Here is a 56603-nt window from a genome sequence, read left to right on the forward strand (position 1 = left end):
GCCGAGGACGGGTTCCAACTCCGTGGTGCATATTGAGCGACACTGCTAGTCGGGTCGCGACCGAGCGCCGGCACAGCGCACCGGGCCGGCACGCCCCGACGGGAGTGCACCACGGGACCGCCGCCGAGGTGCATCGTCGGCAGCCGCTCGGCGAGTACTGGGCTGCACACTCCGAGCGGTTCCGCCGCCCCACGGCGCCGGCCCTGTCCGGGCTCACTGGCCGCAACACCCGCCTGTCTCGAGCAGAGTGGCAACTACCGGCTTGATCATGCGCATGACCGTCAAAGCGTGGGAATGTGCTCGGCTCAGGTCTCGCTGTCCGGGTGGATCGGTGACGTGCGCAGCTCGCTCTCGTCGCCCTCGGAGACCTCGAACACCTGCAGGGGCGTGTTCGGGGGAGGGGTGCCCTCGTTCCGTCCGGGCGTTGCCGCCGCGGAGGGGGCCGTCGACGACTCGATCCGCCGGCGGAGCTCGGCGAGAAGCAAGTCGGTAGGCACCCGGGTGAGATCGGGCCCGGCACCGTCTTCCGGGATCTTTGTCACCGTGACCACCCCGGCACGCTCGTGGAAACGCATCGACCGATGCGATTGTCTCAGAGCGCGTGACGGCGAGTCATCGGTTTGCGGGGTCGGTGCGACGCATCGCGCGCCGGGCCTGCTCCTCGGTGAAGTTCGGTGTCAGGCGCAATTCCTCCAGGGGGACTTCACGTTCGGTGCTGCGGACCTCGACGCGCACGGGGTCGCCGGTGGCGTCGTCGGACAGGCCGAGGGGGCCGCCGCGCTCGCCCTGGAGGTACTTGTCGCCCCACTGCATCAGCGCGAGCACCGCAGGCAACAGGTCGCGGCCCTTCTCGGTGAGGATGTACTCGTACCGTGTCCGCTGCCCGGGCTTCTTGTAGGGCCGGCGCTCGAACAGGCCCTCGGCGGTCAGTTCGCGCAGGCGTGCGGCCGCGACGGCCTCGGTGATGCCGACGCGGCGCGCGAAGTCGTCGAACCGGGTGGTGCCGTAGTAGGCCTCGCGCAGGATCAGCATCGCCGAGCGGGTCCCCACCACGTCCATCGCCTTGGCGATCGAGCACTGGGAGGCCTGCCAGGCGTCGCGATCGGCGAGGAAGCCGTCCAACCGTGCCGCATGCATGCCCCCATCCTATCTGACTTGCCAAGGCCATAGTCAGCTTCTAACCTCTCTGGCTATGGAAAGACAAAGTCAGGTCTCGGTCCGGATCGGCCCGCTCCTCGCCGTCCTCTCGGGAGCGCCCTTCGTCGCGAGCCTCGATCTGTTCGTCCTCAACGTCGCACTGGGCGACATCGGGACCAGCTACCCCGGCAGCTCGCTGGGAGAGCTCAGCTGGGTGCTCAGTGGCTACGCGATCGTGTACGCGGCGCTGCTGGTCCCGCTCGGTCGCTGGGCCGACCGCATCGGCCGCCGGCGCGGCTTCCTCGCCGGCCTCGGGCTGTTCACCGTCGCGAGCGCGGCATGTGCGCTGAGTCCGTCGCTGTGGGTGCTCGTGATCTGCCGGCTGTTCCAGGCCGTCGGAGCCGCGGCGCTGACGCCGGCCAGCCTGGGGCTGCTCGTGAGCGCGGTGCCGGAGGCGCGACGTGCCGGTGCCGTGAGGATCTGGGCGGCCACGGGTGCTGCGGCGGCGGCGTTCGGCCCGGTGGTCGGCGGGCTTCTGGTCGAGGTCTCGTGGCGCTGGGCGTTCCTGATCAACGTCCCGATCGGGATCCTGCTCCTCGCCGTCGCGCGGCGCGTCGTGCCGGACATCCGCCCGGTCGATTCCGGCACCCGCCTCGACCTGGCCGGCGCCGCTCTGCTGACGCTGGGCATCGGTGCACTCGCGCTCGGACTCGTCCAGGGGCCGGAGTGGGGCTGGGACGACGTCCGCATCCTCGCCGCGTTCGTCGTCGCCGCCGGGGCCCTGCTGCTGTTCGCGCACGTCAACGCCCGGCACCCCGCGCCGCTGATCGAGCCGAGTCTGCTTGCGGTGCGCTCCTTCTCCTGGTCGAACGTGACCGCCCTGATCTTCAGCGCGACGTTCGCGGCCGGTCTCCTGGCCAATGTGCTTTGGGTGCAACAGGTCTGGGGATACTCCGCCCTGCGGACGGGTCTGGCCGTGGCTCCCGGGCCGCTGATGGTGCCGCTCTTCGCCGCCGTCGGGCAGGTGCTCGCGCGACGTTTCACCCCCGGCGCGATCGCCGCAGCGGGATGCGTGCTGTGGGGCGCAGGCGCCGGCCTGGTCCTCGCGACGGTGGGGCCGGAGCCGGAGTATGCGACCGCGCTGCTGCCCGGCTGGCTGATCGGCGGCGTCGGCATGGGGCTGGCCTTGCCGACCATCCTCTCGGCCGCCACGGCGCAACTGCCCCCGGCACGCACCGCCACCGGCAGCGCGATCGTCACCATGAGCCGGCAGCTCGGCACCGTGCTCGGGATCAGCGTGCTCGTCGCGATCCTCGGGGCCGGTGACGATGCGGTGTCCGCCTTCCGATTCTCCTGGTGGACGATCGCGGCGGTTGCCGTCGTCGCGGCCCTCGCCGCCGGAGGTATGACCCCCCGCCCGTCCACACCGGAAGTGAAGGTCCTGGCATGACCCATCTCGCCCCCGCCCCCTTCCCGATCGAATTCGATTCCAGCTGGCTGGGATTCGGTGGCGTGCACGGCGGACTCGTCGTCGCGGCCCTGATCCGCGCGGCCGCCGTGGAAACCGGCGCAACGCCGCTCGCCGTCGCGGCGCACTTCACCGGCCCTGTGCAGCCCGGCCCCGTCGACGTCGCGGTCGACGACGTCCGCGGCGGCCGGACCGTGAGCGCCCGGGCATCGATGCCGGACTCGGTCACCGCCCTCGTCCGGCTCGCCCGGACGGTGGGTGAAACGACCTGGCCGCGTACGGGAAGCGATTTCGGCGGCACGGATCCCGTGACGCTGCCGCCCCTGGAGATCCCGGTCGACTTCGTGCCGTTCTCGCAGTACCTCGACATCCGGCCGATCAATGCGGCCCGGCCCTTCGGCCGGGGCGACGACCCGGAATTCGAGGTGTGGATACGGCTGATGTCCGCGGTCGGGTTCGCTCCGGTCGAGCGCGCCGCGATCCTCCTCGATGCGCTGCCGCCGGGGTTGTTCGCGACGATGTCCGCACCCGTCCCGGTTCCCACGGTGGAGTTCGCGGCGCATTTCGCCCCGTCGCGTGCAGCTGCCGACGGTTGGTATCACCTGCGGCACCGAACGGTGTGGGCCACCGAGATGCTGTGCGTCGACGAGGCGGAGCTGACCGACGGCGACGGCCACCTCGTCGGTCAGGCCCGGCAGCTGCGCCGCATTCTCGGAGGCTGACGGAGGCGTCGGTGATGCACATCACGGAGTGGGATGTCGAACCGCGGGTAACACCTAGAACGTACCGCTCGATGATCTTGATGGCGTCCCCCGTGGTGCACCCTGCTGCTGCGGGAGCGTCGTTCGTCCCCGCTCATGCGAGGACGGAAGGATCGTCACTCGACACAACGGAGGTAAACATGGTTCTCGGTTCCCTCGCTGCAACGCTGTTCACGCTGCTCGCCGGTCTCGGCATCCTGCTCTGACCCACGCTCGACCCACGCCGCAAGCGCTCCGCCTCGAAGCGGGAGCGCTTGCGGCGCGCGGTCCCGGCTCGTGCCGGGCCTGTCTCGACGGCCGACGGTCAGCGGCCGTTGCCGCCTCCATTGTTGCCGCCCCCATTGTTGCCGCCCCCGTTGTTTCCGCTGTTGCTGTTGTTTCCGCCGCCGTTTCCGTTGTCGTTGCTGGGCTTTTCGGGCTTGGGAGGCTTCTCCTCCGCCGGCGGTTGCGCCGGTGCGGGCGCCGGGGCCGGTACGGGAAGGGTGGTGAAGACGGGCCCGGTGTCCACGGCCGAGGGGGTGGGCGAACCCACGCTGCCGACCGGTGTCGGGGCGGTGGCGGGAACGCTGCTCGTCCCCGGCGTGGCGACCGGCGGTGTGTCGCCGCCCTGACCCCAGGCCAGCAGGAGGAGGGCGACCACCGCCGCGGCGGTGAGGCCGATTGCGAGCAGGATCCGGCGGCGACCGGAGTCGGGCGCCGCGTCGAACGTCGACAGCGTCGGGACGGGTGCCGGCACGAGCGGCCCGGCAACGGTGAACCCCCGGGTCGGCGCGTGGATCACCTCGGTCACCGGATCGGCGCGGTGCGGTTCCCGCAGTGCGGCCAGGTGCGGTTCCCGCAGTGTGGCCAGGTGCGGTTCCCGCAGTGCAGCGAGCATGTCCCGGGCGCTCCCGAAGCGGTGCTCCGGTTCGCGTGCCATCGCACGCTCGATCACGGCCACGAGTGCGGGGTCGACGTCCGGTCGCGCGGTGGCCAGCGGCGGCGGCGGCCCCTGCGTGATCGCCCGCGCCAGGGCCAGCAGGTTGTCGTAGTCGTAGGGTTTTCGCCCGGTCAGCGCCTCGTACCCCACGGCCCCGGCGGCATACAGATCGTCCGTCACGCTCGCCGGTGTGCCGGAGAGCCGATCGGGGCTCAGGTAGGCGACGGTGCCGACGAGTTCACCGGTACGGGTGTAGTCCTCGCCGGCGCTCTTGGCGATACCGAAGTCGGTCACCTTCACCGTTCCGGTCTCGGTGAAGAGGATGTTGCCGGGCTTGATGTCGCGGTGGAGAATCCCGGCGTCGTGCGCCGCGGCGACCGCAGCCACCACGGCGATCAGTATCGCGCGCACCCGGTCCTCCGGCATCGGGCCGAGGGCGATCTCGTCGGCGAGGGTGCGGCCGGGCAGGCGTTCCATCACGATGTACGGAACTCCGGCGTCCTCACCGCTGTCGTGCACCGCGACGATGTGCGGATCGGTGAGGTTCGCCGCGGCTCGCGCCTCGGCTTCGAAGCGCCGGCGCACGTCGGGCTGGCGGCCGAACTCGCCGCGCAGCACCTTCACCGCGACGGGCCGCCCCAGCCGCGTGTCCCAGCCGTCGTGGATCTCGCCCATGCCGCCGCAGCCGAGCAGGCCGCGCAACTCGTAGCGGCCGGCGAGCAGTTCGGGAACGGGCATGGTTCCAACGCTAGTGCGGTGCCGGAGGTGGTACCAGGCAAGCCTCGCCGGACGGCCGTCGTCATGCGGTCCGAGTCGGGTGGCGCGGCGGGACGCCGCCGTCCCGTGACCGGTCAGGTGGGGGTGCCGGCCGCGCCGCATCCGGCTGCTGCGGCGTCCCGCAGGTCGTCGACGGATACTCCCGCGACCGCCGCTGCGGCGGCCACCCCACCGAACAGGGTGCCGACCAGCCCGTGCGACGGGCGCACCCCCGCACCGGCGTGGAACAGGCCCTCGACCGGTCCCGTCGCGCCGAGGCGGGTGAACGTCTGGCTCGGGGTGAACGCCGGGCCGTACGACACGCCGCCGGTGCAGCGCATGAAGCGTTCGTCGGTGACGGGAGTCCCCGTCTCCTCGTGGACGATGGCGTCGGCCAGGCCGGGAACCGTGCGTTCGGCCGACCTCACGAGCCGGTCGCGAAGCTCGCGTCGTCTCGCGTCGTAGCGCGCTGTCGAACCGCTTCCCGGTGTTATTCCCCACCAGGTGTGCTGTGCCGGGGCCGGGCCGATCAGCTGAACGTTGGTCTGCCCGGGCGCGCACAGCCGGGGGTTCTCCGGGTCGGCGAGGCTCGCGATCCACAGGCCGGCGGACGTGGACGAGGGAAGCTCACCCGCACGGAGCGCGGCGTACTCCGCATCGAAGTCGTCCGTGTCGGTGACGAGACGGGTCGCGTTCGGATAGCCCTCGGCGGCGAGGTCCCGGTCGAGAATCAGATAGACGACGGCGAGCGGCAGGGCCAGTTCGTAGCTGCGTACCCGCCGGAGGAGCCGGGAAGGCACACGATCCGGCGGCAGCAGCGACAGATACGTCTGCTGAATATCGACCGCCGACACGACCGCGGGGGCGAGAATATCGCGTCCGGCCCCCGGAACGGTGTCGAGCGATGCGTCCTGTGTTCGTACGCCGCGAACTCTGCCGTCGTCGACGAGAATCCGGCTCACCTCCGTGCCGAGCAGTACGTCGCCACCATGGCCGCGCACCACCTCTGCCAGGCCCTCCGAGACGACCCGCGATCCGCCTTGCGGGTACGACAGGCCCTCGAGATAGGTGTGGATCATCCGGGCCGCCACCGGCAGCGACAGCCGCGACGGCGCCACGGCCAGACTGCCGGTCGTCCAGCCGAGAAGTGCGGTGGTGAGTTGCGGGGAGGCGTGCAGATGGCGCAGGTAGCCACCGGCGGTCGCGCGTCCGTAGCGCAGCAGGCCGCGTAGCCGCCACGGCAGCTGTGGCAGCTCACGCAGGTGCGGCCGCTCCGCGATCCGTCCCAGCTCCTCGGTGAGCAGCTCGACGGTGGTGAGGAATTCGTCGATCGTGTGACGCTCTGCCGGAAATGCCTCGTACAGAGTGGCTTTGAAGGCATCCATGCCCTTCGGGACCGCCAGTTCGCGGTCGCCGTTCAGCAGCCGGAACATTCCTGCGGGATCGAACTCCCGGAACGTCACGTCCACACCCAACGGTCCGAGTGCGTGTCGCACCGGCGCCTCGGAGGTGTAATGCAGCCCGATGTCGAACTCGTATCCGTCGTGGGTGAAGGCGGACATGTGCCCACCCGGCTGGTTGCGGGCGTCGGCCACCAGTACCCGGCGCCCGGCGGCCGCCAGATATGCCGCGGCCGTGAGCCCACCGGGTCCGGCCCCGATGACGATCACGTCGTAGTCGTAACGCTCTTCCATGCTGACCTCCGGATTGCGGGGAAATCGCCGGTTCGGGGCGCCGTTCAGTGGTGCCGGATCTCGCGGGTGGACGGGTGGCCCGCCACGTTGCGGACGAAGGTGACGAAGGCGGCGACGATTCCGATGATGCTGCCCACGATTCCCAGTCCCAGCGCAATGCGCACCACGAGCGGCCAGTCGAACGAGGCGTCGCCGAAGTCGAACGGGAACACCTGCCAGATCCGCAGCAGCGCCAGCAGCGCGACCGCGGTGGTGACCACGTCTCCCAGCGCCTTGAACCAGACGGGATCCCACACGAAGTACAGGAGATTGGCGACCAGGCTCGCCAGGATCGAGGCATTGACGAAGCCGATGACCGACCGGGTGCCGTCGGTGAGGAATGGTACGGCTTCCCAGCCCGGCCACACGTTGGCGGCGTACAGCACCGCCGCATTGAGGAGCACCGCGACGAGATACCCGAATCGCCGGGCGGCGACCGGGGAGCGCGGACGGGTCGTGGTGGGTGTCATGGCGACCTCCCTCGGGCAGGACCGTCTTCCACGCTAGCCCCGGCGTCCGGATCCGCGTCAGGGAAGAAGGTCCCCGGCCGGCCGATGAGTTTGCCGTCGCTCGGCGGTCGGAACAGGTGCAGCATCGTTCGCAGCGGAGGAGTGAGCACCATGTTCGACCGTTCCCCAGCCTTTTCCGGCTTCGCCGTCGACGACGTTGCCGCGGCCGCGAAGTTCTACGGCGACGTCCTCGGCGTCTCCGTGTCCGAGGAGCACGGAATGCTCCACCTGCACCTCGACGGCGGCCGCGACACGTTGATCTATCCGAAGGAGGACCACACCCCGGCCACCTACACGATCCTCAACTTCCCGGTTCGCGACATCGAGAAGGCGGTGGACGAACTCGCCGCGCGCGGAATCCGGTTCGAGCGCTACGAGGGTGTCGACGGCAAGGGCATCTTCCGTCGGGTGGGTCCGCCGATCGCCTGGTTCCGGGACCCGGCGGGCAACATCCTCGCCCTCCTCGAGGTGGACGAGGCCCTGGCCGACGAACAGATCCGCGCGCTGATCGAGGAACACACCGCGGCCCGCAACGCCAAGGACGTCGATCGGCTCGCCGCGTGCTATATCCCCGGTGCGACGGTGTTCGATCTGGCGCCGCCGCTGCGCAAGTCCGCTCCCGACCCGCAGGCCTGGGCGTCGTGGTTCGCGGGGTTCGACGGCCCTCTCGACTGCGAAGTGCGGGATCTGCGCGTCGAGGCGGCCGGCGACGTCGCGTTCTGCCACGCGCTGTCGCGGCTGGGAGCGACACAGCTCGGTGGACCGCGATTCGACATGTGGTTCCGTGTCACGTTCGGTCTACGCCGCGTCGAGGGGTCGTGGCGGATCGCGCACGAGCACGAGTCCACCCCGTTCCATATGGACGGTTCCTTCCGGGCCGTCACGGACCTGCAGGAGTGACCGGCTCAGTCCGGTGGCTGCAGTTCGTGCCTGCCGCTGTTGCCCGTGCCGCCCGAGTTGCTGCGCAGCCACCGACCGGGCAGCTTGCCCGCGAGGTCGCCCAGTGGGCCCACCGCCCCGCGGAGCAGTTCGACGGTCTCCTGCAGCACGTCGATGCTGGTGCTCATCCGCAGGATGCTGGGGGTGAGCTGCGCCAGCGTCTCGGACAGCGACACGATCTGATCGAGCGGACCGCCCTTGGCGAGGAGGCGCTCGAGGGCGCCCTGTTCGGCGAGGAGGGTGTCCAGCACTCCACCCCGCTCGAGGGCCCGCTCGAGCAGGCCGCCGGGCTGGAGGGCGATGTCGACGATGCCGCCGGGGGCGGTGAGGCGTTCGACGGGCCCGCTCTCGGCGAGGAGGCGCTCGAGCGGGCCGCTGGGTGCGGTGAGACGGTCGAGGAGGCCGCCGTTCGACAGCAGGCGGTCCAGCGCCCCGTCCTCGGCGAGGATCTTCTCGAGCGGACCGCCGGGGGCGGTGACGCGGTCGAGGGCGCCGCCGGGCTCGAGGAGGCGGTCGAGGGGGCCGCCGGGTGCGGTGAGCCGGTCCACCGGCCCGCCGGGGGCGAGGAGGCGGTCCAGCGGTCCGTCGGGGCGCAGCGCCTGGCCGAGAGGACGGTCGTCGGCGGCGAGCACGGAGACCTGTTGCAGCAGGCCCAGCGGTCCCCGCGGATTCGCCACGCCGACCGCGCTCAACCCCGCGTACGTCCGGGGGGAAATCGCCAGGCGGACGGTGGCGATCGCGCCCTCCGCCACGCCCAGGGCCGAGTCCGCTGCGGCGAATCCGAGGCGGACGGGAAACGCGAGCGCGGACGCCAGACTCATGCCTGTCACTGTAACCGGCACAACAGTCCGGCTCGGCGGGACGAGCCGTTACCGAAGGTCGTCAGGAGACGCGGAGCGTTCCGACCCGTACGTACGTCTCGGTGCATCCGCAGCCGTGGGCGAGGTCGGAGCAGTCGACCACCAGCATGTGCCGCACGCGGGAGGTGTCGAAGCAGTCGGGTTCGGTGCATTCCACGGGCACCGTCGCGTGCACGACGAGGGTGCCGTGACAGTGGTCGAGATCGGATCGGCACGCCCGGCACGTCATGGGCGGGACCTCCTTCGCGGTGGCTGTCTTCGTCCCGTAATAGCATCACGCGCCGACAAGGTGGTGGACGTGCGGGGCGTGTTACGCCGGATCAGCGCCGCCTGCGCCGGGCGACGAGGGCGACGGCCAGCGCGCCGGCGATCACCCCGATCCCGGCTGCGACCCACCAGCCGGGTGTGCTGTCGGATCCGGGAACCGTCACGGCGACGGGTTCGGATGTCGCGCCCGCCGCGCCGGGCGCGCCCGAGTAGACCGCCGTGATCGTGTGGCTCCCGGCGCCGGAGACGCGGTGCTCGGTGGTGGCGCGGCCGTCGACGACCGCCACCGGTGGACCCAGGTCGGTGCCGCCGTCCCGGAACAGGATCGTGCCGCCGTCGACGTCCGGTGACACCGTCGCCGTGAGCGTGACGACCGTCCCGTCGTCGACCACGTCCGGGGCGTCGACGGTGACCGTGGCGGGCACCTCGGCGGTGTCGGAGATGGTGATGGTCGCCAGCGGGCCGGCGCCGGCGTTGAGCGGACCGGTCATGGTGTCCCGCGGCGAGCAGCGGGTCGGTCCCCACTGGTTGGTGCCGAGGAACGTGGCCTGGGTGAGCGAGGTGTTGTAGTTGGCGTCGTCGTCGACCAGGCCCGCGGCACCGGCCGTGCGGAGCATCGGCGTGATCACGCCCGCGTCGCCCGCGATCATGGTCACCTCCACCGCCGGCAGCCGGAACCAGCTGTCGCCGACGGGGCTGGGGGAGCCGTCGAGCTGCAGCTGCGTCTTCGGCGCCCGGATCCCGGCCTCGCTGTCGGCACCGGACGTGGGGCTGTTGCCGATGACCTCGTTGTTTCCGGACAGGCGCAGGATCGTGCCCGCCGGGTCGGGGACGCCGTCCTCGTTCACCCGCAGCACACCGGGCGGCACGTTGTCCAGGTTGAAGGCGGTGCCGGGCACGACAGCGGCGTCGACGAACGTCGCGTTGGCGGGAATGGCGAAGTCGTTCTTCAGGCGGGAGACGCTGCGGGTGGTGGCGCCGCGGCTCGAGTCGGGGTACGCGACGGGCGCCGTCTGGATGCGGTAGGTGAACCGCTCGCCGGGACGAACCCGGGCGGGCGCGTCCACCGTGGCCGACGACCCGAGCAGCTCGTCGACGTCGATCACCGACCGCACCCGGCACGCGATGCCGAACGAGACCTCGACCGCCTCCGCGGCCGCGGGCGGGCAGACCGCGATCAGGGACACGGCGACGGCTGCGGCCGACGCCGCCCCGCGGCGCACCCACTTCGGCGACACGGCGGCTCCTCCCGGTGCGGACACGTCCATGATCCCCGATCGCCGTACTCCGACGGCCCGAATTCGGCAGGGCCGGCATACAGGAAGTTCCCAGGATTCTCGCAGCGGCATGCCAGAGCCCTCCGGGAGAATCGACGCCGTGACCGACAAGACCCCCGAAGCGCGGATCCTGATCGTCGACGACGAGCCGAGCATCGTCGAACTGCTCTCGGTGAGCCTGAAGTTCCAGGGTTTCGAGGTCGAGACGGCGGGAAACGGCGCCGAGGGACTCGACCGGGCCCGGGCCTTCCGGCCGGACGCGGTGATCCTCGACGTCATGATGCCCGGGATGGACGGGTTCGGGATGCTGCGCCGGCTCCGGGCCGACGGTTCGGACGCGCCGGTGTTGTTCCTGACGGCGAAGGACGCCGTGGAGGACAAGGTGTCCGGCCTGACCCTGGGTGCGGACGACTACGTCACCAAGCCGTTCAGCCTCGAGGAGGTCATCGCCCGGCTGCGGGTGATCCTGCGGCGGGCCGGCAAGGTGTCCGAGGACGAACGCTCGTCCCGTATCACCTTCGCCGACATCGAACTCGACGACGACACCCACGAGGTGTGGAAGGCCGGCAGGCCGGTGTCGCTCTCACCCACCGAGTTCACCCTGCTGCGGTACTTCATGGTCAACGCGGGCACGGTGCTCAGCAAGCCGCGGATCCTCGACCACGTGTGGAGCTACGACTTCGGCGGGGAGGTCGGCGTCGTGGAGTCGTACGTCTCCTACCTCCGCCGCAAGGTCGACACCGGGGACAAGCCGCTGATCCACACCCTGCGCGGGGTCGGGTACGTCATGCGGGAACCCCGCGAGTGAGCCGCATGCGGGCGCTGCCGCTGCGGTTGGCGCTGGTCGCGGCGCTGGTGTCGTTGTCGGGGCTGGGGCTGCTGGCGTCCGGGGTGGCGGTGACGTCCGCTTTGCAGGGTTCGCTCCTCGCCCGCACCGATCAGGATCTGCGCACCGCGGCGCAGACGTGGGCCAAGCCGCCCGGTGCCGGCCGCGAGCTGCCGCCGCCGGACGCCCCGAGTTCGAATCGCCCGCCGAGCCCGTTCTATGTGCGGGTCGTCGGCCCCGACGGGGTGGAGCGGTTCGTCGTCAACGACGAGTCCACGTCGCCGGCGCTGCCCGGCGAGCCGGCGGGGGAGCCGGTGACCGTGGGTTCCGTCGACGGTTCCGACGTGCGCTGGCGGGTGGTGTCGACCCGCAGCACCGCGGGCATCGTGACCACCGTCGGGGTCACGCTGACCTCGATCGAGGAGACCGTGGATCGGCTCGTCGTGCTGCAGGTCGGCATCGGCGCCGCGGTGCTGCTCGTTCTCGGGGTGGCCGGCTACTTCGTGGTGCGGCGCAGCCTGCGGCCCCTGGTGGAGGTCGAGCGCACCGCCGTGGCGATCGCGGGCGGGGATCTGCACCGGCGGGTTCCCGAACGGGATCCGCGCACCGAGGTCGGCCGGCTGTCGGTGGCGCTGAACGTCATGCTCAGCCAGATCCAGTCTGCGTTCGCGGCGACGGCGTCGTCGGAGGAATCCGCGCGCAGATCCGAGGAGAGGATGCGACGGTTCGTCGCCGACGCCAGCCACGAGCTGCGCACCCCGCTCACCACGATCCGAGGATTCGCCGAGCTCTACCGCCAGGGCGCGAGCAGCGACATCGCGATGCTGATGGACCGCATCGAGAGCGAGTCCCGGCGCATGGGGCTCCTCGTCGAGGATCTGCTCATGCTGGCCCGCCTCGATGCGCAGCGGCCGCTCGAGCGGAAGCCGGTGGACCTGCTGGCCCTGGCCGCCGACGCCGTGCACGATGCGCGGGCCGTCGCGCCCGATCGCGCCGTCGGGCTCGAGGTGTTCGACGGTCCCGGTACCCCGGAGGTGCTCGGCGACGACGCGCGGCTGCGGCAGGTCCTCGGCAATCTCGTCACCAACGCCCTCGCCCATACCCCGGCCGACGCCCGCATCACCGTACGGGTGGGCACGATCGGATCCGATGCGGTGCTCGAGGTTCTCGACACCGGCCCCGGCCTGAGCGAGGCCGACCGTGCCCGGGTCTTCGAGCGGTTCTATCGCGCCGACACGTCGCGCACCCGATCGTCGGGCGGCAGCGGTCTCGGACTGTCGATCGTCGCGGCGCTGGTGGCGGCCCACGGCGGCCACGTGGAGGTGGAGTCGGCCGTGGGCGCCGGTTCCACGTTCCGGGTGCTCATCCCGCGGATGCCGGTGGAGTGACGATCCAGCCCTCGGCTACGGTGACGTAACTGACTTTCGAGTAAGGAGACGTCGTGGGACTGTCGGGGACGGCGCAGCGCGCCCTGCGCAACGCCTGGGCGCTGTTCGTCGGCGACGGAATCGAACCGCCGCACGCCACCGCGTCGGCCGTCGTCGCCGACGGACCGCACCGTACCCTGCGCCGCTACGGCGAGCCCGACGCGGGTGCCCCCGTCCTGCTCGTGCCCCCGCTCGCCGCGCCCGCACGCTGCTACGACCTGCGGCCCGGGCAGAGCCTCGTGCAGCACCTCGTCGACGCCGGCCGCAGCGTCCACGTCCTCGACTTCGGCACCATGGACCGTTCCGACCGGCATCTCGGCTTCGAGCACTGGGTCGACGACATCGTGCCCGAGGCGATCGCGCGGGTCTCCGAACTGTGCGGCGGCCGCGACGTCGACCTGGGCGCCTGGAGCCTCGGTGGGACCCTGTGCCTGCTCACCGCGGCCGCCCACCCCGGGCTGCCGATCCGCTCGATCACCGCGTTCGGCACGCCGATCGACTACGCGCGCATCCCCTTCCTGGGGCCGGCCCGCCACCTCGGACGCGCCGTGGGCGAGCCCGCCCTCACCGCCGTGACCCACCTGCTCGGCGGCGTGCCCGCCCCGCTGGTGCAGATCGGCTACCGGGCCACCGCCCTCGAACGCGAACTGACCCGGCCGTGGTTCGTCGCCTGCAACCTCGCCGACGCCGACACCCTGGCCCGGATGGAGGCGATCGACCGGTTCCAGGCCGACATGCCCGGCTACCCCGGCAGGCTGTTCCATCAGATGGCGATGCGCATCACGGTCGCGAACGATCTCGCGACGGGCCGGGTCCGCTTCGACGACCGGACGATCGACCTCGCCGACGTCTCCGTGCCCGTGCTCGCACTCGGCGGCAGCGACGACGTGCTCGCGCCCGTCCCGGCGGTCGAGGCGATCCGCCGGGTGCTGCCCGGCTCGCCCCACGTGCGGTTCGAGGTCGTGCCCGGCAGTCACCTCGGGCTGCTCGCCGGCCTCACCGCCTGCGGCACGTCGTGGGCGCACTTCACCGCGTTCCTCGACGACCCGTCGGCGCCGGTGCCGACGGGTCCCGGCGCGTCAGTCGGGGACGTTGTCCGCGTACCCGAGTTCTCGTAGCGCGGCCTTCAGCTTCGCCTGCGCCTCGTCGAGCGACTCCGGCGACGGGTCCTTCTCGGCCTTGCTGATGTCGAAGTCGCCGAGGTCGTACGCCGGAAAGACGTGCAGGTGCAGGTGCGGCACCTCGAGGCCCGCGACGAGCAGGCCCGCGCGCGGCGCGTCGAACGCCGAGCACACCGCCCGGCCCATGATGCGGGCGACGTCGCCGACCTTGCCCCACACGTCGGCGTCGACGCTCTGCCAGTGGTCCACCTCCTGACGCGGCACCACGAGCACGTGGCCCTGGTTCACGGGGTTGATGGTCAGGAAGACGACGACGTCGTCGTCCTGCCACACGAACCGGCCCGGCAGGTCGCCGGCGATGATCATGCTGAACACGGAAGCCATACCGGGGAGAATAGGCGGACCGCCGCGCGCGCCGCCTCTCGTATCCTCGTCGCATGTCGTCGCCGCAGCCGCCCCGGACGGGCCCGCTGCGCGCGCTCGTCGCCGACCTGATCGACCGGCACCTGCGCATCGTCGCGGCGGGGGAGCGGCGCGTGGTCGGGCTCTGCGGCCCACCCGGCGCCGGCAAGAGCACCGCCGCCGACCTGCTCGTCGGCCTCCTCCGCGACGCGGGCATACTCGCCGCGGCCGCGCCGATGGACGGCTTCCACCTGTCGAACCACCGGCTCGACGCCCGCGGCACCCGATCCCGTAAGGGTGCGCCGGAGACGTTCGACGTCGCCGGGTTCGCGGCGCTGCTGCGCCGTATCCGCGACGACCGCACGGAGACCGTCCACGCCCCCGAGTACTCGCGCCGCCTCCACGAACCGATCGCCGCGTTCCACGAGATCACCCCCGAGACCCGCGTCGTCGTTACCGAGGGCAACTACCTGCTCCTCGGCGACGGCGGGTGGGAGCGGATCCGCCCGCTGCTCGACCTCGTCGTCTACCTCGACGCACCGGGCGACGAGCTCGCCGCCCGGCTCATCCGGCGCCATCGGGCCACCGGATCCACCGCCGAGCAGGCCGCCGAGTGGGTCCGCACGGTGGATCTGCCCAACGCGCGCACCGTCGCGCGGACCCGCGACCGCGCCGACCTCGTGTGGTGCCCGGTGGAGGGGAACGACCGAGGCGCGGGAGCGGCCCGCTGGAGCCGCGCGGATGCGTCGGTCCGAGGCCCCGGACCGGTCCCGTAACCTGTGCTGCGTGCGCGTACTCGTTATCGGCTCCGGTGCCCGTGAACATGCCCTCGTCCTGGCCCTGACCCGCGATCCCGGCGTGACGGCCGTGCTGGCAGCCCCCGGCAACGCCGGCATCGGCCGGATCGCCGAGCAGTTCCCGGTCGACGCCGCCTCCGCCGAGGAGGTCGTCGCGCTCGCGAAGGAACAGAACGTCGACCTCGTGGTCATCGGCCCGGAGGTTCCGCTCGTCCTCGGTGTCGCCGACGCCGTCCGCGCCGCGGGCATCGCCTGCTTCGGCCCGTCCGCCGCGGCCGCCCGCATCGAGGGCTCGAAGGCCTTCGCCAAGGACGTCATGCAGACCGCCGGGGTCCGCACCGCGCACAGCGAGGTCGTCGACAATCCGGCCGAGCTCGACGAGAAGCTCGACCGCTTCGGACCCACCTGGGTGGTCAAGGACGACGGGCTCGCCGCCGGCAAGGGCGTCGTCGTCACCACCGACCGGGCCGCCGCCCGCGACCACGCGGCGGAGATCCTCGAGAACGGGCACCCGGTGCTGCTCGAATCGTTCCTCGACGGCCCCGAGGTCTCGCTGTTCTGCCTCGTCGACGGCGAGACCGTGGTGCCGCTGCTGCCCGCGCAGGACCACAAGCGTGTCGGCGACGGCGACACCGGCCCCAACACCGGCGGCATGGGCGCCTACACGCCGCTGCCGTGGCTGCCCGAAGGCATGGTCGACACGATCGTCGAGGACGTCGTCCGGCCCGTCGCCGCCGAGATGGTCCGCCGCGGATGCGGCTTCTCGGGCCTGCTCTACGCGGGCCTGGCCATCGGCAAGGACGGCCCGGCCGTCGTCGAATTCAACTGCCGCTTCGGCGATCCCGAAACCCAAGCCGTGCTCGCCCTGCTCGAGTCGCCGCTCGGGGAGGCGCTGAACGCGGTCGCGACCGGCACCCTGGCCGAGCTGCCGCCGCTGCGCTGGCGCGACGGCGCCGCCGTCACCGTGGTGCTGGCCGCCGAGTACTACCCGGCCAGCCCGCGCACGGGCGACGTCATCACCGGGGCCGACGCCGACGGGGTCCTCCACGCCGGCACCAGGCTCGCCGACGGATCGCTGGTCTCCGCCGGCGGCCGCGTGCTCAGCATCGTCGGCACCGGCGCCGACCTGACCGCCGCCCGCGACGAGGCCTACGCCACGCTCGCCGGCATCAAGCTGCCGGGCGGGCACTTCCGCAAGGACATCGGCCTCGCCGCCGTCGAGGGCCGGATCACCGTCTGACCGTCCCCGGCCGCCGGTCGCCCCCGGGCCCGCGACTACCGTCTGGTGACGTGCGGAGCGAATCGCAGCGATCCCGGATCCAGACCTTCCACGTCATGGACGTGTGGAAGGCCGCCACCGAGCGGCAGCGCACCCACGGCGACGTGCTGAGCCTGGCGGCGGGTCAGCCGTCCACGCCGGCACCCGCCCCGGTGCTGCGCGCCACCCATCGCGCGCTCGACGACGAGCTGCTCGGCTACACCGAGACGTTCGGGATCCTGCCGCTGCGCGCGGCGATCGCGGGCTACCACCGCGACCGCTACGGCATCGACGCCGACGCCGACGACGTGGTCGTCACCACCGGATCCTCCGGGGCGTTCACCCTGCTGTTCCTGGCCGCCTTCGACGTCGGCGACACGGTCGTCGTCGCCCGGCCCGGCTACCCCGCCTACCGCAACACCCTCGCCGCGCTCGGCTGCACGGTCGTCGAGCTGGACTGCGGGCCGCACACCCGCTACCAGCCGACCGTCGAGATGCTCGAGGCCCTCGACGGTCCGATCGCCGGACTCGTCGTCGCCAGCCCCGCCAACCCGACCGGCACCATGATCGAACCGGCCGAGCTGGCCGCGCTGGCCCGCTGGTGCGACGACCACGGCGCGCTGCTCATCTCCGACGAGATCTACCACGGCATCGAGTTCGGAACGCACGGTGCGCCCGCGACGAGCTGCGCGTGGGAGACCTCCCGCGAAGCCGTGGTGATCGGCTCCGTGTCCAAGTACTTCTCGATGACGGGATGGCGGCTCGGCTGGATGCTCGTGCCGGAGGGACTGCGCCCGCCGCTGCAGCGGCTGGCCTCCAACATGACGGTGTGCCCGCCGACGATCTCCCAGTACGCGGCCGTCGACGCGTTCGGCGCGGAGGCCCGGGCCGAACTCGACGGCCACGTCGCGCGGTACGCGGCCAACCGCGAGCTGCTGCTCCGGGGCCTGCCGGAGCTGGGGATCACCGAGCTTGCGCCCGCCGACGGCGCCTTCTACGTCTACGCCGACATCGGTCACCTGCTCCCGGCCGGCGAGAACTCCACCCGCTGGTGCGCCCGGCTGCTGCAGGAGACCGGAGTGGCGCTCGCGCCCGGCGTCGACTTCGACACCGTGCACGGCGACCGGACCGTCCGGCTGTCCTTCGCCGGTTCCACGGCGGACGTGCGGGCGGCGCTGGAACGGCTGCGCGCCTGGTTGCCCACACCGTGACGAAACCCGACAGATAGGTCCTACCTGCGAGTATTCGGGCCGTTTCCCTCAGGCGTGACCACCGGGACTGGCACCATGACAAGGGTGTCGATCGCAGCCACCCCGAAGGGCGAACGGCGCCGCCAGGCGCTCGTCGAGGCGGCGGCCGACCTGATCCTCGAGGGCGGGATCGATGCCGTCCGGCACCGCGCCGTCGCGCACCGCGCCGGACTTCCGCTCGCCTCGACCACCTACTACTTCCATTCCCTCGACGACCTGATCGCGAGCGCGGTGCAGCACAACGGGCGGCGCGAGCTCGACGCGATGCGCTCGCGGGTGCAGTGCGTCCCGCCGAGCGACCGCAGCCCCGAGTCCACCGCGGACCTGATCGTCGACCTGCTCGTCGGCCCCGGCGGGGTCGGCGAGATCGAACGCGAGCGCCTCATCGCCCGCTACGAACGGTGCGTCGCCACCGCCCGGCACCCCGAACTGCGCGACGTCCAGCATGAGTTGCGCGTGCAGATCGATCAGCTGCTCACGGACCTGCTGCAGCGGTGCGGGCGGTCGGTGCACGAGCCGCAGTTGCGGCGGCTCGTCGCGGTTGTCGACGGGGCCGTGCTCGGCGCGCTCGGCGATCTCGAGCCCGATCCGCGGGCCCTCGCGCGGGGCATCCTGCCCGACGTCGTGGAGCGGGTGGCACCGCCTGCCGAACAGGAGGCGTGACGGGGCGCCGTAAACTGATGTCCTGTGAGTCGCATCCCGAACGTTCTTGCCACCCGTTATGCCAGCCCGGACCTGACAGCGCTGTGGTCGCCGGAGCACAAGATCGTGCTCGAGCGCCAGCTGTGGCTGGCGGTCCTCCGGGCGCAGGCGGAACTCGGGATCGACGTCCCGCAGGAGGCCCTGGCCGACTACGAGCGGGTGCTCGAGCAGGTCGACCTCGAGTCGATCGCGGCCCGCGAGCGCGTCACCCGCCACGACGTGAAGGCCCGCATCGAGGAGTTCAACGCCCTCGCCGGCCACGAGCACGTGCACAAGGGCATGACCAGCCGCGACCTCACCGAGAACGTCGAACAGCTGCAGATCCTGCGCTCCCTCGAGCACGTGCACGCCCACGGCGTCGCGATCGCCGCGCGGCTGGCCGACCGCGCCGCCGAGTACTCGGCGCTGGTGATGGCGGGCCGGTCGCACAACGTCGCCGCGCAGGCCACCACCCTCGGCAAGCGGTTCGCGTCCGCCGCCGACGAGCTGCTCATCGCGCTCACCCGGTTGCGCGAGCTGATCGCCCGGTACCCGCTGCGCGGCATCAAGGGCCCCATGGGCACCGCGCAGGACATGCTGGACCTGCTCGGCGGCGACGCCGACAAGCTCGCGCGTCTCGAGGCGACGGTCGCCGAGCACCTCGGGTTCGCGAACGTGCTCACCAGCGTCGGTCAGGTCTATCCGCGCTCGCTGGACCACGACGTGCTCTCCGCGCTCGTGCAGGTCGCGGCCGGGCCGTCGTCGTTCGCGCACACCGTCCGCCTGATGGCCGGGCACGAGCTCGTCACCGAGGGCTTCCAGCCGGGCCAGGTCGGCTCGTCCGCGATGCCGCACAAGATGAACACCCGTTCCTGCGAGCGTGTCAACGGCCTGCAGGTGGTGCTGCGCGGGTATGCGTCGATGGCCGCCGAGCTCGCCGGCGCGCAGTGGAACGAGGGCGACGTGTTCTGCTCGGTCGTGCGGCGCGTCGCACTGCCCGACGCCTTCTTCGCCCTCGACGGCCTGATGGAGACGTTCCTGACGGTCCTCGCCGAGTTCGGCGCGTACCCGGCGGTGATCGAGAAGGAGCTCAACCGCTACCTGCCGTTCCTGGCCACCACCAAGGTGCTCATGGCGGCGGTGCGCGCGGGCGTGGGCCGCGAGACGGCCCACGAGGTCATCAAGGAGCATGCGGTCGCCGTGGCGCTGGCGATGCGCGAGCAGGGCCGCGAGCCGGACCTGCTGGACCGGCTGGCCGCCGACGAGCGGCTGCCACTGGATCGAGCGGCTCTCGACGCCGCGCTGGCCGACCGGTCGGCGTTCGTCGGGGCCGCGGAGGCGCAGGTCGCCACCGTCGTTGCGGCGGTGCAGGACCTCGTCGAGCAGTACCCGGAGGCCGCGAAGTACACGCCGGCGCCGATCCTGTAGGGATCGTCCGGAACGGGCTGCCGGGGGATTTGTCAGATGGGGGTAGCCGAAGTGCAGGGGAGAAGATGTTGGCTGGGAAGCCGGGTAATGCCGTACGAATTCGGGATGCGGTGCGGACACGAGCCGCGCTGCTAGACGCCGCGACGGAGGTCTTCCTCCGCGACGGATACGCCGCGGCGGCGACCGAGGAGATCGTCGCCGTCGCGGGCGTGACCCGTGGGGCGCTCTACCACCACTTCGCGAACAAGCGGGACCTGTTCCGCGGCGTCGTGGAACGGATGCAGGTGGAGACCGAGGAGACGCTCGCGGCGATCGAGGGGAACGATCCGTGGGACTCGTTCACCGCGGCGGTGCTCGCCTCGCTCGACGTCGTGTACGACCCGGCGATCCGCCGATTGCTGCTCATCGAGGCTCCCGCGGTGCTGGGCTGGGCGGAGGTGCGGGAGGGGCACCGCAAGAACACCATCATGATCACCGAGCGCGCGCTGCGGGCCATCGCGCGGCGCAGCGGTGAGCCGGCCCCGCAGTCCTCGGCGCTGGCGCACATGATCGTCGCGGCCGTCGAGGAGGCCATGCTCTACCTCGCCCACAGCGACGACCCGGTCCGCGAACGGCCGGAGGTGCAGGCGCAGCTGCTGCAGCTCCTCGAGGGCGTCCGGCGGCCGGCACCCGTCCAGGAGAGTGCGTGAGCGACTGCGTGTTCTGCGCGATCGTCGCCGGCACCGCGCCGGCGAGCATCGTGCTGGACGAACCGGACGTGTTGGCGTTCATGGACATTCGCCCGTTCACACCGGGACACCTGCTGGTGATCCCGAAGCGTCACGCGTCCGGTCTCGCGCACCTCGATCCGCAGGACGGCGCGCGGGTGTTCGACGCGGGCCGGCGCATCGCCACCGCACTGCGCGCGAGTTCGCTCCCGATCGAGGGGGTCAACCTCTTCCTGGCCGACGGCGTCGCCGCCGGCCAGGAGGTGTTCCACGTGCACCTGCACGTCGTTCCGCGGCGTCGCGGCGACGGGTTCGGGCTGCGGGCGGTGCCGCGCACCCCGAACCGCACCGTGCTCGACGGGACCGCCGAGACGATCCGCGCGGCGCTGAGTGTGGGTTCCGATTGAGGCCGGGTGAATCCTCCGGACTCACCCGGCCAGATCGTCCGGGCCCACTTCGTCGTCACGCCACGCCGACGCGCTGACGCCCTGGCCCGACCGCAGCCACAGGATGCCAATGGTCAGGGCCGAGGCGAGCGAGCCGACGAGGACGACAGCGCGGCCGGAACGTCCGCGCCTGCGGAGCCGGCTCACCGGGGAACGGGAGGAATCGGTCACCGCACCATCCTCCCTCATCCCTGATGCGGCGGACATGTGCCCGATGGGCGCCTGCCCCGGCCGGCGACTGCATTGCCCTCGTCTCCCGGGCGCGGGAGACTGTCTGTGGACGGCGACCCGGCGAGTCGCAGGCGTTCGAGGAGGCGGTCGTGGAGTTGCAGATCGTGGCGGTCGACGAGCCGGACGACATGAACGTCGTCGGGAGATCGCCGGGATGATCGACGGGCGGCCGCCTGCCCGCGTGGAGTCGAGTTCCGACGTCGCCGACCGTAAAGCCCTGCTGCGCACGATCGGCTACAAGCTGTGAGCGGCCCCGTGCCGGACCGCCGGTAACCGGGTGCCGAGCCCGCGCGAGAGGAGGCGACCGTGTCCGCTCGAAAGTCCGTACATCCGGGGATTCACGGATACGCGCGCAGCGACTTCGCGGCCGTACGGCAGGCGTTCGCCGAGAACTTCGCCCGCCGTGGGGAGTTGGGCGCTGCCTGCTGCGTCTACTACCGCGGCGAGAAGGTGGTCGATCTGTGGGGCGGGGTACGGGACAAGGCGACCGGCGAATCCTGGGAACGGGACACCATGACGCTGGTGTTCTCCGCCACGAAGGGGATGGCCGCCATGACCGTCGCGCTGGCCCATTCCCGTGGATGGCTCGATTTCGACGAGCGCGTCTGCACCTACTGGCCCGAGTTCGCGCAGAACGGCAAGGAACGGATCACCGTCCGCCAACTGCTGGCCCACCAGGCCGGGCTGTTCGGTTTCGACGAGCCGGTGGATGTCGGGGTCATCGCCGATCCGGACCGGCTGGCCGCGATCATGGCTCGCCAGAGACCGGAGTGGGAGCCGGGGGCGCGGCAGGCCTACCACGCGATCAGCCTCGGCTTCTATCAGGGTGAACTCGTTCGCCGGGTCGACCCGCAGCACCGCACGCTGGGGCAGGTCTTCCAGGACGAGATCGCGACCCCGCTGGGGCTGGAGTTCTACATCCGTCTCCCGGCCTCCGTTCCCGACGCCCGACTTGCCCCGCTGGTGATGCGGAACCCCTTCCTGAACCTCGCTGAGCTGTCGCCGCGGCTGTTTCCGGCGTTCCTGAACAAGCGGTCGGTGTTCTACCGCTCGCTGGTCGCCAACCCGGGAACGCTCGTGGCAATGGACGCGGACACGATCTACGCGCGCGATCTGGAGGCACCGTCCGGCGGAGGCGTGGGCACGGCACGCGCCCTGGCGCACGCCTACGGCGTCCTGGCCACCGGCGGTGCGGAACTCGGCATGCGCCCGGACACGCTGCACGAACTGACGGCCCCGCCGGTGCCGCCCCGGAACGGATTCCACGACGCGTGCATGCTCGGGGACATCCGGTTCTCCCTCGGTTTCATGCGCCCGAGTCCCGACTGGTCTTTCGGCGGGCCCCGGTCGTTCGGCGCGCCCGGTGCCGGCGGCTCCTTCGGCTACGCCGATCCGGATGCCGGGATCGGCTACGGCTACGTCTGCAACCGCATGGGCAAGTCTCGAAACGATCCGCGCGACGTCGCTTTACGTGCCGCGATGACCCGCGCCGTAACGTCGACCTGATCCGGGGCGGTCGCGTACCCGGCCCCGGGGGGTCGATCGAAAGACCCCTCCGGACAAGGTGTTCGGCGGATGTCAGGCCTTCGACAGCGCCGTCGGGTGGGGTTCGGTGTCGACGCCGGGGATGCCGCGCCCGCGCAGGGAAGCTCCGGCCGTTTCTGCCACGAAGTACAGCGCGACGAGGCCGACGACGCACGCCCCCATCATGTAGAAGGCGGGCACCAGGTCGTTGCCGGTCCGTTCCACCAGCCACTCGTTGACCGCCGGTGCGGTCCCACCGAACAGCGACGTCGAGACGTTGTAGGCGATCGCGAAGCCGGCGAAGCGCACGTGGGTGGGGAACATGGCCGGGAATGTCGCCGAGATGGTCGACAGCTGCAGGACGTACAGCAGGCCGAGGACGGTGAACGCGACGATCGCCCACCCGAAGCTGATGCTCATGAGCTTGTACATGGGAACCGCGAAGAGCAGCAGGCCGACCATCGAGATCGTCCACATCGGCTTGCGGCCGATCCGGTCGGACAGGGCGCCCGCGAACGGGATGACGGCCATCATCGCGAGCTGACCGATCACGACGAGGAACAGCGACGCGGTGCTCGACAGTCCGATGCGGCTCTCGAGATAGGTGGGCATGTAGCTCAGCAGGGTGTAGTTGCAGACGTTGAGGGCGACGACCAGGCCCATCAGGGTCAGGATGGGCCGCCGGTACTGCACGAGCAGGTCCTTGAACTGCGTGCCGGTGTCGTGCTCGACGGCGCCCTCGGCTTCGAGTTCCCGGAACACCGGGGTGTCGTCGAGCCTGGACCGCAGGTACAGGCCCACCAGGGCGAGCGGTCCGGCGACGAAGAACGGCAGACGCCAGCCCCACGTGCTCATGAACGCGTCGGTGGAGACCAGGTCGACGAACAACACGATGAGCGCGCCGAACGAGAACCCGCCGAGGGTGCCGAACTCCAGGAAGCTGCCGAAGAACCCGCGCTTGCGGTCGGGGGAGTACTCGGCCATGAACGTCGCGGCGCCGCCGTACTCGCCGCCGGTCGAGAAGCCCTGGATCATGCGCAGCAGAACCAGCAGCAGCGGCGCCCAGAATCCGATGGACGCGTACGACGGGACGGCGCCCAGCAGGACGGTCGCGGTGCCCATCAGGATGATCGTGAGCGCGAGCACCTGCCGGCGGCCGAGGCGGTCGCCGAGGGGGCCCCACACCAGCCCGCCGAGGGGACGGACGAGGAAGGACACGGCGAAGACGCCGAGGGTGAGCAGGGTTGCCGACTCGAGATCGTCGGGGAAGAACGCGTCGGCGATGTAGGTGGCGGTGTAGGCGTACACGCCGTAGTCGAACCACTCGGTGAAGTTCCCCATGGCAGAGGCGCTGATGGCGCGCCGTAGATGCCCCGGTGGGACCTCCTGGGGCTCACCCTTCCGGCCGGCGTTGGTGGTGCTCACGACACTTCCCTTCGTTCGGACAACCGTCCCTGCGTACCCACAGAGCGCACGCGGGATCCGGTCGATGCGACGATGGAGAGAGTTCGTTACTGTTCCGTAATTGTTCTTCTGGGGTTTCCCGCATGGTGGACGCCGCCGCGCGCACGGGGGTGGGGGGTGCGAGCGGTTCAGTCGTGGTCCAGCGCGCCGGCCTTCAGCGCCGCGGCGTTGATGCGGGTGAGCACGTCGTGCAGTTCCTCCAGCTCGGCCAGGCTCACGCCGAGCTTGCGGACGACCGTCTCCGGGACGGTCGCGGCCCGCGCCCGCAGGGCCCGGCCTTCGTCGGTCAGGTCGACGACGAGTTGCCGCTCGTCCAGCGGGCTGCGGGTGCGGGTGATCAACCCGGTCGACTCGAGCCGCTTGAGCAACGGCGACAGGGTGGGGGAGTCCAGCTGCAGGGCCCGGCCGATCTCCTTCACCGACATCGGGGCGTCGCCCCACAGGGCCAGCATCACCAGGTACTGCGGGTGGGTCAGGCCGAGCGGCTCGAGCACCGGCCGGTACACCGAGAGCACCGCCCGGTTGGCGACGGCGAGCGCGAAGCAGACCTGACGGTCCAGGGCGAGCGGGTCGTCCGTCGCCCTCGCCGACCCGGCTTCGACCCCGGCCGACTGCGGGCGGGCCTCCGTGCTCATGGTCTCGATGCTACCCAACCGGTGACCTGCCCAATGCCGTCGCCTCGCACCCGCTGCCGCGCCCCCTCCCGGCGGCGGTGTTACGCGGCGATGACGGGATTCCGGCCGATGTGAGCTCCACGAAATGCGGCGTTGTTCCAGGGATGACCAACGCGAAATCGACTGCACGTCTACTGATTGCAGGCCGCAGCCGGGCGAGATCACCGGCGCGCCCGCCGAATCCACCGATCTCCGAGGAGAACTCAGTGACCGACATCGAGCAGACCATTGCCGACAACATCGCCAGGTCCCTGGCCGAGATCCCCCATCCGGCACTGCCCAAGGGCACCAACCTCTACGGCTCGACCAAGATCTTCCCCGACTATCGGGCCGAGGACGGCGAGTGCTACTTCACCCTCGTGCACGGCATCGCCCACGAGTCGTCGGTGAGCTTCGTCGCGGTCCTGCAGGCCACGCGCGCGCTGCGCAAGGGCTTCGAGTCGGCCATCTACTTCTACGGCACCGGAGCGATGAATGCCGTTGCCACACGCGGCTTCCCGACGACAGGTGACAACGGGTTCCCGGGTGAGCAGAACATCAACGACGCGCTGACCACCTTCATCACGGAGGGCGGCAAGGTCTTCGTGTGCCGGTTCGGCCTCGCGCTGCACGGGCACCGGGAGGAGGACCTGATCGAGGGCGCCATTCCCGCCCACCCCCTGGACGTGCAGGACGCGATCATCCACTACGCCCGCAAGGGCGCCATCATCAACTCCACCTACATGGTCTGAAGGGTGACACCATGAGCGGTCTCTCGACCCGGGTCGACCTGGCCGTCCGCGGCATCCGGTCCCTCGAGGCGCCGGTGCACAGGCGTTCCGGCGCCGGCCCGAGCGACGACGGGCACGTCCTGATCGGCGGGGTGGGCGGCGCGATCCCGATCCGGTCCGACAGCCCGTACACGGTGGACGGCACCCGGCTGCTGCTGGACGGAACGGACACGGGCCTCGACGTCGAGCCGGTGCGCCGGCCCAGGTTCTACGACCTGCAGACCGCGGACGGCGTCTCCTACGAGAAGATCGCCCGCCTGCACGGCGCCGACGTCCTGGCCACCACCGTGGTGCAGACCTGTATCCGGTACGACCCCGACCAGCGCTGCCGCTTCTGCTCGATCGAGGCGTCGCTGGCGGCGGGTTCGACGGTCGCGGTCAAACGTCCCGAGCAGCTCGCCGAGGTCGCCGCGGCCGCGGTCCGCCTCGACGGGGTCACCCAGATGATCATGACCACGGGCACCTCCGCCGGGACGGACCGGGGCGCCCGCCACCTGGCCCGCTGCGTGCGCGCGGTCAAGGCGGTCGTGCCGCACCTCGCCGTCCAGGTGCAGTGCGAACCGCCCGGCGATCTCGCCACCCTCACCGACCTGCGCCGGGCGGGCGCCGACTCGATCGGCATCCACGTCGAATCCCTCGACGACGGCGTGCGCCGGCGCTGGATGCCGGGCAAGGCGACGGTTCCGCTCGCCGAGTACCGGGCGGCGTGGGCCGAGGCCGTGCGCGTCTTCGGGCGCAACCAGGTCTCCACCTACCTGCTCGTCGGACTCGGCGAGGACGCCGACGAACTCGTCGCCGGTGCAGCCGAACTCATCGCGATGGGGGTCTACCCGTTCGTGGTGCCGTTCCGACCCCTCGCCGGCACCCTCGCCGTCGACGTCGACGGGGCGACGGCCCCCGACGCGACGCTGCTCGAGGACGTCACCCGGCGCGTCGCCGCGCAGCTGCGGGCGGCGGGCATGGCCGGCTCCGACCAGAAGGCCGGATGCGCCGCGTGCGGCGCGTGCAGCGTGCTGCAGAACGCGGGAGGCTGACATGACATCCGAATCCGGTTCCCGGACCACCGAACTGTTCGACCCCGCGGTGCTCGCCGGTCCCGCACCGGCGCCGCCGCCCGGCTTCCTCGTGCGCGCGGCGGCCCACGCCGGCGACGTGGCCGCCTACCACCGGCTGCGCCGCGAGACGTTCGTGCTCGAGCAGGGACTGTTCGCGGGCAGCGACCGGGACGACCTCGACGACGATCCCCGCACCGTCGTCCTGGTCGCTGCCGCACCCGACGGCGCCGTCCTCGGCGGGGTGCGGCTCGCCCCGGCCACCGACGGCGTGGACCTCGGCTGGTGGACCGGCAGCCGCCTGGTCGTCGACAGCCGCAGCCGCCACGGCGGCGGCATCGGCCGGGCCCTCGTCCGCGCGGCCTGCGCGTACGCCGAGTCCCACGGCGTGCTGCGCTTCGACGCGACCGTGCAGGCACCCAACGAGCCGATGTTCACCCGACTCGGTTGGGTCCGCCGGGACGACGTCGTCGTCGCCGGTGCCCCGCATGTGCTGATGCAGTGGCCGCTCGACCGCATCGAACGGCTCGTCCGGTCCACGAAATCGGTCCTGGCGCAGGTCTTGGCGCCGTTGGACCGGGATCCGGACGGGCTCGGTGGCAACGGGTTTCGTGGCGACGACGGTGCGCCCGTCCCCGGCAGCGACCTCGTCGCGGCGTGCGACGCGATCGTGCCGGCGATGGTCCAGCGCGATCCCGAGTGGGCGGGCTGGTGCGCGGCCCTGGTCAACCTCAACGACCTGTCCGCGATGGGTGCGACGCCGGTCGGGATGCTCGACGCCGTCGGCGCCCCCAACCGCTCGGTGCTCACCCGCGTGCTCCGCGGGCTGGCGCACGCCGGCCGGATGTGGAACGTGCCGATCCTCGGTGGCCACACCCAGCTCGGCGTCCCCGCCGCGCTGTCGGTCACCGCGCTCGGCGCGGCGGCCGAGCCGATCCCGGCGGGCGGTGGCTCCGCGGGCCACGACCTCCGCCTCACCGTGGACCTGCGCGGCCGGTGGCGACCGGGATACACCGGACAGCAATGGGATTCCACCTCGACGTGCACGTCCGAGGAGCTCGCGCTGCTCGGGTCCTTCGTCCGCCGCGCGCGGCCGGCGGCGGCCAAGGACGTGAGCATGGCCGGACTCGCCGGCACCGTCGGGATGCTGGCCGAAGCGAGCGGCGTCGGCGCCGTCCTCGACGTCGCGAGGATTCCCCGGCCGGCGGGCCCGACGATGGGCGACTGGATGGCGTGCTTCCCGGGCTTCGCGATGGTGACCGCGGACCGGCCCGGACGCCCCACGCCGCCGAGCGGACCGGCCGTGTCCGCGGTGTGCGGGGAACTGACCACACGACCGGGGGTCGGCCTGCGCTGGCCCGACGGCATGATCACGAACGCGGTGCACGGCACCGTCACAGGATTGGGAAGAGCATGAGCGAGATCGGAATCTCGGTCGCGGCGGCGGAATTCGGCCGCGACATGGAGCAGTCCTACGCGACGATCGCGGCACTGATCGACCAGGCCCGCGCCCGCGGCAGCGACCTGCTGGTGCTGCCCGAAGCGTGCCTCGGCGGGTACCTGCCGAGCCTCGGCGGTGGCGACGAGAGCGAGGCGGCGCGGGAGCGGCGCCTGCGCGCGCTGCCGCCGGCGCTCGCACTCGACGGACCGGAACTGCGGCGGGTCGTGGACCTCGCCGGCGACCTCGTGGTGACCCTGGGCTTCTGCGAGGCCGACGGGCCGACCCGCTACAACGCGGCCGTGACGCTGCACGGCGACGGCATCCTCGGCTCCTACCGCAAGGTGCACCAGCCGCTGGGCGAGAACCTCTGCTACGACGCCGGCGACCGCTACGCGGCGTTCGACACGCCGATCGGCCGGATGGGCATGCAGATCTGCTACGACAAGGCGTTCCCCGAGGCCGCCCGCGCCCTGGCCCTCGACGGCGCGGAGATCGTCACGTCGCTGTCCGCCTGGCCGACGGCCCGGACCGCGCAGGCCGCGGCTCTCGCGGACGATCGGTGGACGCAGCGCTTCGACATCTACGACCGGGCCCGGGCCACCGAGAACCAGGTGGTGTGGGTGGCGTCCAACCAGGCCGGCACCTTCGGGTCGCTGCGGTTCGTGTGCAGCGCCAAGATCGTCGGGCCGGGTGGGGAGATCCTGGCGACCACCGGCACCGACCCCGGCCTCGCGTCCGCCCGGCTCGACGTGCGCGCCGAACTCGACGCGATCCGCGGCGGCGGCATGTACAACCTGCGGGACCGGCGGCCCGAGGTCTACGGCGACGTGGTGGCCCCCAACCTGGTGACCGGGACGCAGCTGAGCCGCGAGCAGCGGCCGGCGTCCCTCCGCGGCGCAGGTGTGCCGGCCCATGCCTGAAATGACCTACACGGTGCGGTGGCCCGACGGCCGCGCCGGCGAGTACTACTCGCCGTCCCTGGTGATGCACGACCATCTGACCGCGGGCGCGGAGTACGCCGTCCGGGACTTCGTCGACCGCACTCGCCTGGCCCTCACCGAGGCGAGCGAACGCGTGCGCGTCAAGTTCGGCATGTACTGCACCTCCGCGGCCGCGACACTCGCGGAGATCGAGGCGGCGGCCGGTCGTTACGAACCCGATGCCGTCGTGCGGGTGCTGGCCCTGGATCCGCCCACCGTCGACGCCGCGCCGGGCGGCGCCGGCGCAGCCCACCGACCGGAAGGAACAGTCCGATGATCGAGAACCGTGACGTCGTCGTCGTGGGCGGGGGCCAGGCCGGTCTGTCCGTCAGCTGGCACCTCGTGCAGCGGGGCATCGACCATGTGGTGCTCGAACGGGACGGCATCGCCCACGAGTGGCGCGACAGCCGGTGGGACAACTTCACCCTCGTCACCCCCAACTGGCAATGCAACCTGCCCGGCTACAGCTACCGCGGCGACGATCCGGACGGGTTCATGACCCGCGACGAGACGTACGCGTTCGTCCGCGGCTACGCCGGCACCTTCCACCCGCCGGTGCGCGAGGGCGTCGCGGTCACGTCGGTGACGCAGGCGGCCGGCGGCGGCTTCGATGTGCAGACCACCGCAGGCCCGATCCGGGCGCGGCAGGTCGTCGTCGCCACCGGCGGCTACCACGAGCCCGTGGTGCCGCGGTACGCGGAGAAGCTGCCCGCGCACCTCACCCAGCTGCACTCCTCGCGGTACAGGTCGGCGTCCGCGCTGCCGGACGGTGCGGTGCTGGTGGTCGGCAACGGGCAGTCCGGCGCGCAGATCGCCGAGGACCTCATGCTCGCCGGCCGGCAGGTCCACCTGGTGACCGGGAGCGCACCGCGGGTGGCGCGGTTCTACCGCGGGCGGGACTGCGTGGCCTGGCTGCACGACATGGGCACCTATGACGTGCCCATCGCCGAACACCCCGGCGGAACCGCCAAACGGGAGAACACCAATCACTACGTCACGGGCCGCGACGGCGGTCGCGACATCGACCTGCGGTCCTTCGCCCTCGAGGGGATGCGCCTCTACGGCAGGCTGCTCGGTGTGGACGACGGAGTGCTGCGTGTGGCGCCCACCCTCGGCGCGTCGCTCGACGCGGCCGACGCCGTGGCCGAGAGCATCAAGGACATGATCGACGACCACATCGCGCGGGAGGGCATCGACGCCCCGCCGGAGGAGCGGTACGTCCCGGTGTGGCGACCCGCCGAGGAACCCACCGGCCTGGACCTGGACACCGCCGGGATCGGCTCGGTGATCTGGTCGATCGGATTCCGGACGAACTACCGCTGGCTGCACGCCGGGGTCTTCGACGGTGCCGGTCTGCCGTGCCACAATCGGGGCGTGACCTCGGTGCCCGGCCTGTACTTCCTGGGCCTGCCCTGGCTGCACACGTGGGGATCGGGACGGTTCGCCGGAATCGCCCGCGACGCCGAACACCTCGCGGACCGGATCGAGCTCGAGGCCGGACTGCGGGCCTCGATCGGCGCCCCGGCCTGACGGGCGCCGCATGACGCGCATCGCCGCCCTGGCCGGTCACTTCGGACGCGACGTGCCGCGGGCCCTGCTCAAACTGGAGACCCTGATCGAGTCCGCGCGACGGGACCGCATCGAGTTGCTGGTGCTGCCCGACGCGTGCCTCGGCGGGTACATCTCGGACCTGCGCCGGCCCGACCCGGACGATCTGCCGCCCGCACTGTGGCGGGACGGACCCGAACTCGACGCGCTCGCCCGGATGGCGGGCGAGATGACCGTGTGCGTCGGCTACACCGAACGGGACGGGGATCTGCGGTACAACGCCGCCGCCTGCGTCACCGGCGACGGGATTCTCGGCACCCATCGCAAGGTGCACCAGCCGGCCGGGGAATTCCTCGCCTACGCGCCGGGCGACCGGTTCGAGGCGTTCGACACCCCGGTGGGCCGCATGGGGATGCTGATCGACTACGACAAGACGTTCCCCGAGTCCGCCCGCACGCTGGCGCTGGACGGCGCACGGATCGTCGCCGCGCTGTCGGCGTGGCCCGCGAGCGTCACCGACCGGGCGGCCCGGCTGCCGCAGGACCGGCAGTCCCGGCTGTTCGACCTGTACGACGCGGCCCGCGCCGCCGAGAACCAGGTCGTGCTCGTCTCGTCCAATCAGACCGGGATGCAGGGCGGCATGCGCTTCCTCGGGCAGGCGAAGATCGTCGGCCCGGGTGGCGAGGTGCTCGCCCGCACGGGCACCAAAGGCGGGCTCGCCGTCGTCGACATCGACGTCGAGGTCGAGGTGGAACGGGCCCGCCGGGTGCTGCACCACCTGGCCGAGCGGCGCGTGGACACCTATCGGGGACTGCTCGACGAGAAGGGGGACATCGGGTGAGGATCGCTCTGCTCACGTACTCCACCAAGCCGCGCGGCGGTGTCGTCCACACCCTCAATCTTGCCGAGGCCCTGGCCCGGACGGGCCACGACGTCGCCGTGTGGACGCTCGGGCGCGGCGGCGACGACGGGTTCTTCCGCGCCGTCGACCCGGCCGTGCGGGTGCGCGTCGTCCCGTTCGCCGGGGTGGAGGGGGAGGGGGTCGGGGAGCGCATCGTGCGTTCGATCGCCGCGCTCGGCGCGGCGTTCACCCCCGGCAGGTACGACGTGGTGCACGCGCAGGACTGCATCAGCGCCAACGCCGTCGGAAACCGGTGCATCCGCACGATCCACCACCTCGACCGGTTCACCACGCAGCAGCTCGCCGCCTGTCACGAACGGGCCGTCGCCGAACCGTATGCGCGGATCTGCGTCTCGCGTGCGGTCGCCGAGGAGGTCCGCGCGGGCTGGGGTTTCACGCCCACGGTCATCGCCAACGGCGTCGACGCGCACCGCTTCTCGCGCGCCGAGCACGACAGGGCGGCGCGGGCCCGGTGGCGGGCGCAGCTGGGGGAGTACGTGCTGGCCGTCGGTGGCATCGAGCCCCGCAAGGGCAGCATCGATCTGGTGGAGGCGTTCGCCCTGCTGCGCCGTGAGCGGCCCGGGATGCGGCTGGTGTTCGCCGGCGGCGAGACGTTGTTCGACTACCGGCCGTACCGAGCCGAATTCGACCGTCGCTGCGCGGAACTGGGCGTGGATCCGACGATCCTGGGGACGGTGGCCGAGGACGCGCTGCCGGCGTTGGTCGCGCAGGCGTCGGTGTTCGCGTTCCTGTCCACGAAGGAGGGCTTCGGGCTCGCCGCGATGGAGGCCCTGGCCGCCGGAGTGCCCGTGGTGGCGCGGGATCTGCCGGTGCTGCGCGAGGTGTTCGGCGACACCGTCCGGTTCGCGTCGACGCACCGGGGGATGGCCGGCGCCCTCACCGAGCCGCCCGACGCCGCGCGGACACACCGGGGGCGGGCGCTCGCCGCGGCCCACACCTGGGACGACGCGGCGGCCGCGCACCTCGCGTTCTACCGCTCCGTCGTGCACCTGCAACCCGCGGAACACTCCCGGGATGCGGCCCGGGGTCAGTGCCCGGCGGGCCGGTAGCGGCGGACCGGTCGGCCGGTGCCGCCGTATTCGAGACGCAGTTCGAGCAGGCCTGCGTCCAGGTAGTGCTCGAGGTAGCGGCGCACGCTCACCCGCGACAACCCGGCCAGCTCCGCGCACTCGGTGGCGGACAGTTCGCCGCGGGCGCGGACCGTGTCGAGGATCAGCCGGCCGGTTTCGGCGCTCAGTCCCTTCGGCAGCCGTACGGGTTCGGCGGCCTTGCCGCCGGCACCGAACAGGGAGTCGATGAACGTCTGGTCGGCGCTCGTCTGGGTCGCGAGCTCGTGCGCTCGGCGCCGGAAGTGCTCGAGCTTCTCCCGGAGCTGCGCGTACTCGAACGGCTTGACCAGGTAGTCGGTCGCTCCGCCGTGCAGGGCGCGACCGACGGTGTCGATCTCCCGGGCGGCGGTGATCATGATGACGGCGACGGCGTCGCCCTCGGCGCGCAGCCGCTGAAGGACGTCGAGTCCCGACATGTCGGGCAGGTAGACGTCGAGCAGGAGGAGGTCGGGTGCGGTGGTCCGCGCGGCGTCGAGCGCCTCCGCGCCGCTGTGTGCCACCGCGACCGTGGTGAATCCCTTTGTCCGGTCCACGAATCGACGGTGGATCTCCGCGACCATGAAGTCGTCGTCCACGACGACGACCTTGTGCGTCGCCGCCTCGTCCGATCCTGGACGGTCGTGCATGGTCAGCCATCCTTACTGCGCGGGATGTGGACGGTGAACAAGGCGCCGCCGGTGACCGGGGCATCGGAGACGGTAGCCGATCCGCCGTGCTGGGCGCTGACCAGTCGCACCAGCGCCAGTCCGACCCCGCGTCCCCCGGGCGTGTCGGGTTTGGACGTGACGCCCCGGGCGAAGATCTCCTCCCGCAGGGAATCGGGCACGCCGGGACCCGAATCGGCGACCTCGACCGTGATGCCGTCGGAGTCGGTGATGCGGACGGAGATCCGCGCGTCCCGCTCGCCCTGCGACACGTCGACGGCGTTGTCGACGAGATTGCCGAGGACGGTGATGACGTCGGTGGCGAGTTCGGGGTCGAGGGCCCGCAGGCGCGAATCGGGCTCGAGGACCAGGGTCACTCCGGTCTCCGCGGCGAGCGATGTCTTCGCGATGAGCAGGGCGGCCACGGCGGGGTCGGAAATACGCTGCGTCACAGCGTCACTGATTTCCGCTCGGCGCCTGGTGAGAGTTCCGACGAAGTCGGTGACGGCGTCGTAGTCGCCGAGTTGGGTGAGCCCCGAGATGGTGTGGAGCTGATTGGCGAATTCGTGGGTCTGGGCCCGGAGGGTGTCGGTGACACTCTTGTGCGACGACAGCTGGCTCTGCAGCGACGCCAGCTCGGTGCTGTCGCGCATCGTGGTGACGGTGCCGATCCGCTGTCCCCGGCTCGTCGCGGTCCGGCGACTGAGCGCCAGCACCCGGGACGCCGTCGACAGCACGACGTCGCCGCTGTCGTCCCCGCTGAGCAGGTACTGACGGACCGCGGGTTCGAGGTCGACGTCGTCGACGCGGCGGCCGACGGCGTCCGCGGTGAGGTCGAGCAGCTCCTGTGCGCTGTCGTTGAGAACGGTGATGACGCCCTCGGTGTTCACCGCCACCACGCCCTCGCGGATGTTGTGCAGCAGCGCCTCGCGGTGGTCGGCGAGGTTGGCGATCTCGGCGATCTCGAGCCCCCGGGTGTGGGTCTTGATCCGTCGCGACAACAGCCACGAGCCGAGGAGCCCGAGCCCGGCGCCGATGCCGAGATACAGCAGCAACCGGGCTCCGGCGCTGCTGAGGAGGTCCCACAGGGACGGGTAGTCGTCGCTCACCGCCACGATCGCGAGCACGGACCCGGCCGGCGACAGGATCGGGACGTGTCCCGCGATGGCCCGACGGCCGTCGACGACCACGTCACCGGACCAGGCCCGGCCGCTTGCCACGTCGCTGGCCCCGAGTTCCGCAGCCGCGCCGAGCCGGGTCGGGTCCGACGACACGAGGACCGTGCCGTCGGCGGTCACGATCTCGGCGAGCGTCGCCCCGGACAGGTTCACGGCGCGGTCCACTTCGGGCGCGAGAACCGTGCCGGCGGACGGTGCGGACAGCAGTTCCCGCACCACGGGCGTCGAGGCCACGTTCTCGGCGACCGCGATCATCCGCTGACCCTGCAGGTCGCGGAATCCGACGGTCGACTGGTGCACCGACACCGCGGCGACCGCCAGCAGCACCACCGCCACGACGGCGAGCTGAAGGAGCAGAACCTGCCCGGCGAGGCTGCGGATACGGAGGGGACGTGGTGACCACAATGAACTCAAGTTCCGTTTCGTACTCAAGAGTGACGTGACTCACTGACGGGTTCAGTATTGCCGAAGGTCACATTTTTCGGCGAAAGAAGGAACGATGTCCAGGACAGCCGGCGGAGGCCGCGTACGTGCGGTCCTACTGCTCGTGCTCGCGGGGATTCTCGTTGCCGGATGCGGCGTCACCCGCGGCGAGGACGAGGGTCTGCACCGGGTGCGGATGATGGTTCCCAACAGCCCCGGCGGAGGCTACGACCTCACCGCCCGGACGGCGGTGAAGATCATGGAGGACGACGGCATCACCGGCCGCGTGGAGGTCTTCAACGTCATCGGCGCAGGCGGAACGGTGGCGATGGCCCGGCTCATGAACGAGGCGGGCAACGACGACCTCATGATGATGATGGGCCTCGGGGTGGTCGGCGCCGGCTACACGAACGGCTCGACGGCCCGGGTGTCCGACGCCACGGCCCTGGCCAGGATGGTCGAGGAGCAGGAGGGCATTCTCGTCCCCGCGGACTCGCCGTTGCGCACCGTCGACGACTTCGTCGCCGCGTGGCGCGCCGACCCGTCGGCGATCACGATCGGCGGTGGATCGTCACCCGGAGGTCCCGACCACCTGTTCCCGATGGAGACGGCACGTGCGGTGGGAGTGGATCCGAAGGCAGTGAACTTCGTGTCCTACGACGGCGGCGGTGATCTGCTGACCGCGCTGCTCGGCGAGAAGATCACCGCGGGCACGTCGGGGCTCGGCGAGTACGTCGACCAGATCGAGGCGGGCCAGGTCCGGGTCCTCGCGGTGTCGGGCAACGAGCGCGTTCCCGGCATCGACGCACCGACGCTCCGTGAGGCGGGCATCGATCTGACCTTCACCAACTGGCGCGGAATCCTTGCGCCGCCCGGAATTTCGGACGAGGCCAAGGCGGCAATGGTGGAGGCGCTCGCGAAGTTGCACGACACCCCGGCATGGAAGGAGGCTCTGGTGAAGAACGGGTGGAGCGACGCGTTCGCGACCGGACCGGAGTTCGAGCGGTTCCTCGAAGAGCAGGACGAGCGGGTTTCGTCCACGCTGTCCGAGCTGGGGCTCGCATGAGTACGCGGGCAGCGGCCGATGCGACGCCGGCCCGCCGGATGAAGGATCCGGCCCAGTTCGTCGTCTGCGGTGTGCTCGTGGCGGTGGGAGTCTTCCTGATCGTCGACGCGCTCACTCTGACAGCGGGTTTCGTCAAGGTCGACCCGGTGGGGCCTCGGCTGTTCCCGATGGTCGTCGGCACCGGACTCGTCGTCTGCGCGGTGGCGCTCGCAGCGGCGATCCTGTGGGGATCGACCGGCGAGGAGGACGGCGGAGAGGACGTGGACCTGTCGTCGCCCGGGGACTGGCGCACGGTCGGGCTGCTGGTCGCGTTGTTCGTCGCGACGATCGCCCTCGTCGGCCCGCTGGGGTGGGCGATCACCGGAACCCTGTTGTTCGCCGGCGCCGCGACGGTCCTGGGAAACAGGCACTACGTGCGCAGTCTCGTGATCGGGGCGGTCCTCGGGTTCGGCAGCTTCTACGCATTCTACGTCGGGCTCGGAATACCGCTGCCCGCAGGCATTCTGGACGGAATTCTGTGACATGGACACATTGACCTGGCTGCTGCAGGGGTTCGAGCAGGCGGCGACCCCGATGAACCTGCTCTACGCGTGTCTCGGTGTCCTGCTGGGGACCGCGGTCGGAGTGCTGCCGGGCATCGGGCCCGCGATGACGGTGGCGCTGCTGCTGCCCGTCACCTACAACGTGAGCCCGAGCGCCGCGTTCATCATGTTCGCCGGCATCTACTACGGCGGAATGTACGGCGGGTCGACGACCTCGATCCTGCTCAACACCCCGGGGGAGTCGTCCTCCGTGATCACCGCGATCGAGGGCAACCGGATGGCGAGAGCCGGGCGCGCGGCGCAGGCCCTCGCCACCGCCGCCATCGGCTCGTTCGTCGCCGGATCGATCGGCACGATGCTGCTGGTGCTCTTCGCTCCCGCGGTGTCGCGCTTCGCCGTGACTCTCGGTGCGCCGTCGTATCTGGCGATCATGCTGCTCGCGCTGGTCGCCGTCACCGCCGTCCTCGGCAGTTCCAAGCTCCGGGGCTGCATCTCGCTGTTCCTGGGCCTCGCGATCGGACTGGTCGGAATCGACTTCCTCACCGGGCAGCCCCGCGCCACCTTCGGCATTCCGCAGCTGTCCGACGGCATCGACATCGTCGTCGTCGCGGTCGCGGTGTTCGCGGTCGGTGAGGCGCTGTGGGTGGCCGCGCACCTGCGCCGCCGCCCCGCCGAGGTCATCCCGGTCGGCCGTCCGTGGATGGGCCGCAGCGACTGGAAGCGGTCGTGGAAGCCGTGGTTGCGCGGCACCGCATACGGATTCCCGTTCGGCGCGCTGCCGGCGGGTGGTGCCGAGCTGCCGACCTTCCTCTCGTACATCACCGAGAAGAAGCTGTCGAAGCACAAGGACGAGTTCGGCAAGGGCGCCATCGAAGGCGTCGCGGGACCGGAGGCGGCGAACAACGCCTCCGCGGCGGGCACCCTCGTGCCGATGCTGTCGCTGGGCCTGCCGACCAATGCGACCGCCGCGGTGATGCTGACCGCCTTCGTGTCGTACGGAATCCAGCCCGGGCCGACGCTGTTCGAGAAGGAACCGCTGCTGATCTGGACGCTGATCGCGAGCCTGTTCATCGGCAACTTCCTCCTGCTCGTCCTCAACCTTCCCCTCGCCCCGCTGTGGGCCAAGCTGCTCCGCACGCCCCGGCCGTATCTGTACGCCGGCATCCTGTTCTTCGCCGCGCTCGGCGCGTTCGCCGTCAACCTGCAGTGGCTCGACCTCGCCCTGCTGCTGACGTTCGGCCTGCTCGGGCTCATGATGCGCCGGTTCGGTCTTCCGGTCCTGCCGTTGATCATCGGGGTGATCCTCGGGCCGCGCATCGAACGCCAACTCCGCCAGAGCTTGCAGCTCGGGGGCGGCGACTGGGGCAGTCTCGTCACCGAACCCGTCGCCATCGTCGTCGCACTGCTGCTCGTCGCGCCGCTCGCCGCCCGGTTCGTCCACTCGCGACGGCCTGCCGTGATTCCGGCCGGCACCCCCGGTGACGACTCCAGCGAGACCCGAGAGAAGGCCCACGCATGATCGTCGTCGGATTCACCCCGGACCGGTACGGCGGAGCCGCCGTCGACCACGGCATCGCCGAGGCCCGGTTGCGCGGCACCTCACTGCTCGTGATCAACACCTCCAGGGGCGATGCCCTCGCCGACCGGTCGTTCGCCGCCCGGGCACAGCTCGAGGCGCTGGAGGAGAAGTTGTCCGGAAGCGGCGTCGAGCACGAGATCAGGCAGACGGTCGGCGACGAGACCGTCGACGTGATCCTGGACGCCATGGAGCCCGACGAGGCGCAACTGCTGGTGATCGGGGTCCGCGACCGCACACCCGTCGGCAAGTTGCTTCTCGGCAGTACCGCCCAGCGGCTGCTGCTGTCCTGCCGCAAACCGGTGCTGGCGGTCAAGCCCGAGGAGGGGTGAGGCTCCTCGCCGCTCCGGGGTAGCTCACCCGCCGAGCCCGGTGACCCGCATCGTGAGGTTGAGCCGGCCCCGCGTCATCCCCGACGCGGGGTCGGCCGTGCCGGGAAAGACTTTGGGCACACCGTGATACGCGAACCGCGACGGACCGCCGAACACGAACAGGTCGCCGGATTCGAGCCGGACGTCGCGGTGGGGCCGGCCGCGGCTCTCGGTGTTGCCGAACCGGAAGGTGCACGCGTCGCCGATGCTGAGCGACACGATGGGGGCGTCGCTGCGTTCGTCCTTGTCCTGATGCATGCCCATGCGGGCGTCGCCGTCGTAGAAGTTGATCAGCGCGGTGTCGGGAGTGTAATCGTCGCCGGCGTGCGGGTCGTCGTACGCGGCGACGAGGGCACGCCGCCCGAGGTCGCCCAGCCGGTCCGGGAAAGGGGCGACGGGAGCGTCGTTCACGTCCACCGCGGTGCGGGTGTAACGGTACGGCGACCAGTGCCACCCGAGGCAGACGGTCTGCACCGACATCCGGCCCCCGCCAGGCAGGGCGGTGTGACGGATCGGCACGGGCCCGCGCGCCCAGTCCCGGCAGGCGGCGACGAGGCGGCGTTGCTCGTCGACGTCGAGCCAGCCGGGCACGTGCACGGCGCCCGGGGCGATCTCGACGCGGGCGCGCGGCACGGGGAACAGGGCGTCGCTCACGGGTGCCGCCTCGTCTGCCATTCCCGGTAGCGCCCCGGAAGGCACACCGCGCACGGGCGGTATCCGGCTGCGACGGCATCGGATTCGTCGGCGAAGAAGACCCGGTCCCGGACGTACCCGCCGCGGGCGATCGCCCGCAGCGCCGCGCGGCAGTCGAGGCGACCGTAGATCCGGCCGCGCCGGTGCCCACCGACGGACCCGGGGATCGGGCTGCGGTAGGGACGGCCGTCCGCGCCGAGCAGCGTGTAGCCGGTCATCGGGCGTCGTGCAGGACGAGGCCGAGGGTGCGGCGGACGCCGGCGCGGACGGTGCTGACCCCGTGCCGGACGGGGGAGCGGGTCCAGCCGCGCGCGGAGGGGGTGGGCCGGTCGCGGGTGGTGAAGATCAGCCCGTGACCCTGCTGCAGCACGGTGACGGTGCCGCGGGACTGTGCGCGGGCGCGTTGCTCGACGAGGAGGAACTCGCCGCCGAGGTGGTCGTGGCCGGGCCGGTCGAGGCCGATCACCACCTGCAGCGGGAACACCAGGTCGCCGTAGAGGTCGCGGTGCAGGGCGTTCCAGTCGCCGGTCGTGTAGCGCAGCAGGATGGGCGTCGGCCTGGCCTGTCCGGCGGCGTGGCAGGCGTCGAGCCAGTCGCCGAAGTCGTCGGGCCAGGGCGCCGGGTCGCCGAGCCGCTGCGCCCAGTCCCGTGCGACGGGCAGCAACCGGTGGTAGAACGCCGCGCGCAACCGGGTGATGCCCTCGGGTACGGGGTCGCCGAAGTAGCGGTAGGTGCCCTTGCCGAAGCGGTGCCGTTCCATGTCGATCGTGCTGCGGAAGCGGCGGTCGTCGTCCCACATCGCGGCGACGCGCGCGCACTCGTCCGCGGTGAGCAGCGGCCCGGTCTGCGCGCACCCCGCCGCGTCGAGTTCGGCGACGAGCGCCGGCCAGTCCTGAGCATCGACCCGCGCGGTGAGCGAGTCGGTCCGGTTCCCGGTGGTCATGGTTCCTCCTCCGCCCGGGCTGTCCCACCCGGCCCACCCGGTAGACGTCCGTCGGGCGGGGAACGTGAGATCCGAGCGGGAGGTTGTCGCGCCGAGGGGGCGGTTGTCGGGCACGCCACTCGCACGTTGCCACAACAACCTCCCCCTCGTCGCGGGAGTCACCCGTCGGCGAGCTTGGTGAGGAGGCGGGCCAGTTCGGTGCGCTCGGGGCCGTCGAGGTGGGCGAAGAACTCGGTGGCCTCGGTGTCGCGGGCCGCGTCGAGTTCGGCGGCGATGCGACGGCCCTCGTCGGTGAGGTGGACGCACACGGCGCGACGGTCGGCGGGGTCGGCGACGCGACGGGTCAGGCCCCGGGCCTCGAGCCGGTCGATCACCTCGGTGGCCGATCGCGGCGCGATGCGCAGCGCCTTGGCGACGTCGCCGAGGCGCAGCGGCTGAGCGGAGTGGCCGACGACGTGCAGCGCGCGGTGCTCGTGCGGGGACAGTTCCCACGGGACGAGGGTGGCGTGCCAGCGGCGTCGCAGCGTGCGGGTGGCCGTCATCAGCAGGTCGCGCAGCGCCGGGTCGGTGGGGGAGTCGGACATGATGCGGATCATACCTCACTTGACGGCTGCCTCTTAGTGAGGCAACCTCAACAAGTACGTTTCGTGCCTCACGAAGGAGGTGATGGGCATGATGCAGCCTCCGCCCGGCGGCGGGCCGGGACCGATGCGGCACGCCAAGCCCGACCCGCGCGACCGCGCCCAGCTCGAGGAATCCCCCGTGAGCGTGCGCCGCATCGGCGCGCTCTTCGCGCCCTACCGCTGGCAGGTCGCGCTCGTCGTCGTGCTCATCGTGGTGTCGTCGGTGATCACGCTCGCCAACCCGTTCCTCGTCCGCACCCTCATCGACCACGCGATTCCCGACCAGGACGTGCCGTTGCTGCTCGGCGCCGTCGGCGCGATGCTCGCCGTCACCGTCGTCGCCTCGATCCTCGGGGTGGTGCAGACGTGGATCTCCACCACGGTGGGCCAGCACGTCATGCACGACCTGCGCACCCGCGTGTTCGACCACCTGCAACGGCAGTCCCTCGGCTTCTTCACCCGCACCCGCGGCGGGGAGATCCAGTCACGCCTGACCAACGACATCGGCGGCATGCAGAACGTCGTCACCTCCACCGCCACCTCGATCGCCGCCAACGTCACCACCGTCGTCGGCACGGCCGTCGCGATGGCGGTGCTCAGCTGGCGGCTGTCGCTGCTGTCCCTGCTGGTGCTGCCGCCGGCGATCTGGCTCACCCGCAAAGTCGCCCTGATGCGCCGCGAGATCACCGCCGTGCGCCAGCGTCGCCTCGCCGACATGCAGACCCAGATCGAGGAGAGTCTCTCGCTCAGCGGCGTCCTGCTCGGTAAGACCCTCGGCACCGGCCCGGCCATGTCGACACGCTTCGCCCGCACCTCCACCGAACTGGCCGACCTCGAGGTCCGTTCCCAGCTGTCCGGTCGCTGGCGCATGGCCACGATGAACATCGTCTTCGCCGCCATCCCCGCCCTGCTCTACCTCGTCGCCGGCCTGCCCGCGACGTCGGGAGGGATGACCATCGGCACCCTCGTCGCCTTCACCGGCCTGCAGGCCACCCTGTTCCGGCCGCTGATGAGCCTGCTCGACGTGGGCGTGTCGGTCACCGGTTCGCTGGCGCTGTTCAGCCGCATCTTCGAATACCTCGACCTGACCGTCGAGATCGGCGAACCCGCGAACCCGGTGCGGCTCGACCTCGACCGGATCGCCGGCGCCGTGCGGTTCGACGACGTCCGCTTCCGCTACGACGGCGCCGACCGGGACGCGCTGGCCGGCATCACCCTCGACGTGCCCGCCGGCTCACACGTCGCTCTCGTCGGCGAAACAGGTTCGGGAAAGACGACTCTCGGGTCGCTCGTCGCGCGGCTGTACGACCCCACGTCGGGGCGGGTGACGATCGACGGCGTCGACGTGCGCGACCTTCCGCTCGCCGACATCGCGAGCCTGGTCGGGGTCGTCTCCCAGGAGACGTACCTGCTGCACGCCACGGTCCGGGAGAACCTGCGCCACGCCAAGCCCGACGCGACGGACGCCGAGATCGAGCAGGCCGCCCGCGCCGCGCACATCCACGAGCTCCTGTCCTCGTTGCCGGACGGCTACGACACCGTCGTCGGGGCGCGCGGACACCGCTTCTCCGGCGGCGAGAAGCAGCGCCTCGCCATCGCCCGCACCCTGCTGCGCGACCCGCGCATCCTGGTGCTCGACGAGGCGACGAGCGCGCTCGACAACGAGACCGAACGCGCGGTGCAGCAGGCCCTGGACGCGGCCCGCCGCGGCCGCACGACCCTCACCGTCGCGCACCGCCTCTCGACGATCCGCGACGCCGACACGATCGTCGTCCTCGACCGCGGCCGCATCGTGGAGCAGGGCAGCCACGACGAACTGCTCGCCCGCGGCGGCAGATACGCCGCGCTCGCGGCCCGCACGGAACCGCAGGAAGTCGGCGTGTAAGCGGCGCTCCCCGCGGATCAGCCGGACACCGAGAGGACGCGGGTGCGCAGGCGCCGCACCGCGTCCGCCGCCGGCACCACGGCGGCGCACCGCGCCGCGAGGTAGTGCAGCGCCTCGGTGTGCTCGCGCCGGGAGAAGTCCGCGACGCCGTCCGCGACGACGAAGACCTGCACGTCCTGCATGAATCCGTCCAGCGCGGTGCTCAGGCACCCGATGTGGGCGTAGACGCCGGTGACGACGAGCTGGTCCCGGCCCCACGCGCGCATCCGCTCCCGCAGGTCGGTGCGGATGAACGCGCTGTAGCGCCACTTGGTGAGCTGCACGTCGTCCTCGCGCGGCGCGAGGTCGGCGACGACGGACGTCAGGGCCGGATCGTCGGCCAGGCCGGGACCCCAGAAATCGGTGAGCAGCGCCCGCTCGGCCGGATCCTGGTCGCCGGGCTGGGCGGTGTAGACGACGGGAATGCCCGCCTCGTACGCCGACCGCCGGATCGCGTCGATGTTCGGGACCACCGTCGCCAGCGGATCCGCCGCGCGGTCGAAGGCCCGCACGAAGTACTCCTGCATGTCGTGCACGAGCAGTACCGCCCGCCCCGGGTCGATGGTCCAGTCGACGGTGTTGGCGGGCAGGTCGGTCGGCAGGGGATAGGACACGGACTTCGGCAGGGCCATCGCAGGATTCGCTTTCTGTGGTCGAGCGGAGTCGGGATCAGTGCTGCAGGGTGGCGGCGAGCGCGCGACGCAGTCCGGCGCGGCTGGTCTTGCCCACACCGGTGCGGGGGAAGGTGTCGACGAAGACCACCTTGTCGGGGATCTTGTACGCGGCCAGGCCCCGCTCGCGCAGGAAGGTCCTCAGCGCCGGGGCCTTCGGGGCCTCGCCGTCGGCGACGACGAACACACACGTGCGCTCCCCGAGGTAGGCGTCGGGCACGGCCACCACCGCGGCGTCCAGGACCCCGGGGTGGGCGAGCAGGTGGTTCTCCACCTCCTCGGCGGCGATCTTCTCGCCGCCCCGGTTGATCTGGTCCTTCGCGCGGCCCTCGACGACGACGTAGCCGTCCTCGGTCAGCCGCACGAGGTCACCGGTGCGGTAGAACCCGTCGGCGGTGAACGCCGACGCGTTGTGCCCGGGCGCGTCGTAGTAGCCGCGGATCGTGTAGGGACCGCGGGTGAGCAGGTGGCCCGTCGCGCCCGGGGCGACGGGACGGTCGGCGTCGTCGACCACCCGGATCTCGTCGTGCGGGCTGATGGGCCGGCCCTGGGTGCCGACGATGGTGGCCTCGGGGTCGTCGAGCCGGGTGTAGTTGACCAGGCCCTCGGCCATCCCGAACACCTGCTGCAGGGTGCAGCCGAGTTCGGGCGTCACGCGCGCGGCCGCCTCGGCGCCGAACTTCGCGCCCCCCACCTGCAGGACCTGCAGCGACGACAGGTCCCGGTCGATACGGGGCCGCGCCGACAGCCACGCCAGTGCGAGCGGGGGCACGAGCGACGCCATGGTGACCCGCTCGCGCTCGATCAGCGCGAAGGCGGTGTCGGGGCTCGGGTCCGGCGCCAGCACGATCGTGCCGCCGGCGTGCAGGACCCCGAGGATCCCGGGTGAGCTCATCGGGAAGTTGTGCGCCGCCGGCAGTACCACCAGCATCCGGGTGCCGGCGTCGACGCCGCAGATGCGGGCCGACTCGCGCACCGAGTACAGGTAGTCGGTGTGGGTGCGCGGGATCAGCTTCGGGGTTCCGGTGGTGCCGCCCGAGAGCTGCAGGAAGGCGACGGATTCCGCTTCGACATCGGCGAATTCGCCCGGCTCGTGCTCGCGCAGCGCGTCGAGCGGGGTGAACTCCCGGGCGTCGCCGGCGACGACCACGACCGGCGGACGGTCGAGGTTCGTGCACACCTGCCGGGCCAGGCCGCGGTAGTCGAATCCGCCGTGCTCGCCGGCGATCACGTACGCGGCGGCGTCGGTGAACCGGCAGAAGTACCCGATCTCGGCGCTGCGGTGCGCGGGCAGCGCGAACACCGGCAGCGCACCGAGCCGGAACACCGCGAAGACCACCTCGGTGTACTCGACGATGTTGGGCAGCTGCACCAGCACCCGGTCGCCCGGCCGGACGCCCGCGGCCGCGAGCCCGGTGGCGATCCGGTCCGCGGCGCCGGTGAGTTCGCGGTAGGTGAGGCGGCGTTCGGTGCCGCGGGCGTCACGGCCGACCACGGCGACGCGCTCGCCGTGGCGGTCGGCCCGCACGGACAGGAACCGGACGAACGTCTCGTCCGTCCAGTAGCCCGCGGCGCGGTAGAGTTCCGCGAACTCCTGGGGGTAGCCGGCGGTGGCAGCCAGGGGAGTCCGGGTGGCGGCGATCGTCACGGAGTTCCTTTCGATCCGGTTCAGGCGCGCAGCGTGGCGCCGCCGTCGACGTACAGGGTCTGCATGGTGATGTGGCGGGCACGGTCGGAGAGCAGGAACTCGACGGCGTCGGCGATGTCGGCAGGGTCGGCGATGCGGCCCAGCGGAATCCCCACCTTGAACGAGGCGGCGTCGCCGTCGATCGCGGTGCGGGCGCCCGCGTCGTCGGCCGGATCCGGCCACAGGGACCGTTGCATCGCCGTGTCCGTGGAGCCCGGGGCGACGACGTTGGCGCGGACCCCGAACCGGGCCAGCTCGAGGCCGAGCACACGAACGATCATGTGGGCGGCGGACTTCGACGCGCCGTATGCGCCCATTCCGGCGCGGGGCACACCCGCCGAATTGGAGCCGACCGTGACGATCGCCCCGCGGCGACGCTCGCGCATCCCGCGACCGACGACGCGCAGCACGTTGATCAGGCCGGTGACGTTGACGTCGAACATCCGCTGCCACTCGGCGGGATCGGAGTCGAGCACCGACCCGGTGGTGAAGACGCCCGCGACGTGGGCCAGCGCGTCGACCGGCCCGTGCTCGGCCTCCACTCGTGCGACCGCCTCGGCGACGCCGGCCGCGTCGCACACGTCGAGACCGTGCACGGGGGCGGCCACGTCGAGCAGCGCGGCGGTCTCGGCGAGGCCGTCGACATCGCGGTCGGCGAGGACGACGCGGTGCCCGGCCTTCGCGAGGGTCAGGGCGGTGGCGCGGCCGATGCCCTGGGCGGCGCCGACGACGAGGGTGACGGACCGGCTCACCGCCGCACCCCCAGCGCCTCGAGCACCGTGCCGAACTTCGTTGTGGTCTCCGCGAGTTCGTCGAGCGGATCCGACCCGGCGACGATGCCGCCGCCCGCGTGGGTCGTGAGCGTGGTGCCGTCGGCGTCGAGGACGGCGCAGCGGATCGTCACCATCCATTCGCCGTCGCCGTCCCGGTCGGCCCAGCCGACGGCGCCGGCGTAGAAACCGCGGTCACCCTCCAGTTCCTGGATCAGCGCCCGGGCGGGGGCGGTCGGCGTGCCGCAGATCGCGGGGGTCGGATGCACGGCGAGGGCGAGGTCGAGGGCGGTGACCGACCGGTCCCGCAACCGGCCCGAGATCGGGGTGCCCAGGTGCCAGAGCTGCCGGGTGCTCGTCAGGGTCGGCGACCCGGGGATGTCGAGGTCGGTGCACAGCGGTTCGAGGCTCGCACGCAGGGCGTCGACGACGTGGGCGTGCTCGGCGAGGTTCTTCTCCGACGCGACGAGGCGCCGGCCGGTGCGCCGGTCGACCTCGGGGTCCGGGTGCCGGGGCGCCGAACCGGCGAGCGGATGACACGTGACGAGGTCGCCGCGGCGCCGGACGAGCACCTCGGGACTGGCCCCGACGAGGTGTCGGCCGGTCCACGGTCCCCCGGCGGCGGTGAGGTCGACGACGAATCCGTTGCCGGAGGGGTCGTTTCCGGCCAGGCGGGCGAGCAGCGACGCCGGGTCGACGGGTGCGTCCGCCCGCAGGAGCAGCGCGCGGGCCAGCACCACCTTCGCCAGGTCGTCGGCCGGGTCGCGCAGTTGCCGCAGCGCCGTGGCCACCCGGTCGAGGTGTTCGTCCTCGGTGGGCAGCGTCGCGGCGATCCGCACCGGCGGCAGCGCGACGGTGACGTCCCCGACGGGGTCCGGCTGGTGTCGCAGCGCGACGGGAGCGGTGAGGGCGGCGTGGTGGTCGGGTGCGAACGGCAGCGCGCCGACGACGGCGGCCACCGAGCCGGCGCGCAGCGCTGCCGCGGCCTCGCCGGCCGAGGCGAACCGGGCGTCGACGCCCTCCGCCACGACGGTGCCGTGCGGACGCGACAGCACGAACGGGGCGGCGGACCCGATCTGCCGCGGGGCGGCGGTGCCGATCTGCCGCGGGGCGGCGGTGCCGATCTGCCGCGGGGCGGCGGTGCCGATCTGCCGCGGGGCGGCGGTGCCGGGCGCGGCGACGGCCGGTGCTTGCATGTGCGCAGACCTCTCGTAGTGGTGACAGGGACGGTCGCGGTGCCGTGCACCCGACCCAGCAGAACATATACGGTTAGCCTAACCTTTGGTATCGTCACGTTTCGCGCCGGACCGGCTTCACCTCTCGTGATGCGATACGGCACAGTCGAATTCGACCGTAGAAAGGGGATCGATCGTGCCCACGTCCGGCCCGTCGACCTCGGCATTTCCGCTGACGCGGGCCCAGTCCGGCGTATGGTTCGCCCAGCAGCTCGACCCCGCGAACCCCGTCTTCAACACCGCGGAATGCGTCGAACTCCGCGGCGACGTCGACGTCGCCGCGGTGACGCGGGCGGTCCGGGAGGCCGTCGCCGAAGCCGAGGTGCTCACCGCGGCCTTCGCCGTGGAGGCCGACGGATCGGTCCTCATCCGTCCCGGCGCGCACGAGGCGCCGGAGCCCGCCGTCGTCGATCTGCGCCGCGAGCCCGACCCGGAGGCGGCCGCCCGGCGCTGGATGGCCGGCGACCACACGCGCGTGCTGGATCCCGCCCGCGAGCCGTGCCTGCGCGCCGCCGTGCTCCGCCTCGGCGACCGGCACGCCGTCCTCTACCTGTGCATCCACCACCTGGTGATCGATGCCTACGGCTTCGGCCTGCTCACCCGGCGCATCGCCGAACGCTACACCGCCGACGTGCTCGGGCTGCCGGTCCCACCGGCCAGGTTCGCCCCACTCGCCCCCGTCGTCGCCGAGGAAGCCGCCTACCGCGCGTCCGCGGACTTCGCCGCCGACCGGGACTTCTGGGCCGGCTACCTCGACGGCGCCGAGGACGCCGTGACCCTCGCCGACGGTCCCGGCGGCATCGCCGTCCGCTGCCGCGGCGTGCGCCTGACCCTGACCGCCGTACAGCAGCAAGGGCTCTCGCGGATCGGCAAGGCCACCGGCGCGAGCTGGGGCGACGTCGTCACCGCCGCCGTCGCCGCGTTCCTGCGCGCCGCGACGGGACGCGGCGACGTGATCGTGGGATTCCCGGTGATGAACCGGCTCGGCAGCGCCGCGACGACCGTGCCGATGTCCGCGGTCAACGTCGTGCCGCTGCGCCTGCGTCCCGAACCCGCCCGCACTCTCGCCGATCTCGTCGCCGAGGTGCGTGCCGCCGTGGCGGACTGCCGCCCGCACCACCGCTACCGCGGGGAGGACATCCAGAACGACCTGCGCCTGCCCGCGGGCTCCCGGGGCGTCGTCGGACCGTCCGTCAACGTCAAACCGTTCGGCGACCGGCTGCGCTTCGCGGACCTGCACGCCGCGGTGCACTCCGTGGCCCGGGGCCCGCTGCAGGACTTCATGGTGACCGTGCGGCCGCTCGACCACACCGGCGGCCTCGAGGTCTGGGTGGACGCGGATGCCGACGCCTACACCGCCGACGACCTCGCGCGGCACGCACGCCGTCTCGAACTGCTCCTCACCCAAATCGCCGCGCTCGCCGATCCGCACCGGCCGCTGGCCCGGCTGCAGATCCTCGGCGCCGGCGAGCGCCGCCGCCTCCTCGTCGAGCGCAGCGGCGACGACCTGCCGGTGCCGACGGACCTCACGCTGCCGGACCTGCTGGCCGCGCAGGTGGCCCGTGACCCGGACGCACCCGCGGTGCGCGATGCCGCCACCGCCCTGACCTTCGGCGAACTGGCCGCGCGCTCGCGCCGCCTCGCCCGTCACCTCCTGAGCCGCGGGCTCGGCCCACAGCGGCGCGTCGCCGTCGCGTTGCCGCGCCGCGCCGACACGCTGGTTGCGCTGTTCGCCGTCCTCGAGGCCGGCGCCACGTGCGTTCCGCTGGACCCCGACCATCCCGCCGAGCGGCTCGCCCACGTGCTCGCCGAGACCGTACCCGGTGTCGTGCTCACCGGCGGCGACGGCGCCGCACGTATCGCCGAGATCTCCTGCACCGCGGGCCTGCCCGATCCGGTGAACCTCGACGGGCTGGACCTGTCCGGCTACGACGCCGAGCCGCTGACCCGCGCCGAACGCGGCCGCCCGCTGCACGAGCTCGACGTCGCCTACGTCATCCACACCTCCGGTTCGACCGGCCGGCCCAAGGGCGTGGAGGTCCCGCACCGCGGCGCCGTCAACCTGTTCCACAGCCACCGCGAGCGCGTCTTCTCCCGTGCCCGCGCCGAGGCCGGCCGCGACCGCCTGCGGGTCGGGCATGCCTGGTCGTTCGCGTTCGACGCCTCGTGGGGCCCGCATCTGTGGCTGCTCGACGGACACGAGCTGCGCATCGTCGACGAGGCCACCCAGCGGGACCCGCACCGGCTCGCCGAACTCGCCGGCAGCGAGGGCTGGCACTTCGTCGAACTGTCGCCCGCGCAACTCGAGCAGATCGTCGAGGCCGACCTGCTGCCCGCCGGTACCGTGCCGACGCTCGGCTTCGGCGGCGACGCCGTCACCGACGCCCTGTGGCAGCGTCTGCGTGAGCGCGACGGCGCCGCGTTCAACTTCTACGGCCCCACGGAGGGCACCGTCGACGTCCTCGTCGCCGAGGTGGGGGACGCGGCGGAACCCGTGATCGGCCGGCCGGTGGCGAACCTGCGCGCCTACGTGCTCGACGCCGCGCTGAACCCGGTCCCGGAGGGCGTGGACGGCGAACTGTACGTCGCCGGCCCCGGCGTGGTGCGCGGCTACCTCGGCGCGCCCGGCGCGACCGCGGCGCGGTTCGTGGCGAACCCGTTCGGCGACAGCGAAAGCCGCATGTACCGCACCGGCGACGTGGTGCGGTGGACCGCGGACGGCCACCTCGTCTACCGCGGCCGCCGGGACGACCAGGTCAAGATCCGCGGCTTCCGCGTCGAACTCGGCGAGGTCGAGGCGGCGCTGCAGGAGCTGCCCGGCGTCGCGCGGGCCATCGCCGTGGCGCGTCCCGACGCGACCGGCACCGCGCGGCTCGTCGCCTACCTGGTGGGCGGCGACGGTGACCCCGCGACGGCCCGCGAGCTCGTGGCGCGGCGGCTGCCGGCGCACATGGTGCCGTCGGCGTTCGTGTTCCTCGACGCGCTGCCGCTCACCTCCAACGGGAAGGTGGACCGCACGTCGCTGCCGGAACCGGACTTCGGGGCCCTCGTCGGCGGCCGCGCGGCCGCCACCGAACGCGAACGCGTGCTGTGCGCGGTGTTCGCGGACGTCCTGGGCCTCGACACCGTCGGCGTCGACGACGACTTCTTCCTCCTCGGCGGTCACTCCCTCGCGGCGGCCAAGCTGATCGCGAAGGTCCGCGACGCGCTCGGCGTGGAACTGCCGATCCGCACCGTCTTCGACCACCCGACCGTCGAGGGGCTCGCCGCGCAGTGCCCCGACGATGCCGCGGCCCTGCGGATCCCGCTGCGCCCGGTCGAACGCGGCGACCGTGCACCGCTGTCGGCGGGGCAGCAGCGGCTGTGGTTCCAGTTCCGGCTCGAGGGCCCGAGCCCGACCTACAACGTCCCGCTGACGCTGCGCCTGCGCGGCGTCCCCGATCCGGCGGCGCTGCACGAAGCGGTGCGCGCGGTGCTGGACCGGCACGAGGTCCTGCGCACCGTGCTCGAGGACCACGACGGCGTCGGCATGCAACGCGTGCTCGCCGCACCCGGCGTGCCGTTCACCGCCCGCACCGTCGCGGGGGCCGACCTGGACGCGGCGGTGGCGGCCGCGGCGCGGCACGTGTTCGACCTCGAACGCGAGATCCCGATCATGGTGATGCTTTTCGAGGGCGGATCCGCGGAGGCCGTGCTGCTGGTGCTCGTGCACCACGTCGCCGCCGACGAGTTGTCCGCCCCGATCCTGCTGCGCGAGCTCGGCGCGGCCTACGCCGCCGCGGCCGCCGGGAGTTCCTGGACGCCGGCGCCGCTGCCGGTGCAGTACGCCGACTTCGCGGTGTGGCACCGCGAGATCCTCGGCGACGGCGACGGACTCGCCGCCCGCCAGCTCGACTACTGGCGCGCCCGGCTCGACGGGATGCCGGAGGAACTCGACCTGCCCACCGACCGGCCCCGCGGCGCGACGGCCACGTTCGCGGGCGGCACGGTCGAACGGCTGGTACCGCCGCACGTGGCCGATGCGCTGCGGGCCGTCGCGCGCGGTGCGGGCGCCACGATGTTCATGCTCGTGCACACCGCCGTCGCCGTCGCCCTCGCGCGCAGCGGCGCGGGGGAGGACATCCCGATCGGCTCGCCCACCGCGGGCCGCCCCGCCGCCGAACTGGACGACCTCGTCGGGTTCTTCGTCAACATGGTGGTTCTGCGGACGGACCTGTCCGGCGATCCCACGCTCGCCGAACTGCTCGCCCGGATCCGCAGCACCGACCTCGACGCCTACGCGAACCAGGACCTGCCGTTCGACCGGCTCGTCGAGGCCCTGAACCCCTCCCGCAGCGCCGGCCGGCACCCGCTGTTCCAGGTGCTCGTGCAGCACCGCACCCCGCCGGTCGTCGACGCCTTCGCCGGCCTGGAACCGCGGGTGTCCACCGTCGACACCGGCGCCGCCCTGTTCGACCTGACCTTCGACGTGGTCGAGGACGCGGGCGACGGCCTGCGGGTGCGGGTGGAGTACGCGCGGGACCTGTTCGACGCGGCCACCGCCGACGCGCTCGCCGCCCGCGTGGTGCGCGCCTTCGCGGCGCTCCCGAGGGATCCGCGGACCCGGCTGTCCGCGCTCGACCTGCTCGCCGACGACGAGCGCGACCGTCTCTGCTCCGGCAGCCCGTACGTATGTATGGACGACGTCGAAGACGTCGGCGTGGATACCCTGGGTGAGCTGTTCACCCGCCAGGCGCGGCGCACCCCGACCGCGACCGCGCTGGTCACCGCCACCGGGACGCTCACCTTCGGGGAACTGCACGCCCGTACCAGTCGGCTCGCGCGGCACCTGATCCGCCGCGGCGTGGGACCCGAGACGGTGGTCGGGCTGATGCTGCCGCGCGGCACCGACGCGATCGTCGCGGCCCTCGCGGTGTGGCAGGCCGGCGGCGCCTACGTCCCGATCGATCCCGGGTACCCGGCCGAGCGCATCGAACACATGCTCGCCGACTCGAGGCCCGTCCTCGTCCTCGACGAGGCCGCGCTCGCCGCGGTGGACCCCACGCTCCCGGACACCCCGCTCGAGCCGGGCGAGCATCTCGGCGCAGTCTCCGGCGACGGGGCCGCCTATGTCGTCTACACCTCCGGCTCGACCGGGCTCCCCAAGGGCGTCGTGGTGCCGCACCGCGGCGTCGTGAACCTGGTCGCGACCCAGCGGCGTCGGACCGTCGGCCGCGCGGAGGACCGGCCGCTGCGGGTGCTGCTGACCTACGCGCTGTCGTTCGACTCCTCGATCGACCCGCTGCTGTCTATGCTCGCCGGGCACACCCTGTACCTGCCGGACGCCGACCTGCTCGCCGACGCCGCCGCCACCGTCGCCTACGTGCGCACCCACCGCATCGACGCCGTCGACTGCGTACCGCTGCTCATGACCGAACTGCTCGCCGCCGGCCTGTGCGAGCCCGCGGCGCCGCACCGTCCCAGCCTGCTCGCCGTCGGCGGCGAGGCCGTGTCCGCGGACCTGTGGTCGGCGCTCGGCGCGCTCGACGGGGTACGGGCGCTGAACATGTACGGCCCCACCGAATGCACGGTCGACGCCACGGTCGCCGAGATCCGCGGGGCGCGCCCGCACATCGGGGCGCCGATCGACGGCGCCCGGGTGTACGTGCTCGACGACCGTCTGCGCCTCGTCGCGGCGGGCGTGGCCGGAGAGCTGTACGTCGGCGGGCCCGGCGTCACCCGCGGCTACCTGAACCGCCCCGGGCCGAGTGCGGCCCGCTACGTGGCCGATCCGTTCGGCGCTGCGGGCGCCCGGCTCTACCGCACCGGAGATCGGGTGCGGTGGATCGACGCGGGCGGCGACCGTCCGGTGCTCGAGTACCTCGGCCGCAGCGACGATCAGGTCAAGATCCGCGGGTTCCGCATCGAGCTCGGCGAGATCGAGGCCGCGTTGTCGGCGCACCCGGCGGTCGCGGGCTGCGTGGTCGTGGCCCGGGAGGACGAGCCGGGCCGCCGCCGGCTCGTCGGGTACGTCACCGGCGCCGGAGCAGATCCGGAAGTGTTGCGGCAGCACGTGTCCCGTAGTCTGCCCGAGCACATGGTGCCGGCCGCGATCGTGGTGCTCGACGAGTTCCCGGTCACCCCCAACGGTAAGGTCGACCGGCGGGCGCTGCCCGCCCCGGTCTTCGCGCCCGCCGGGGCGTCCCGGGCCCCGGCGAACGACCTCGAGCGGCGCCTGTGCGCGGTGGTGGCGGAGGTGCTGCGCCTGGACACGATCGGACCCGACGACGACTTCTTCTCCCTCGGAGGTGATTCCATCGTCTCGATCCAGCTCGTGTCGAGAGCCCGGGCGGCGGGACTGCGCTTCGCCGCCCGCGACGTCTTCGAGCACCGCACCCCGGCGGGCCTGGCCCGCATCGTGCAGGTCGACACGGCACCGGACGAGACGGAACGCACCGCCGCCCTGGGTCTCGTCCCGGCGACCCCGATCGTGCACGACCTCCTCGACCGCGGCGGCCCCTACCGGGGATTCGCCCAGTCCCGCCTCCTGCACGCGCCCGTCGGGCTCGACCTCGGCACCCTGGTCGGGGCGGTGGGCCGGGTGCTCGCGGTGCACGACGCCCTGCGCGCCGTGTTCGATCCGGCGGCAAGGACATTCGACGTCCGTGCCGCGGACGCCGTCGATCCGGCCACGCTCGTCACGCGGGTGGACGTCCGGGGACTCGACGAGCGGTCCCGCTCGACGGTGCTGTCCGAGGAGACCGACGTCGCCTGTGCCGCCCTGGATCCCGAGACCGGTGACATGATGCGGGTGGTCTTCTTCGACGCCGGCCCAGGGCGTCCGGGCCGGATCCTGGTGGTGGTGCATCATCTGGTGATCGACGGGGTCTCGTGGCGGATCCTGGTCCCGGACCTGGCCGTCGCGTGCGAGGGCACCGAACCGGCCGGCGGGGGAACGCCGCTGCGGACCTGGGCGCGGGGGCTGCTCGACCAGGTTCCGGCGCGGCGCGGCGAACTGGGGTTGTGGCGCCGTGCCCTCGAACCGGCCGGATGCGTGCGGATCGCGGGGCGGCGGGTGGATCCCGCGCGCGACACGATGGCGACGGTTTCGCGGGTGCAGGTGCAGGTCCCGGCGTCGGTGACCGAGGCGCTGCTGACGACGGTGCCGGAGCGCTTCCGCGCCGGCGTCGACGACGTGCTGCTCACCGCGCTGGCGCTGACGGTGGGCCGGGTGTGCGGCGGTGGGGCGGTCCCGGTGGACCGGGAGGGGCACGGACGCGAGGAGCAGGTGGTGCCCGGCGCCGACCTGTCCCGCACCGTCGGCTGGTTCACCAGCCTGTATCCGGTCCGCCTCGACGTCTCCGGGGTGGATCTCGCCGAGGCGTTCGCCGGCGGCGACTGCGCCGGGGTGGCGCTCAAGCTCGTCAAGGAGCAGTTGCGGGAGATCCCGGACAACGGAATCGGGTTCGGCATGCTCCGCCATCTCGATCCCGAGTCCGGGACCGAACTCGGGGCCGCACCGGCACCGGAGATCGGGTTCAACTATCTCGGCCGGCTGACCCTCGGCGAGGGGGACGGCGGACCGTGGACGGCCGCTCCGGAGGCCGGCGTGCTCGGCGGCACCACCGACGAGGCGATGCCGGTGAGCCACGCGATCGAGGTCGGCGCCGTCACCGAGGAGACGCCGGCCGGACCGGTACTCCGCGCGACGTGGGGTTACGCCACCGGGGTCGTGCCGGCGTCCGTCGTCGCCGAGTTGGCGCACGGCTGGGTCGCGGCGCTGTGTGCGCTCGCCGACCACGCCGCGCGTGACGACGCCGGTGGCTTCACTCCCTCCGATCTGACGCTGAGCGACCTCGACCAGTCCGAAATCGACGATTTCGCCCTGGAATTCGGGTGAGTGCCTCTGCGCTGGGCCCGGAGGTGCGCCGCATCATCGATGCGGACCGTCGGCAGCGGAGTAACGACGTGTTCTTCGATCGGGACGGACAGGACACCGTCCTTCCTGGGGCGTCAGTACGCTCCGGGACCGCGTAGGCCACGGAGCAGTGGTCGGGGTCCTACAGGGGCAGGGGACGGTTGTCTACCACGCTTTTCATGACGAGAGTGGAGCTGAGGCGCCCGACGCCGGGGAGGGTGGCGAGGGATTCGTCGTAGAGCTTCTGGAAGGCGGGCAGGTCGCGGGTGATCACCCGCAGGAGGTAGTCGGGGTCGCCGAACAGTCGTTGCGCTTGCAGGACATGGGGTATGGCGGCGACGGCCGGTTCGAATGCCTCGAGGGTGTCGCGGTCGACGGTGCGCATGGTGACGAAGACGAGCGCCTCGAACGTCAGGCCCAGGGCGCCGGCGTCGAGCTGGGCGCGGTAGCCGGTGATCGCGCCGGAGCTCTCCAACGCGCGTAGGCGGCGGTGGCAGGGCGAGATGCTGAGTTGGACCCGATCTGCGAGTTCGGTGACGGTGAGCCGCCCGTCTTGTTGGAGCTCGGCAAGGATCTTTTTGTCGACGTTGTCCATGTGGAAGATTTTCCCCCAATTACACGGTTCTTGTGAAAACTATGGGAACGAATTCCAGGTCGATCTCCCTAATCTCTCTATCGGGAACCGCCAGGCGTCCTGGCGGTCCGAGAGTGTGAAGGATGAGTGAGGTCATGGCGGTCGGTACCGTTGCTGCGTTCTGGGCGGTGTCGTTTCTGTTCGTGCTGACGCCGGGGGCGGATTGGGCCTACGCGATCGCGGCGGGGCTGCGGCACCGCACCGTGGTGCCCGCGGTCGGTGGGATGTTGTCGGGGCATCTGGCAATGACCGCGGTGGTGGCGACCGGCGTCGCGGCGCTGGTGGCCCGCTCGCCGTTGGTGCTGAGCGCGTTGACGGCGGTCGGGGCGGCGTACCTGGTGTGGCTGGGGATCACGATGCTCGTCAAGCCCTCGGCTCTGCCGCAGACCGGGGCGGACCAGCCACCGGAATCGTGGGTGCGGCAGGCGGTCAAGGGTATGGGGACCAGCGGGCTGAATCCGAAGGTGCTTCTGCTGTTCCTGGCGCTGCTGCCACAGTTCACCGACACGGACGCGCGGTGGCCCCTCGCGGTGCAGATCGTGCTGCTGGGTGTGGTGCACACGGTCAGCTGCGCGGTGGTCTACATGGGGGTGGGGACGGGGGCGCGGGTGGTGCTGCGCACCCGCCCCGCCGCGGCGCGGGTGGTGACCTGGATTTCCGGTGCCGCGATGATCGGAATCGGTGCGGTACTGCTGATCCAGCGGGTGGTCGGATAGGACTCGGCGACAGCACGCGTTCACGTGCGGTCCGGAACGGCGCGTGCGCGCGACGCCGACCATTTCCGGGGAAACGGCACCTGCAGCGTTCCCGGCGTGACCGGGATGTGTTCGGCGGCGGCATGTAGTCGATTGTTCCGCGCGACGACGGCGCCGCCGCGGATCATCGTCTCGACCAGTTCGGCGGCGAGCGCCTCGGGTGTGAGGCACAACCGTGCGGCGTTGGTCAGCCACGCGCGTGCATGCAGGTAGGGCTCGACCTCGTCGGCGGGAATGCCGCCTCGAATCATCAACGCGAAGACGAGAATTCGACGTGCGCCGTACCA

The 56603-nt window shown here is 71.9% G+C and carries 53 protein-coding genes and 1 pseudogene (1 of these 54 running past the window's edge); 30 read left to right on the forward strand and 24 right to left on the reverse strand.

Going from position 1 to position 56603, the window contains the following annotated elements:
• Nucleotides 1-305: 305 nt before the first annotated feature.
• Nucleotides 306-575 (reverse strand): hypothetical protein, encoded by a 270-nt coding sequence (locus HFP48_RS05105; protein WP_221776578.1) that lies wholly within the window; start codon nt 573-575, stop codon nt 306-308.
• Nucleotides 576-612: 37 nt separating this feature from the next.
• Nucleotides 613-1137, reverse strand: a complete 525-nt coding sequence (locus HFP48_RS05110) for a helix-turn-helix domain-containing protein (protein WP_006942980.1) — start codon at nt 1135-1137, stop codon at nt 613-615.
• Nucleotides 1138-1192: 55 nt separating this feature from the next.
• Here HFP48_RS05110 and HFP48_RS05115 point away from each other — a divergent pair, with 55 nt between their 5' ends.
• Together HFP48_RS05115 and HFP48_RS05120 are read left to right on the forward strand one after the other, a co-directional pair.
• Nucleotides 1193-2587 carry an MFS transporter gene (locus tag HFP48_RS05115; RefSeq protein ID WP_168579152.1) on the forward strand — a complete coding sequence of 465 codons (1395 nt, stop codon included), beginning with the start codon at nt 1193-1195 and terminating at the stop codon, nt 2585-2587.
• Entirely contained in the window at nt 2584-3327 is a 744-nt protein-coding gene (locus tag HFP48_RS05120) for a thioesterase family protein (RefSeq protein ID WP_168579153.1), read from the forward strand. Before HFP48_RS05115 ends, HFP48_RS05120 begins: the two co-directional genes overlap by 4 nt.
• A 343-nt stretch (nt 3328-3670) precedes the next feature.
• On the opposite strand, the gene HFP48_RS05125 is transcribed toward HFP48_RS05120, so the two are convergent.
• From HFP48_RS05125 to HFP48_RS05135, 3 genes are all read right to left on the reverse strand, one after another.
• Nucleotides 3671-5023 (reverse strand): serine/threonine-protein kinase, encoded by a 1353-nt coding sequence (locus HFP48_RS05125; RefSeq protein WP_168579154.1) that lies wholly within the window; start codon nt 5021-5023, stop codon nt 3671-3673.
• A 113-nt stretch (nt 5024-5136) separates the two neighbouring features.
• Nucleotides 5137-6735 (reverse strand): NAD(P)/FAD-dependent oxidoreductase, encoded by a 1599-nt coding sequence (locus tag HFP48_RS05130; RefSeq protein WP_168579155.1) that lies wholly within the window; start codon nt 6733-6735, stop codon nt 5137-5139.
• 44 nt (nt 6736-6779) lie between these two features.
• A complete protein-coding gene (locus HFP48_RS05135; RefSeq protein ID WP_029541215.1) occupies nt 6780-7244 on the reverse strand; it encodes a hypothetical protein in 465 nt (154 codons plus the stop codon).
• Nucleotides 7245-7394: 150 nt separating this feature from the next.
• Between HFP48_RS05135 and HFP48_RS05140 the strand changes: the two genes are divergently transcribed.
• Nucleotides 7395-8183, forward strand: a complete 789-nt coding sequence (locus HFP48_RS05140; RefSeq protein ID WP_161996383.1) for a nuclear transport factor 2 family protein — start codon at nt 7395-7397, stop codon at nt 8181-8183.
• Between the two features lie 5 nt (nt 8184-8188).
• Here HFP48_RS05140 and HFP48_RS05145 read toward each other — a convergent pair whose 3' ends face one another.
• The 3 genes from HFP48_RS05145 to HFP48_RS05155 all read right to left on the reverse strand — a co-directional run bounded on the left by HFP48_RS05145 (nt 8189) and on the right by HFP48_RS05155 (nt 10587).
• Nucleotides 8189-9043: a hypothetical protein gene (locus tag HFP48_RS05145; RefSeq protein ID WP_029541220.1), complete on the reverse strand. Its 855-nt coding sequence runs from the start codon at nt 9041-9043 to the stop codon at nt 8189-8191.
• A 61-nt stretch (nt 9044-9104) separates the two neighbouring features.
• Nucleotides 9105-9311, reverse strand: coding sequence for a hypothetical protein (locus HFP48_RS05150; protein WP_006942989.1), 207 nt, complete (start codon nt 9309-9311; stop codon nt 9105-9107).
• Between the two features lie 91 nt (nt 9312-9402).
• Complete coding sequence (locus tag HFP48_RS05155) at nt 9403-10587, reverse strand: Ig-like domain-containing protein (RefSeq protein WP_006942990.1); 1185 nt, start codon at nt 10585-10587, stop codon at nt 9403-9405.
• Between the two features lie 139 nt (nt 10588-10726).
• On the opposite strand from HFP48_RS05155, the gene HFP48_RS05160 reads away from it, so the two are divergent.
• Genes HFP48_RS05160 through HFP48_RS05170 form a run of 3 tightly spaced genes read left to right on the forward strand, consistent with a single transcriptional unit; the run spans nt 10727 to nt 13997 of the window.
• Nucleotides 10727-11434 (forward strand): response regulator transcription factor, encoded by a 708-nt coding sequence (locus HFP48_RS05160; RefSeq protein ID WP_006942991.1) that lies wholly within the window; start codon nt 10727-10729, stop codon nt 11432-11434.
• Nucleotides 11431-12840 (forward strand): HAMP domain-containing sensor histidine kinase, encoded by a 1410-nt coding sequence (locus tag HFP48_RS05165; RefSeq protein WP_168579157.1) that lies wholly within the window; start codon nt 11431-11433, stop codon nt 12838-12840. The genes HFP48_RS05160 and HFP48_RS05165 overlap by 4 nt, the downstream gene beginning before the upstream one ends.
• Before the next feature lie 53 nt (nt 12841-12893).
• Nucleotides 12894-13997, forward strand: coding sequence for an alpha/beta hydrolase (locus HFP48_RS05170; RefSeq protein ID WP_168579158.1), 1104 nt, complete (start codon nt 12894-12896; stop codon nt 13995-13997).
• Here HFP48_RS05170 and HFP48_RS05175 read toward each other — a convergent pair.
• Nucleotides 13959-14384 (reverse strand): HIT family protein, encoded by a 426-nt coding sequence (locus HFP48_RS05175; protein WP_029541228.1) that lies wholly within the window; start codon nt 14382-14384, stop codon nt 13959-13961. The two genes, HFP48_RS05170 and HFP48_RS05175, sit on opposite strands and share 39 nt — an antisense overlap.
• A gap of 53 nt (nt 14385-14437) precedes the next feature.
• On the opposite strand from HFP48_RS05175, the gene HFP48_RS05180 reads away from it, so the two are divergent.
• From HFP48_RS05180 to HFP48_RS05210, 7 genes are all read left to right on the forward strand, one after another.
• Nucleotides 14438-15178, forward strand: coding sequence for a nucleoside/nucleotide kinase family protein (locus HFP48_RS05180; RefSeq protein WP_168579159.1), 741 nt, complete (start codon nt 14438-14440; stop codon nt 15176-15178).
• A gap of 10 nt (nt 15179-15188) precedes the next feature.
• A complete protein-coding gene (gene purD, locus HFP48_RS05185) occupies nt 15189-16439 on the forward strand; it encodes a phosphoribosylamine--glycine ligase (protein ID WP_029541231.1) in 1251 nt (416 codons plus the stop codon).
• A gap of 50 nt (nt 16440-16489) precedes the next feature.
• Nucleotides 16490-17668: a pyridoxal phosphate-dependent aminotransferase gene (locus HFP48_RS05190; protein ID WP_029541234.1), complete on the forward strand. Its 1179-nt coding sequence runs from the start codon at nt 16490-16492 to the stop codon at nt 17666-17668.
• Nucleotides 17669-17752: 84 nt separating this feature from the next.
• The gene (locus HFP48_RS05195; protein ID WP_029541237.1) at nt 17753-18370 is read left to right on the forward strand and encodes a TetR family transcriptional regulator; all 618 of its coding nucleotides are present in this window, start codon (nt 17753-17755) and stop codon (nt 18368-18370) included.
• A 24-nt stretch (nt 18371-18394) separates the two neighbouring features.
• Nucleotides 18395-19816: an adenylosuccinate lyase gene (gene purB, locus HFP48_RS05200; RefSeq protein WP_168579160.1), complete on the forward strand. Its 1422-nt coding sequence runs from the start codon at nt 18395-18397 to the stop codon at nt 19814-19816.
• A gap of 110 nt (nt 19817-19926) precedes the next feature.
• The gene (locus tag HFP48_RS05205) at nt 19927-20505 is read left to right on the forward strand and encodes a TetR/AcrR family transcriptional regulator (protein WP_006931853.1); all 579 of its coding nucleotides are present in this window, start codon (nt 19927-19929) and stop codon (nt 20503-20505) included.
• Nucleotides 20502-20930: an HIT family protein gene (locus HFP48_RS05210; RefSeq protein WP_006931860.1), complete on the forward strand. Its 429-nt coding sequence runs from the start codon at nt 20502-20504 to the stop codon at nt 20928-20930. Before HFP48_RS05205 ends, HFP48_RS05210 begins: the two co-directional genes overlap by 4 nt.
• Before the next feature lie 21 nt (nt 20931-20951).
• Here the strand turns inward: HFP48_RS05210 and HFP48_RS05215 are convergent, their stop codons facing one another.
• On the reverse strand, nt 20952-21140 hold the full coding sequence (locus HFP48_RS05215) for a hypothetical protein (protein ID WP_006931861.1): 189 nt from the start codon (nt 21138-21140) through the stop codon (nt 20952-20954).
• Nucleotides 21141-21339: 199 nt separating this feature from the next.
• Between HFP48_RS05215 and HFP48_RS05220 the strand changes: the two are divergent.
• Together HFP48_RS05220 and HFP48_RS05225 are read left to right on the forward strand one after the other, a co-directional pair.
• A pseudogene (locus tag HFP48_RS05220) lies at nt 21340-21447 on the forward strand (adenosine-specific kinase); the annotation flags it as partial.
• A 59-nt stretch (nt 21448-21506) separates the two neighbouring features.
• Complete coding sequence (locus HFP48_RS05225; RefSeq protein ID WP_006931863.1) at nt 21507-22706, forward strand: EstA family serine hydrolase; 1200 nt, start codon at nt 21507-21509, stop codon at nt 22704-22706.
• A 72-nt stretch (nt 22707-22778) separates the two neighbouring features.
• Here the strand turns inward: HFP48_RS05225 and HFP48_RS05230 are convergent, their stop codons facing one another.
• Nucleotides 22779-24065 (reverse strand): MFS transporter, encoded by a 1287-nt coding sequence (locus tag HFP48_RS05230; protein ID WP_246872559.1) that lies wholly within the window; start codon nt 24063-24065, stop codon nt 22779-22781.
• A gap of 251 nt (nt 24066-24316) precedes the next feature.
• Entirely contained in the window at nt 24317-24823 is a 507-nt protein-coding gene (locus tag HFP48_RS05235; protein ID WP_029541264.1) for a MarR family transcriptional regulator, read from the reverse strand.
• A 245-nt stretch (nt 24824-25068) separates the two neighbouring features.
• Between HFP48_RS05235 and HFP48_RS05240 the strand changes: the two genes are divergently transcribed.
• Genes HFP48_RS05240 through HFP48_RS05275 form a run of 8 tightly spaced genes read left to right on the forward strand, consistent with a single transcriptional unit; the run spans nt 25069 to nt 32624 of the window.
• Nucleotides 25069-25593 carry an MSMEG_0572/Sll0783 family nitrogen starvation response protein gene (locus tag HFP48_RS05240; RefSeq protein WP_006931869.1) on the forward strand — a complete coding sequence of 175 codons (525 nt, stop codon included), beginning with the start codon at nt 25069-25071 and terminating at the stop codon, nt 25591-25593.
• A gap of 11 nt (nt 25594-25604) precedes the next feature.
• On the forward strand, nt 25605-26666 hold the full coding sequence (locus tag HFP48_RS05245; protein WP_029541268.1) for an MSMEG_0568 family radical SAM protein: 1062 nt from the start codon (nt 25605-25607) through the stop codon (nt 26664-26666).
• A 1-nt stretch (nt 26667) separates the two neighbouring features.
• Nucleotides 26668-28101 carry an MSMEG_0567/sll0787 family protein gene (locus HFP48_RS05250; RefSeq protein WP_029541271.1) on the forward strand — a complete coding sequence of 478 codons (1434 nt, stop codon included), beginning with the start codon at nt 26668-26670 and terminating at the stop codon, nt 28099-28101.
• Complete coding sequence (locus HFP48_RS05255; protein ID WP_006931873.1) at nt 28098-29045, forward strand: carbon-nitrogen hydrolase family protein; 948 nt, start codon at nt 28098-28100, stop codon at nt 29043-29045. Before HFP48_RS05250 ends, HFP48_RS05255 begins: the two co-directional genes overlap by 4 nt.
• A complete protein-coding gene (locus tag HFP48_RS05260) occupies nt 29038-29382 on the forward strand; it encodes an MSMEG_0570 family nitrogen starvation response protein (RefSeq protein WP_029541275.1) in 345 nt (114 codons plus the stop codon). The genes HFP48_RS05255 and HFP48_RS05260 overlap by 8 nt, the downstream gene beginning before the upstream one ends.
• The gene (locus tag HFP48_RS05265; RefSeq protein WP_029541279.1) at nt 29379-30635 is read left to right on the forward strand and encodes an MSMEG_0569 family flavin-dependent oxidoreductase; all 1257 of its coding nucleotides are present in this window, start codon (nt 29379-29381) and stop codon (nt 30633-30635) included. Before HFP48_RS05260 ends, HFP48_RS05265 begins: the two co-directional genes overlap by 4 nt.
• Before the next feature lie 10 nt (nt 30636-30645).
• Entirely contained in the window at nt 30646-31494 is an 849-nt protein-coding gene (locus tag HFP48_RS05270) for a carbon-nitrogen hydrolase family protein (RefSeq protein WP_006931879.1), read from the forward strand.
• The gene (locus HFP48_RS05275) at nt 31491-32624 is read left to right on the forward strand and encodes an MSMEG_0565 family glycosyltransferase (RefSeq protein WP_168579162.1); all 1134 of its coding nucleotides are present in this window, start codon (nt 31491-31493) and stop codon (nt 32622-32624) included. Before HFP48_RS05270 ends, HFP48_RS05275 begins: the two co-directional genes overlap by 4 nt.
• On the opposite strand, the gene HFP48_RS05280 is transcribed toward HFP48_RS05275, so the two are convergent.
• Together HFP48_RS05280 and HFP48_RS05285 are read right to left on the reverse strand one after the other, a co-directional pair.
• The gene (locus HFP48_RS05280) at nt 32603-33310 is read right to left on the reverse strand and encodes a response regulator (protein ID WP_029541286.1); all 708 of its coding nucleotides are present in this window, start codon (nt 33308-33310) and stop codon (nt 32603-32605) included. The genes HFP48_RS05275 and HFP48_RS05280 overlap by 22 nt on opposite strands.
• Nucleotides 33311-33312: 2 nt before the next feature.
• Nucleotides 33313-34938 carry an ATP-binding protein gene (locus HFP48_RS05285; protein ID WP_168579163.1) on the reverse strand — a complete coding sequence of 542 codons (1626 nt, stop codon included), beginning with the start codon at nt 34936-34938 and terminating at the stop codon, nt 33313-33315.
• 67 nt (nt 34939-35005) lie between these two features.
• Between HFP48_RS05285 and HFP48_RS05290 the strand changes: the two genes are divergently transcribed.
• The 4 genes from HFP48_RS05290 to HFP48_RS05305 are packed head-to-tail and all read left to right on the forward strand — an operon-like array spanning nt 35006 to nt 38445.
• Nucleotides 35006-35995, forward strand: coding sequence for a tripartite tricarboxylate transporter substrate-binding protein (locus HFP48_RS05290; RefSeq protein ID WP_006931886.1), 990 nt, complete (start codon nt 35006-35008; stop codon nt 35993-35995).
• Nucleotides 35992-36516, forward strand: coding sequence for a tripartite tricarboxylate transporter TctB family protein (locus HFP48_RS05295; protein WP_006931888.1), 525 nt, complete (start codon nt 35992-35994; stop codon nt 36514-36516). Before HFP48_RS05290 ends, HFP48_RS05295 begins: the two co-directional genes overlap by 4 nt.
• A gap of 1 nt (nt 36517) precedes the next feature.
• Nucleotides 36518-38056, forward strand: coding sequence for a tripartite tricarboxylate transporter permease (locus HFP48_RS05300; protein WP_168579164.1), 1539 nt, complete (start codon nt 36518-36520; stop codon nt 38054-38056).
• On the forward strand, nt 38053-38445 hold the full coding sequence (locus HFP48_RS05305) for a universal stress protein (RefSeq protein WP_029541295.1): 393 nt from the start codon (nt 38053-38055) through the stop codon (nt 38443-38445). The genes HFP48_RS05300 and HFP48_RS05305 overlap by 4 nt, the downstream gene beginning before the upstream one ends.
• 24 nt (nt 38446-38469) lie before the next feature.
• Here HFP48_RS05305 and HFP48_RS05310 read toward each other — a convergent pair whose 3' ends face one another.
• The 4 genes from HFP48_RS05310 to HFP48_RS05325 form a co-directional block, all read right to left on the reverse strand.
• Nucleotides 38470-39138, reverse strand: coding sequence for an alpha-ketoglutarate-dependent dioxygenase AlkB (locus tag HFP48_RS05310; RefSeq protein ID WP_006931893.1), 669 nt, complete (start codon nt 39136-39138; stop codon nt 38470-38472).
• Complete coding sequence (locus HFP48_RS05315) at nt 39135-39395, reverse strand: Ada metal-binding domain-containing protein (protein ID WP_006931895.1); 261 nt, start codon at nt 39393-39395, stop codon at nt 39135-39137. Before HFP48_RS05315 ends, HFP48_RS05310 begins: the two co-directional genes overlap by 4 nt.
• Nucleotides 39392-40120, reverse strand: coding sequence for a 2OG-Fe(II) oxygenase (locus HFP48_RS05320; protein ID WP_006931896.1), 729 nt, complete (start codon nt 40118-40120; stop codon nt 39392-39394). Before HFP48_RS05320 ends, HFP48_RS05315 begins: the two co-directional genes overlap by 4 nt.
• A 158-nt stretch (nt 40121-40278) precedes the next feature.
• Nucleotides 40279-40716, reverse strand: a complete 438-nt coding sequence (locus HFP48_RS05325) for a winged helix DNA-binding protein (protein ID WP_168579165.1) — start codon at nt 40714-40716, stop codon at nt 40279-40281.
• A 76-nt stretch (nt 40717-40792) separates the two neighbouring features.
• Here HFP48_RS05325 and HFP48_RS05330 point away from each other — a divergent pair, with 76 nt between their 5' ends.
• Nucleotides 40793-42628 carry an ABC transporter ATP-binding protein gene (locus HFP48_RS05330; protein WP_029541303.1) on the forward strand — a complete coding sequence of 612 codons (1836 nt, stop codon included), beginning with the start codon at nt 40793-40795 and terminating at the stop codon, nt 42626-42628.
• 17 nt (nt 42629-42645) lie between these two features.
• Here the strand turns inward: HFP48_RS05330 and HFP48_RS05335 are convergent, their stop codons facing one another.
• Genes HFP48_RS05335 through HFP48_RS05350 form a run of 4 tightly spaced genes read right to left on the reverse strand, consistent with a single transcriptional unit; the run spans nt 42646 to nt 46991 of the window.
• Nucleotides 42646-43299: an isochorismatase family protein gene (locus HFP48_RS05335; RefSeq protein WP_029541306.1), complete on the reverse strand. Its 654-nt coding sequence runs from the start codon at nt 43297-43299 to the stop codon at nt 42646-42648.
• Between the two features lie 37 nt (nt 43300-43336).
• Nucleotides 43337-44986, reverse strand: coding sequence for a (2,3-dihydroxybenzoyl)adenylate synthase (locus tag HFP48_RS05340; protein ID WP_029541308.1), 1650 nt, complete (start codon nt 44984-44986; stop codon nt 43337-43339).
• A gap of 20 nt (nt 44987-45006) precedes the next feature.
• Entirely contained in the window at nt 45007-45777 is a 771-nt protein-coding gene (locus tag HFP48_RS05345) for a 2,3-dihydro-2,3-dihydroxybenzoate dehydrogenase (protein ID WP_029541311.1), read from the reverse strand.
• Nucleotides 45774-46991 (reverse strand): isochorismate synthase, encoded by a 1218-nt coding sequence (locus tag HFP48_RS05350; protein WP_206530700.1) that lies wholly within the window; start codon nt 46989-46991, stop codon nt 45774-45776. Before HFP48_RS05350 ends, HFP48_RS05345 begins: the two co-directional genes overlap by 4 nt.
• A gap of 175 nt (nt 46992-47166) precedes the next feature.
• Between HFP48_RS05350 and HFP48_RS05355 the strand changes: the two genes are divergently transcribed.
• Entirely contained in the window at nt 47167-54909 is a 7743-nt protein-coding gene (locus tag HFP48_RS05355; RefSeq protein ID WP_168579166.1) for a non-ribosomal peptide synthetase, read from the forward strand.
• A gap of 160 nt (nt 54910-55069) precedes the next feature.
• On the opposite strand, the gene HFP48_RS05360 is transcribed toward HFP48_RS05355, so the two are convergent.
• Nucleotides 55070-55522 (reverse strand): Lrp/AsnC family transcriptional regulator, encoded by a 453-nt coding sequence (locus tag HFP48_RS05360; RefSeq protein ID WP_006931915.1) that lies wholly within the window; start codon nt 55520-55522, stop codon nt 55070-55072.
• 122 nt (nt 55523-55644) lie between these two features.
• Here HFP48_RS05360 and HFP48_RS05365 point away from each other — a divergent pair, with 122 nt between their 5' ends.
• Complete coding sequence (locus HFP48_RS05365) at nt 55645-56277, forward strand: LysE family translocator (RefSeq protein ID WP_246872519.1); 633 nt, start codon at nt 55645-55647, stop codon at nt 56275-56277.
• Nucleotides 56278-56297: 20 nt separating this feature from the next.
• Here HFP48_RS05365 and HFP48_RS05370 read toward each other — a convergent pair whose 3' ends face one another.
• Nucleotides 56298-56603, reverse strand: partial view of a hypothetical protein gene (locus HFP48_RS05370; protein ID WP_168579167.1) — the 3' end only. The gene runs 363 nt beyond the window's last position; 306 of the gene's 669 nt are visible here — the last part of the coding sequence; its start codon lies off the right edge, out of view; the stop codon is at nt 56298-56300.

The sequence above is a fragment of the Rhodococcus sp. DMU1 genome, assembly GCF_012272955.1.
In the GTDB taxonomy this organism is placed as follows: domain Bacteria; phylum Actinomycetota; class Actinomycetes; order Mycobacteriales; family Mycobacteriaceae; genus Rhodococcus; species Rhodococcus aetherivorans.

Bases quoted from the DNA above. Each gene is read 5' to 3' on its own strand.
- HFP48_RS05105 (WP_221776578.1), bottom strand. From the start codon at position 575: ATGCGTTTCCACGAGCGTGCCGGGGTGGTCACGGTGACAAAGATCCCG.
- HFP48_RS05110 (WP_006942980.1), bottom strand. From the start codon at position 1,137: ATGCATGCGGCACGGTTGGACGGCTTCCTCGCCGATCGCGACGCCTGG.
- HFP48_RS05115 (WP_168579152.1), top strand. From the start codon at position 1,193: ATGGAAAGACAAAGTCAGGTCTCGGTCCGGATCGGCCCGCTCCTCGCC.
- HFP48_RS05120 (WP_168579153.1), top strand. From the start codon at position 2,584: ATGACCCATCTCGCCCCCGCCCCCTTCCCGATCGAATTCGATTCCAGC.
- HFP48_RS05125 (WP_168579154.1), bottom strand. From the start codon at position 5,023: ATGCCCGTTCCCGAACTGCTCGCCGGCCGCTACGAGTTGCGCGGCCTG.
- HFP48_RS05130 (WP_168579155.1), bottom strand. From the start codon at position 6,735: ATGGAAGAGCGTTACGACTACGACGTGATCGTCATCGGGGCCGGACCC.
- HFP48_RS05135 (WP_029541215.1), bottom strand. From the start codon at position 7,244: ATGACACCCACCACGACCCGTCCGCGCTCCCCGGTCGCCGCCCGGCGA.
- HFP48_RS05140 (WP_161996383.1), top strand. From the start codon at position 7,395: ATGTTCGACCGTTCCCCAGCCTTTTCCGGCTTCGCCGTCGACGACGTT.
- HFP48_RS05145 (WP_029541220.1), bottom strand. From the start codon at position 9,043: ATGAGTCTGGCGTCCGCGCTCGCGTTTCCCGTCCGCCTCGGATTCGCC.
- HFP48_RS05150 (WP_006942989.1), bottom strand. From the start codon at position 9,311: ATGACGTGCCGGGCGTGCCGATCCGATCTCGACCACTGTCACGGCACC.
- HFP48_RS05175 (WP_029541228.1), bottom strand. From the start codon at position 14,384: ATGGCTTCCGTGTTCAGCATGATCATCGCCGGCGACCTGCCGGGCCGG.
- HFP48_RS05180 (WP_168579159.1), top strand. From the start codon at position 14,438: ATGTCGTCGCCGCAGCCGCCCCGGACGGGCCCGCTGCGCGCGCTCGTC.
- HFP48_RS05230 (WP_246872559.1), bottom strand. From the start codon at position 24,065: ATGGGGAACTTCACCGAGTGGTTCGACTACGGCGTGTACGCCTACACC.
- HFP48_RS05235 (WP_029541264.1), bottom strand. From the start codon at position 24,823: ATGAGCACGGAGGCCCGCCCGCAGTCGGCCGGGGTCGAAGCCGGGTCG.
- HFP48_RS05245 (WP_029541268.1), top strand. From the start codon at position 25,605: ATGAGCGGTCTCTCGACCCGGGTCGACCTGGCCGTCCGCGGCATCCGG.
- HFP48_RS05250 (WP_029541271.1), top strand. From the start codon at position 26,668: ATGACATCCGAATCCGGTTCCCGGACCACCGAACTGTTCGACCCCGCG.
- HFP48_RS05255 (WP_006931873.1), top strand. From the start codon at position 28,098: ATGAGCGAGATCGGAATCTCGGTCGCGGCGGCGGAATTCGGCCGCGAC.
- HFP48_RS05260 (WP_029541275.1), top strand. From the start codon at position 29,038: ATGCCTGAAATGACCTACACGGTGCGGTGGCCCGACGGCCGCGCCGGC.
- HFP48_RS05265 (WP_029541279.1), top strand. From the start codon at position 29,379: ATGATCGAGAACCGTGACGTCGTCGTCGTGGGCGGGGGCCAGGCCGGT.
- HFP48_RS05270 (WP_006931879.1), top strand. From the start codon at position 30,646: ATGACGCGCATCGCCGCCCTGGCCGGTCACTTCGGACGCGACGTGCCG.
- HFP48_RS05280 (WP_029541286.1), bottom strand. From the start codon at position 33,310: ATGCACGACCGTCCAGGATCGGACGAGGCGGCGACGCACAAGGTCGTC.
- HFP48_RS05290 (WP_006931886.1), top strand. From the start codon at position 35,006: ATGTCCAGGACAGCCGGCGGAGGCCGCGTACGTGCGGTCCTACTGCTC.
- HFP48_RS05295 (WP_006931888.1), top strand. From the start codon at position 35,992: ATGAGTACGCGGGCAGCGGCCGATGCGACGCCGGCCCGCCGGATGAAG.
- HFP48_RS05300 (WP_168579164.1), top strand. From the start codon at position 36,518: ATGGACACATTGACCTGGCTGCTGCAGGGGTTCGAGCAGGCGGCGACC.
- HFP48_RS05305 (WP_029541295.1), top strand. From the start codon at position 38,053: ATGATCGTCGTCGGATTCACCCCGGACCGGTACGGCGGAGCCGCCGTC.
- HFP48_RS05315 (WP_006931895.1), bottom strand. From the start codon at position 39,395: ATGACCGGCTACACGCTGCTCGGCGCGGACGGCCGTCCCTACCGCAGC.
- HFP48_RS05320 (WP_006931896.1), bottom strand. From the start codon at position 40,120: ATGACCACCGGGAACCGGACCGACTCGCTCACCGCGCGGGTCGATGCT.
- HFP48_RS05325 (WP_168579165.1), bottom strand. From the start codon at position 40,716: ATGATCCGCATCATGTCCGACTCCCCCACCGACCCGGCGCTGCGCGAC.
- HFP48_RS05330 (WP_029541303.1), top strand. From the start codon at position 40,793: ATGATGCAGCCTCCGCCCGGCGGCGGGCCGGGACCGATGCGGCACGCC.
- HFP48_RS05335 (WP_029541306.1), bottom strand. From the start codon at position 43,299: ATGGCCCTGCCGAAGTCCGTGTCCTATCCCCTGCCGACCGACCTGCCC.
- HFP48_RS05350 (WP_206530700.1), bottom strand. From the start codon at position 46,991: ATGCAAGCACCGGCCGTCGCCGCGCCCGGCACCGCCGCCCCGCGGCAG.
- HFP48_RS05360 (WP_006931915.1), bottom strand. From the start codon at position 55,522: ATGGACAACGTCGACAAAAAGATCCTTGCCGAGCTCCAACAAGACGGG.
- HFP48_RS05365 (WP_246872519.1), top strand. From the start codon at position 55,645: ATGAGTGAGGTCATGGCGGTCGGTACCGTTGCTGCGTTCTGGGCGGTG.